This window comes from Streptomyces sp. NPDC001027 (assembly GCF_040299045.1).
In the GTDB taxonomy this organism is placed as follows: domain Bacteria; phylum Actinomycetota; class Actinomycetes; order Streptomycetales; family Streptomycetaceae; genus Streptomyces.
Map to the genome: position 1 here is coordinate 1 of NZ_JBEPBI010000046.1, position 49659 is coordinate 49659.

General features: G+C 72.5%; 38 protein-coding genes. 24 read left to right on the plus strand and 14 right to left on the minus strand.

Annotated elements, in window-relative coordinates:
- Positions 1–49 precede the first annotated feature (49 nt).
- From ABT300_RS15765 to ABT300_RS15795, 6 genes are all read right to left on the minus strand, one after another.
- Positions 50–787 carry an LAETG motif-containing sortase-dependent surface protein gene (locus ABT300_RS15765; RefSeq protein WP_351675477.1) on the minus strand — a complete coding sequence of 246 codons (738 nt, stop codon included), beginning with the start codon at positions 785–787 and terminating at the stop codon, positions 50–52.
- A gap of 338 nt (positions 788–1125) precedes the next feature.
- A complete protein-coding gene (locus tag ABT300_RS15775) occupies positions 1126–1545 on the minus strand; it encodes a VOC family protein (protein ID WP_351675480.1) in 420 nt (139 codons plus the stop codon).
- Positions 1546–1654: 109 nt separating this feature from the next.
- The gene (locus ABT300_RS15780; protein ID WP_351675483.1) at positions 1655–3418 is read right to left on the minus strand and encodes a hypothetical protein; all 1764 of its coding nucleotides are present in this window, start codon (positions 3416–3418) and stop codon (positions 1655–1657) included.
- On the minus strand, positions 3400–4143 hold the full coding sequence (locus tag ABT300_RS15785) for an ABC transporter ATP-binding protein (RefSeq protein WP_351675485.1): 744 nt from the start codon (positions 4141–4143) through the stop codon (positions 3400–3402). The genes ABT300_RS15780 and ABT300_RS15785 overlap by 19 nt, the downstream gene beginning before the upstream one ends.
- A gap of 247 nt (positions 4144–4390) precedes the next feature.
- Positions 4391–5755, minus strand: coding sequence for an aspartate aminotransferase family protein (locus ABT300_RS15790; protein WP_351675488.1), 1365 nt, complete (start codon positions 5753–5755; stop codon positions 4391–4393).
- Positions 5756–5774: 19 nt separating this feature from the next.
- Positions 5775–6293 carry an Lrp/AsnC family transcriptional regulator gene (locus tag ABT300_RS15795; RefSeq protein WP_351675491.1) on the minus strand — a complete coding sequence of 173 codons (519 nt, stop codon included), beginning with the start codon at positions 6291–6293 and terminating at the stop codon, positions 5775–5777.
- Positions 6294–6470: 177 nt separating this feature from the next.
- On the opposite strand from ABT300_RS15795, the gene ABT300_RS15800 reads away from it, so the two are divergent.
- The 6 genes from ABT300_RS15800 to ABT300_RS15825 all read left to right on the plus strand — a co-directional run bounded on the left by ABT300_RS15800 (position 6471) and on the right by ABT300_RS15825 (position 10892).
- Positions 6471–7910: a gamma-aminobutyraldehyde dehydrogenase gene (locus ABT300_RS15800; protein WP_351675493.1), complete on the plus strand. Its 1440-nt coding sequence runs from the start codon at positions 6471–6473 to the stop codon at positions 7908–7910.
- Positions 7911–8161: 251 nt separating this feature from the next.
- A complete protein-coding gene (locus ABT300_RS15805) occupies positions 8162–8521 on the plus strand; it encodes a sortase-dependent protein (protein WP_351675496.1) in 360 nt (119 codons plus the stop codon).
- Complete coding sequence (locus ABT300_RS15810; RefSeq protein ID WP_351675499.1) at positions 8518–9228, plus strand: class F sortase; 711 nt, start codon at positions 8518–8520, stop codon at positions 9226–9228. The genes ABT300_RS15805 and ABT300_RS15810 overlap by 4 nt, the downstream gene beginning before the upstream one ends.
- Entirely contained in the window at positions 9225–9722 is a 498-nt protein-coding gene (locus tag ABT300_RS15815; protein WP_351675501.1) for an RNA polymerase sigma factor, read from the plus strand. Before ABT300_RS15810 ends, ABT300_RS15815 begins: the two co-directional genes overlap by 4 nt.
- On the plus strand, positions 9706–10266 hold the full coding sequence (locus tag ABT300_RS15820) for a flagellar biosynthesis protein FlhF (RefSeq protein ID WP_351675503.1): 561 nt from the start codon (positions 9706–9708) through the stop codon (positions 10264–10266). The genes ABT300_RS15815 and ABT300_RS15820 overlap by 17 nt, the downstream gene beginning before the upstream one ends.
- Before the next feature lie 104 nt (positions 10267–10370).
- Complete coding sequence (locus ABT300_RS15825; RefSeq protein ID WP_351675505.1) at positions 10371–10892, plus strand: hypothetical protein; 522 nt, start codon at positions 10371–10373, stop codon at positions 10890–10892.
- A gap of 30 nt (positions 10893–10922) precedes the next feature.
- On the opposite strand, the gene ABT300_RS15830 is transcribed toward ABT300_RS15825, so the two are convergent.
- On the minus strand, positions 10923–11609 hold the full coding sequence (locus ABT300_RS15830; RefSeq protein WP_351675508.1) for a glycerophosphodiester phosphodiesterase: 687 nt from the start codon (positions 11607–11609) through the stop codon (positions 10923–10925).
- Between the two features lie 134 nt (positions 11610–11743).
- Positions 11744–12868: an adenosine deaminase gene (locus ABT300_RS15835; RefSeq protein ID WP_351675511.1), complete on the minus strand. Its 1125-nt coding sequence runs from the start codon at positions 12866–12868 to the stop codon at positions 11744–11746.
- 971 nt (positions 12869–13839) lie between these two features.
- On the opposite strand from ABT300_RS15835, the gene ABT300_RS15840 reads away from it, so the two are divergent.
- A complete protein-coding gene (locus ABT300_RS15840) occupies positions 13840–14658 on the plus strand; it encodes a DUF4190 domain-containing protein (protein ID WP_351675514.1) in 819 nt (272 codons plus the stop codon).
- Between the two features lie 154 nt (positions 14659–14812).
- Here ABT300_RS15840 and ybiA read toward each other — a convergent pair whose 3' ends face one another.
- Positions 14813–15373: a riboflavin biosynthesis intermediates N-glycosidase gene (ybiA, locus tag ABT300_RS15845; RefSeq protein ID WP_351675517.1), complete on the minus strand. Its 561-nt coding sequence runs from the start codon at positions 15371–15373 to the stop codon at positions 14813–14815.
- 221 nt (positions 15374–15594) lie between these two features.
- Between ybiA and ABT300_RS15850 the strand changes: the two genes are divergently transcribed.
- The 7 genes from ABT300_RS15850 (at position 15595) to ABT300_RS15880 (ending at position 23364) form a co-directional block, all read left to right on the plus strand.
- Positions 15595–17109 carry a gamma-aminobutyraldehyde dehydrogenase gene (locus tag ABT300_RS15850; RefSeq protein ID WP_351675519.1) on the plus strand — a complete coding sequence of 505 codons (1515 nt, stop codon included), beginning with the start codon at positions 15595–15597 and terminating at the stop codon, positions 17107–17109.
- A gap of 55 nt (positions 17110–17164) precedes the next feature.
- Entirely contained in the window at positions 17165–18412 is a 1248-nt protein-coding gene (locus ABT300_RS15855) for an ABC transporter substrate-binding protein (protein ID WP_351675522.1), read from the plus strand.
- A gap of 5 nt (positions 18413–18417) precedes the next feature.
- Positions 18418–19569, plus strand: coding sequence for an ABC transporter ATP-binding protein (locus ABT300_RS15860; protein ID WP_351675524.1), 1152 nt, complete (start codon positions 18418–18420; stop codon positions 19567–19569).
- A gap of 1 nt (position 19570) precedes the next feature.
- Positions 19571–20500: an ABC transporter permease gene (locus ABT300_RS15865; RefSeq protein WP_351675526.1), complete on the plus strand. Its 930-nt coding sequence runs from the start codon at positions 19571–19573 to the stop codon at positions 20498–20500.
- On the plus strand, positions 20501–21301 hold the full coding sequence (locus tag ABT300_RS15870; RefSeq protein WP_351675529.1) for an ABC transporter permease: 801 nt from the start codon (positions 20501–20503) through the stop codon (positions 21299–21301).
- 43 nt (positions 21302–21344) lie between these two features.
- Complete coding sequence (locus ABT300_RS15875) at positions 21345–22763, plus strand: NAD(P)/FAD-dependent oxidoreductase (RefSeq protein WP_351675531.1); 1419 nt, start codon at positions 21345–21347, stop codon at positions 22761–22763.
- Between the two features lie 148 nt (positions 22764–22911).
- Positions 22912–23364, plus strand: coding sequence for a hypothetical protein (locus ABT300_RS15880; RefSeq protein ID WP_351675534.1), 453 nt, complete (start codon positions 22912–22914; stop codon positions 23362–23364).
- 220 nt (positions 23365–23584) lie between these two features.
- Here the strand turns inward: ABT300_RS15880 and ABT300_RS15885 are convergent, their stop codons facing one another.
- Both ABT300_RS15885 and ABT300_RS15890 read right to left on the minus strand, forming a co-directional pair.
- Positions 23585–25276, minus strand: coding sequence for a PucR family transcriptional regulator (locus ABT300_RS15885; RefSeq protein ID WP_351675537.1), 1692 nt, complete (start codon positions 25274–25276; stop codon positions 23585–23587).
- Between the two features lie 96 nt (positions 25277–25372).
- Entirely contained in the window at positions 25373–27775 is a 2403-nt protein-coding gene (locus tag ABT300_RS15890; protein WP_351675539.1) for an ATP/GTP-binding protein, read from the minus strand.
- Positions 27776–28013: 238 nt separating this feature from the next.
- On the opposite strand from ABT300_RS15890, the gene gabT reads away from it, so the two are divergent.
- The 3 genes from gabT to ABT300_RS15905 all read left to right on the plus strand — a co-directional run bounded on the left by gabT (position 28014) and on the right by ABT300_RS15905 (position 32088).
- A complete protein-coding gene (gene gabT, locus ABT300_RS15895) occupies positions 28014–29348 on the plus strand; it encodes a 4-aminobutyrate--2-oxoglutarate transaminase (protein WP_351675542.1) in 1335 nt (444 codons plus the stop codon).
- Between the two features lie 450 nt (positions 29349–29798).
- Positions 29799–30602, plus strand: a complete 804-nt coding sequence (locus ABT300_RS15900) for a phosphatase PAP2 family protein (protein ID WP_351675544.1) — start codon at positions 29799–29801, stop codon at positions 30600–30602.
- A 40-nt stretch (positions 30603–30642) separates the two neighbouring features.
- A complete protein-coding gene (locus tag ABT300_RS15905) occupies positions 30643–32088 on the plus strand; it encodes an aldehyde dehydrogenase family protein (protein ID WP_351675572.1) in 1446 nt (481 codons plus the stop codon).
- A 154-nt stretch (positions 32089–32242) separates the two neighbouring features.
- Here the strand turns inward: ABT300_RS15905 and ABT300_RS15910 are convergent, their stop codons facing one another.
- Positions 32243–35107 carry a glycoside hydrolase family 3 C-terminal domain-containing protein gene (locus tag ABT300_RS15910; protein ID WP_351675547.1) on the minus strand — a complete coding sequence of 955 codons (2865 nt, stop codon included), beginning with the start codon at positions 35105–35107 and terminating at the stop codon, positions 32243–32245.
- 328 nt (positions 35108–35435) lie between these two features.
- Here ABT300_RS15910 and ABT300_RS15915 point away from each other — a divergent pair, with 328 nt between their 5' ends.
- From ABT300_RS15915 to ABT300_RS15945, 7 genes are all read left to right on the plus strand, one after another.
- Positions 35436–37127, plus strand: a complete 1692-nt coding sequence (locus ABT300_RS15915; protein ID WP_351675550.1) for an extracellular solute-binding protein — start codon at positions 35436–35438, stop codon at positions 37125–37127.
- Positions 37128–37153: 26 nt separating this feature from the next.
- On the plus strand, positions 37154–38194 hold the full coding sequence (locus ABT300_RS15920; RefSeq protein WP_452988883.1) for an ABC transporter permease: 1041 nt from the start codon (positions 37154–37156) through the stop codon (positions 38192–38194).
- Positions 38191–39147: a carbohydrate ABC transporter permease gene (locus ABT300_RS15925; protein WP_351675553.1), complete on the plus strand. Its 957-nt coding sequence runs from the start codon at positions 38191–38193 to the stop codon at positions 39145–39147. The genes ABT300_RS15920 and ABT300_RS15925 overlap by 4 nt, the downstream gene beginning before the upstream one ends.
- Positions 39148–39271: 124 nt before the next feature.
- Positions 39272–41479, plus strand: coding sequence for a 1,4-beta-glucanase (locus ABT300_RS15930; RefSeq protein ID WP_351675554.1), 2208 nt, complete (start codon positions 39272–39274; stop codon positions 41477–41479).
- Entirely contained in the window at positions 41479–43446 is a 1968-nt protein-coding gene (locus ABT300_RS15935; protein ID WP_351675557.1) for a beta-galactosidase, read from the plus strand. Before ABT300_RS15930 ends, ABT300_RS15935 begins: the two co-directional genes overlap by 1 nt.
- Positions 43443–45680, plus strand: coding sequence for a glycosyl hydrolase family 95 catalytic domain-containing protein (locus tag ABT300_RS15940; protein WP_351675560.1), 2238 nt, complete (start codon positions 43443–43445; stop codon positions 45678–45680). The genes ABT300_RS15935 and ABT300_RS15940 overlap by 4 nt, the downstream gene beginning before the upstream one ends.
- Before the next feature lie 47 nt (positions 45681–45727).
- A complete protein-coding gene (locus ABT300_RS15945) occupies positions 45728–46447 on the plus strand; it encodes a glycoside hydrolase family 12 protein (protein ID WP_351675563.1) in 720 nt (239 codons plus the stop codon).
- Between the two features lie 52 nt (positions 46448–46499).
- On the opposite strand, the gene ABT300_RS15950 is transcribed toward ABT300_RS15945, so the two are convergent.
- Both ABT300_RS15950 and ABT300_RS15955 read right to left on the minus strand, forming a co-directional pair.
- Positions 46500–47687: a sulfotransferase family protein gene (locus ABT300_RS15950; RefSeq protein ID WP_351675566.1), complete on the minus strand. Its 1188-nt coding sequence runs from the start codon at positions 47685–47687 to the stop codon at positions 46500–46502.
- Positions 47688–47793: 106 nt separating this feature from the next.
- Positions 47794–49659, minus strand: a 1866-nt coding sequence (locus ABT300_RS15955) for a glycoside hydrolase family 31 protein (protein ID WP_351675569.1), incomplete at its 5' end; no start/stop codon positions are given.

The following is a 49659-nucleotide window of genomic DNA, read 5'->3' on the forward strand; positions in this document are numbered from 1 at the left end:
CCCGCCCCGGTGAGGGGCGGGCCGTCCGCATGCATGGGGCGTCGTGCGGTCAGCGGTGGCTGGACCCGCGGCGACGCATGCCGAAGAACACCGCGCCGCCGCCGACGACGACCAGGGTCGCCGCGACGCCGACGATCAGGCCGGTGTTCGAACTGGCGCCGGTCTCGGCGAGGTTGGACTCCTGGACCGCGGCCGAGGGAGCGTTGCTCGCGGAGGGCGCGCCGGGCGTGCCGGGTGCGGCGCTGTCGCTCGCCGAGTCGGACGGCGACGGCAGGGCGGTGGCCGTCTCGGCCGGCGGCGGGGCGGTGTCCGACGGCGTGGAGGAAGGCGTCGAGGAGGGGGAGCCGGTCGGCGTGGAGGTGTCGGCCGCGCACGCCTTGGCCGGGGTGGTCAGGTTCTCGCCGGCGTTGATGTCGGCGTCGACCAGGACCTTCTTGCCCTTCACGGCCTTGACGTGGATCCGGTAGATCGCGCCCGGCTCCCAGTCCTCGGCGAAGGAGACGGTGACGCCCTTCTTCGAGCCCTTGACGATCTGCTCCGCGCCGACCTGCCGCAGGTCGGCGCCGTTGTTCTCGAGGAAGACGGTGACGACGGCCGGGACGCCCGCGGCGTCCTTGTCGGTGACGGTGATGACGCCCTTGGCGCCGTCGCAGGCGGCCGCGGCGGAGAAGTCGCCTATCTCGCAGGCCAGCGCGGTGCCCGAGGCGCTCAACGCGAGGGCGGCGGAAGCGGCGGCGACACCGAGCATGCGCACCGAACGGACGGTGATACGGCGGGAAAGGGACACGTTTGTCCTTTACGGGAAGCGCAACTGCGGGGGGTGGAGGGGGAGATGGCGCCCCCGGTGAGCCGAGTGCGTCACCATCCCCAGCAGACCCACAGGTCTATAAGCGTTTCATAAGAAGTGTCAATCCGGGGAGTCTCCCGGACCGTTGACTTTGCCCTCTTATTAACCGCCGAGACGTTTCGGCGCCTCCCGGACCTCCTCGATCCGGTCAACAAGGCTGAAACGGGACGTCGTAGCCCGCTCCCGGGCGAGTCGCCGCAGCAACGGCCGGGCGGGCGCCGTCGGATGCGCCCGCCCGTGCCGGGCGCCGGCGTGCGGGCCCGGGGACCGCGTGAGGGTCAGCCCTGGACGGCCGACGGGTCCATCCACACGACCTCCCAGGTGTGGCCGTCGAGGTCGTCGAAGGAACGGCCGTACATGAAGCCCATGTCCTGGGTCTCACCGCTGGGGGAGCCGCCGAGGGCGAGCGCGCGGTCCACCAGCTCGTCGACCTTCTCGCGGCTCTGCGCGCTCAGCGCGATGAGGACCTCGCTGGTCTTCGAGGAGTCCGCGATCTCCTTCTTGGTGAAGGTCGAGTAGAACGGCTTGGTGAGCAGCATCGCGACGATCGTGTCGCTGATCACCACGGAGGCGGCGTTGTCGTCGCTGAACTGCGGGTTGATCCCGTACCCGAGCTCCGTGAAGAACTTCTTCGACGCGTCGAGGTCGTTCACGGGCAGGTTCACGAAGATCATCTGCTGGTAGGCCGGGGTGGTCATCGCGCTCTCCCAAGGGATTCGTGTCGTTCGGATGTGCTGTTCGGTGGGGTAGACCGGAGCGTCGCGGCGAACTCATCGGGGGTGCGGGAGGTTTTTTCGGGACGGCGTCTCAGCGAACCAGCGGGAGCGCCGCGAGTTCTGCCACGACCAGGGTGAGCGGGCCGAAGAGCGCCAGCAGGGCGCCGGTGCGCAGGGCGGCGGCGCTGCGCAGGATCTTGGCCGGGGCGCCGAGGCGCAGCAGGGCGGCGGTGGTGTCGGCACGGGCCTGCCTCGCCTCCACGGCCGAGGTCAGGAGCGTCGCCACCGTGCAGCCCGCCACGACCGCGGCGCCCAGGGTGGACAGAGGGCCGAAGGACGGGTCTGCCGGGTCGTACAGCGCGGCCATCGTGTACGCGCCCGAGGCCACGGCGCACACCACGCCCAGCGGGCGGCCGATCCTGGACGCCTCCTGCATCAGCCCGCGGCCCGCGAGGAGCCGCAGGGCGCCGGGACGGACCGCCTGCAGCAGGCGGCCGCAGAGATGGGTGAGACCCGGGCCCGCGAGGGCGAGGCCCACGACCGTGAGAGCCCAGCCGAGGAACACGGCGGCGGGGCCCTCGGGCAGACCGCCGGGCAGGGGGAGCCCGCCGCCGTCGGCGGTCCGGCTCGCGTAGCCCTCCACCGCCAGGCCGGCGGCGAGGAGCGCGGCGCCCCAGGGGAGGGCGGTCGGGTCGGGGGCAGGGGGGTTCTGCGGGAGGCGGAGTCCAGGGTCGGCCGCGTCCTGCGTGTGGTCGCCTTCCTCCGTGTGGTCGCCGTCGGCGGGGCGTCCGTTCGTGGGCCGTGCGTGCTCGGGCCGTCCGTTCTCGGGCCGGTCGCCCGGGTCTTCGGCGGGCCCGGCGCCTGTGCCGTTCGCCGGGCGGGTGTCCGGACCGCCGGGACGTCCGAGGCGTTCGGTCACCGTCCGGGCGCTTCGGCCGACGGCGGAGGGGACGGTGCGGCGGAGCGCGTCCTGGGCGTCGTCGGCGCCCGCGCCGGTGGCGGTCCGGTCGTCGGGTCCGGCGCGGTCGCCGGGTGCGCGGCGGGCCCGGCCTTCGTCCGCCCGGCTCTCGTCCGCCCGGCTGTGGGAGTGCTCGTGCGCGCTCGGGGCGTCGAGGCCGTCCGTCGTCCGGGCGGCGTCGTCGGTCAGGACCCGGGCGTCCTGACCGTCGGCGGTCCGAGCGTCGGCGCGGGGCTCCTCGTCGCGGGAGGCGCGGGGTGCGCGGGACGACGTCGTGCGGTTGGCGCCGTATCTCCCGACCGCGCCGAACCTCTCCCCCCGGCCCTTCGCGCCGGGCGCGGTGAAGCGGCCGAGCAGTCTCGGGGTCGCGTGGGCCGCCACGTGCGCGTCCCTCGGCCGGAGCATCAGCGCGACGGCCACGGACGAGGCCGCCGGGACCAGGGAGAGGAGGGTCAGCGCGGCCGGCAGGGGCAGCGGCCGGCTCGCCGCGAGGAAGTCGCTCGCCGCCCCGTCGAACGGCATGCCCGTGAGGTCGCCGCGGAGGTGGAGGAAGAGCAGCAGGGCCAGCATGGAGCCGAGCAGCGTCGACAGGGCCGTCGTCGTCGCCGACACGATCATCAGGCGGGTCGGCCCCAGGCCGATCGCCGCCAGCCCGGGACGCGGGCGCGTGCCGGGGTCGGTGCGGGCGACCGCTCTGGCGAAGTAGACGGTGGCGGCCAGCGGCGCCGCACACCAGGCGAGCCGGAGCGCGGCGGACGCCGACGCCTCGGGGTGGGTGAGCGCGTGGCCGAGGGTGCTCAGCAGGAGGAAGCCGGTGCCCGCCGAGGCCGCCGCGACGAAGAGTCGGCGGAGCTGGACGGCGGGGTGGGCGCTGCGGGTCAGACGGCGAGCGAGCACGCGGCTTCCCGGCCTTCCGGCTCCGTGACCGGCGGCAGATGGACCGTGTTGACCCGGCGCCCGTCCAGGAGGGCGACCGTGCGGTCCGCGAGGGCCGCGGTCTGCGTGTCGTGGGTGGCGAGCACGACGGTGATGCCGTGCGAGCGGGCGGCCGAGGTCAGGGTACGCAGGACATGGGCGCGGTCCGCACGGTGCAGCGGCGCGGTGGGCTCGTCCGCGAAGAGGACGGAGGGAGCCGGGGCCAGGGCCCGGGTGATGCAGACGCGCTGCCGCTCGGCCTGGGTGAGTTCGTGCGGGCGCAGCCGGCAGCGGTCGCCGATGTCCAGCCGTTCCAGCCATTCGAGCGCGGCGACCTTGGCCCGACGCCGGCTGGTGCCGCGCAGCATGAGGGGCAGGGCGGCGTTCTCCCAGACGTTCAGCTCGGGGACGAGGAGGGGGACCGGGTCGATCCAGCCGAAGCGGTCCCGGCGCAGCCGTTCGCGGGCCGACGTGCCCATGGTGTGCACGGGGACGCTGTTGAACCAGACCTCGCCGCTGCGGGCGGAGGCGAGGCCGGACAGACAGCGCAGCAGCGTCGTCTTGCCGCTGCCGCGGGGCCCGCTGACGGCGAGGATCTCGCCCTCCCGCACACCCATCGAGACCCCGGTCAGCCCGGGGGAGCCGTCGGGGTGTGTGAAGTGCAGGGAGCGTGCCCAGAGCACGTCGTTGTCCGGCGGGGCCTCCATGGGCGTACACCTCGGTTCAGATCTGTGGTTCCCGTGCCGATCCCCCGAGCGGGGGAACGAAGGCAGGGCCGATCGGTCACTGGCACGCTAGGCAGGCGACGGCGGGAGGCCGGACAGCACACGGCCCCGGACCGCCGTTTCTCACTCGAACGGCAGACTCCGGGGCCGGTGTTGATCAGCTGATCAGGCTACGTCACGGACGTTACGGATGTCTTGGATGCAACGGACGTAACGGACGTAACGGGCGTCACAGCTTCGTCCACGCCTCCGCCAGCGTGGCGCGCAGGATCTGCTCGATCTCGTCGAACGTCTCCTGGTTGGAGATCAGCGGCGGCGCGAGCTGGACGACCGGGTCGCCTCGGTCGTCCGCCCGGCAGTACAGGCCGTTCTCGAACAGGGCCTTGGAGAGGAAGCCGTACAGGACGCGCTCGGTCTCCTCCTCGTTGAAGGACTCCTTCGTGGCCTTGTCCTTCACGAGCTCGATGCCGTAGAAGAAGCCGTTGCCGCGGACGTCGCCGACGATCGGCAGGTCGTGCAGCTTCTGGAGCGTGGACAGGAACGCGCCCTCGTTGTCGAGGACGTGCTGGTTCAGGCCCTCGCGCTCGAACAGGTCCAGGTTGGCCAGGCCCACCGCGGCCGAGACCGGATGGCCGCCGAAGGTGTAGCCGTGCAGGAAGGTGTTGTCGCCCTGGTAGAACGGCTCGGCCAGCCGGTCGCTGATGATGCAGGCGCCGATCGGGGAGTAGCCGGACGTCATGCCCTTGGCGCAGGTGATCATGTCCGGGACGTAGCCGAACTTGTCGCAGGCGAACGTCGTGCCGAGGCGGCCGAAGGCGCAGATGACCTCGTCCGAGACGAGCAGCACGTCGTACTGGTCGCAGATCTCGCGCACCCGCCGGAAGTAGCCGGGCGGCGGCGGGAAGCAGCCGCCGGCGTTCTGGACCGGCTCGAGGAAGACCGCGGCGACCGTGTCCGGGCCCTCGAAGAGGATCTGCTGCTCGATCTGGTCCGCGGCCCAGCGGCCGAAGGCCTCGGGGTCGTCGCCGTGGATCGGGGCGCGGTAGATGTTGGTGTTGGGTACCTTGTGCGCGCCCGGGACGAGCGGCTCGAAGGGGGCCTTCAGGGCCGGCAGGCCGGTGATGGACAGGGCGCCCTGCGGGGTGCCGTGGTAGGCGACCGCGCGCGAGATGACCTTGTACTTGGTCGGCTTGCCGGTCAGCTTGAAGTACTGCTTGGCGAGCTTCCAGGCGGTCTCCACGGCCTCGCCGCCGCCGGTGGTGAAGAAGACCTTGTTGAGGTCGCCCGGCGCGTGGTGCGCCAGCCGCTCCGCGAGTTCCACGGCCTTGGGGTGGGCGTAGGACCACACCGGGAAGAACGCGAGTTCCTGGGCCTGCTTGGAGGCCGCCTCGGCGAGCTCCACCCGTCCGTGGCCGGCCTGCACCACGAACAGGCCGGCGAGGCCGTCGAGGTAGCGCTTGCCCTTGTCGTCGTAGATGTAGGCGCCCTCGCCCCGGACGATGGTCGGTACCGGCGAGTTCTCGTACGAGGACATGCGGGTGAAGTGCATCCACAGGTGGTCGTACGCGGTGCGGCTGAGGTCCTTGGTGCTCACGGTTATCGGGTCCTCACGGTTATCGGGTTCCCCACATGTAGGTCTGCTTCTTCAGCTTCAGGTAGACGAAGCTCTCGGTGGAGCGCACGCCGGGCAGTGCCCGGATGCGTTTGTTGATGACGTCCAGCAGGTGGTCGTCGTCCTCGCAGACGATCTCGGCGAGGACGTCGAACGAGCCCGCGGTCATCACCACGTACTCGACCTCGGACATGTCGGTGAGCGCTTCCGCGATGGACTCCACGTCGCCCTCGACGTTGATCCCGACCATCGCCTGCCGCCGGAAGCCCACGGTGAGGGGGTCGGTGACGGCGACGATCTGCATCACGCCCTGGTCGAGCAGCTTCTGGACGCGCTGGCGCACGGCCGCCTCCGACAGGCCGACAGCCTTGCCGATCGCGGCGTACGGCCGGCGGCCGTCCTCCTGGAGCTGCTCGATGATGGCGAGGCTCACGGAGTCCAGGTGGGGGGTGCTGCCGTTCCTGGACTCGCGGGAGTCCCTGTGCTCTGCGCTTCGACTGGCCACGACGTCACTGTGCACGACAGGTCGACAGTTCCGCAAGGTCGAGGCGATGAAATTCGTTGTTTACGTGAGCGATATCTGCGGATTCCGCAGTCGAGGCCCGATCGGGGGTGTTGAAAACGTGGGCGGGCGGATTAGGGTGGTGTCTCAGTACATGGACACCCCAGAAGCAAGAATCCGATCAGGAGGCCGGCAGTGAGCACCGAGCTGCGTCGTCTGCGCAACTACATCCACGGCGAGTTCCGGGACGCCGCCGACGGACGGACCACCGAGGTGGTCAACCCGGCGACGGGCGAGGCGTACGCGACCGCGCCGCTGTCCGGTCCGGCGGACGTCGACGCCGCGATGGCCGCCGCCGCCGAGGCGTTCCCGGGCTGGCGCGACACGACCCCCGCCGAGCGTCAGAAGGCCCTGCTGAAGATCGCGGACGCCTTCGAGGAGCGCGCCGAGGAGCTCATCGCGGCCGAGGTGGAGAACACGGGCAAGCCCGTCGGGCTCACCCGCTCCGAGGAGATCCCGCCCATGGTCGACCAGATCCGCTTCTTCGCGGGCGCGGCCCGGATGCTGGAGGGCCGCTCGGCCGGCGAGTACATGGACGGCATGACCTCGATCGTGCGCCGGGAGCCGGTCGGCGTCTGCGCGCAGGTCGCGCCGTGGAACTACCCGATGATGATGGCCGTGTGGAAGTTCGCCCCGGCGATCGCCGCGGGCAACACGGTCGTCCTCAAGCCCTCGGACACCACCCCGGCGTCCACCGTCCTGATCGCCGACATCGTCGGCTCGATCCTGCCCAAGGGCGTCTTCAACGTCGTCACCGGCGACCGGGACACCGGCCGGCTGATGGTCGAGCACCCGACCCCGGCGATGGCCTCCATCACCGGCTCGGTGCGCGCGGGGATGTCCGTCGCCGAGTCGGCGTCCAGGGACCTCAAGCGCGTCCACCTGGAGCTGGGCGGCAAGGCGCCAGTCGTCGTCTTCGAGGACACGGACATCGCCAAGGCCGTCGAGGACATCTCGGTCGCGGGTTACTTCAACGCGGGCCAGGACTGCACCGCCGCCACCCGGGTCCTCGTCCAGGAGTCCATCCACGACGAGTTCGTGGCCGCGCTCGCGAAGGCCGCGTCCGAGACGAAGACCGGCCAGCCCGACGACGAGGACGTGCTGTACGGCCCGCTGAACAACCCCAACCAGCTCAAGCAGGTGTCCGGCTTCATCGAGCGGCTGCCGGCGCACGCCAAGGTCGAGGCGGGCGGCAAGCAGGTCGGCGACAAGGGCTACTTCTACGCCGCGACCGTGGTGTCCGGGCTGAAGCAGGACGACGAGATCATCCAGAACGAGGTCTTCGGACCGGTGATCACCGTCCAGTCCTTCACCGACGAGGAGCAGGCGGTGGAGTGGGCCAACGGCGTCGACTACGCCCTCGCCTCCTCGGTGTGGACCAAGGACCACGGTCGCGCCATGCGGATGTCCAAGAAGCTCGACTTCGGCTGCGTGTGGATCAACACCCACATCCCGCTGGTCGCCGAGATGCCGCACGGCGGCTTCAAGAAGTCCGGCTACGGCAAGGACCTCTCGGGCTACGGCTTCGACGACTACACCCGCATCAAGCACGTCATGACGTCCCTGGACGCGTAGCGCTCCGCGGACCGGCCGGATTGTGCGGGCGGCCGGTCGTGGTGGGGTGCGGGTGAGTCGTCGCGCCGGTCGCGCGGTCTCCCGCGCCCCTACGGAGTTCGGCCCTCGGTTTCCTGAACCGGGGGCCGTTCGTCGTGCCGGCCTCTCCGCTCTCGCGGCTTTGCCATCTCTTTACAACCCGGTCGCGGGCTGTCTCGTCTCTCCGTCCGATCCGTCAACGGACCGATGAAAGAGAGCGATTCATGCGACTCATGTCCCGAACGGGCCTGGCCGGCCTGGCAGTTGCGGGCGCCGCCCTGTTGGCGTCCGCGACGCCCGCACTCGCCGACTCGGGGACTCCCGCCCCGGCGCCCACCGCAGTGGCGCAGGCCGCTTCCCCGGCCCCGGCCGACGCCACCGCCATGCCGTCCACCGCTCCCGCCGAGTCGGGACGGACGCCGTCGGCCGTGCCGAGCCAGGTCGGCGTGGTGCCCAGGGGCGGGGCCGGCACCGGTGTCGCCGAGCCGTCGTCCGAGAACCACGGCGCACTGATCGGCGGCGCGGCCGCGGCGTCCGCGGCGGCCGGAGCGGTCTTCCTCGTCGTACGCCGCCGGAGGGCGTCCGGCGCATGAACCCGCTCTCCAGGCGCGCCCCGGTCCTGACGGCCCTGGCCGTGCTGCTGCTCACGGGCTGTGCCGGCGGCTCGACGGCCGGGCCGTCGGCGGACGCCTCCACGGCCGGCCCGGTCCCCGCCGTCTCCTCGGTTTCCCCCGGGCCCGCCGGGCGGGCGGCGTCACGTCCGCTCGCCCGGTCGGCGCCGGTCGGGCTGCGGATCGCGGCGATCGGCGTCGACACCCCGGTCATGCGGCTCGGGCTGGCCGCCGACGGCAGCGTCCAGGTGCCTCCCGTCGAACGGCACGACCGGGCGGGTTGGTACGAGCACTCGCCGACGCCGGGGCAGACGGGGCCGTCGGTGATCCTCGGTCACGTCACGGTCGGCCGGTACGGCGACGGCGTCTTCCGCCGCCTGAACCGGCTGCGTGCCGGCGACCGGATCGCGGCGCGTCTGGAGAACGGCACGACGGCCGAGTTCGCGGTCACCGAGGTGCGTACCGTCGACAAGGCGCGCTTTCCGACGGAGGACGTCTACGGGAACGTGGACCGCCCCGAACTGCGTCTCATCACCTGCGGCGGCCCCCGTAGCGGCGACGGATACCGTGACAACGTGATCGTCTTCGCCGCGCTGAGCGCGGGGTCGAGCACGGGGTCGAGCGCGGGGTCGAAGACCGGGTCGGGTGTCGCGTCGAGCGGCTCGAGCAGCTCTGCGGGAGAACGTTGAAACGGTCACGCTCGCGCGACAGGGCGGCGTCCGAGCTGTTCGCCGCCCTCTATCCACGCCTGGCCGGCTGGTGCCGCCGTCTCGTCGACGACGACGAGACGGCGCACGAGATCGCGTCGGAGGCGTTCACCCGGCTGTGGGCCCGCTGGACGTCGGTGGCGGAGCCCCAGGGCTTCCTCTTCGTCACCGCCGCCAACCTCGTCCGCGATCACTGGCGCAAGCTCGAGCGGGAACGCCGGGCCGTGCGCCGCGCCACCGCCGAGGCCGCGCTCGCCCCGTCCGCCGAACCGGCCGACCCCTCGGTGCGGATGCTCGTGCAGTCCCTGCCCGACCGGCTGCGCGTTCCCATCCTGCTGCACTACTACGCTGACATGCCGATCCGGGAGGTGTCCGCGCTGACCGGGCGCAAGGAAGGGACCGTGAAGGCCGATCTGCACGCGGCCCGCGAACTGCTCCGCGCCCACCTGAGGAGAAGCCTTGATCACGCCCGTTGACGACTCCGACGACGGCTTCGACGACGGCAGCCCGGACCTCGCCCCCGAGGACCCCCTCGCCGTCGTTCTGCGGCCAGCCTCCGGTCGTCTCGCGCCGCCCGCCGGAAGTTACGAGAGGATCCGCCGAGGTGCGCGCCGCCGCCGGACCCTGCGCGCCGCGGCTGCGGCCGGCGCCACCTGCGCCGTCGCCGTGCTCGCCGTCCTGCTGCCGCTGCGTCCGGCCGCGTCCGGGCCGCCGCGGCCCGCGATCCCGCTCGCGCCGCCCCCGATGAGCGGACCGGCGAGTGTGCCCGTCCCGACGCCACCGCAGAGCCCGGTGGCCGAGGACCCTACCGAGAGGGCGGCCGAGAGCCGGGCGCCGGACCCCCGGGCATCGGACGCCCGGGTCCCGACTGCTCGCACCGACACCGCTGCCTCCACCGGCGCCCGTAGCTCCGACCAGTCGCAGTCACCGCCGTCGTCGTCGCAGGCCGGGGTCCGGCCCGCTCCCTCGGGGACGATCGAGCAGTCCGCCGCGCCGTCCGCCGCGACCAGGAGCCGTTGACGCCTGCACGCGTGCGGCCGTCCGCGCCCGCCGCCCGGTCACATGCCGCCGGGCGTTGGCGAATCATGTTTTGAACATGTTCAATTTCAGCGTACGCTGCCGCCATGAGCGACAGAGCCGCCCTGGTGAAGGGCATTCGTGTCTGGCTGGCCGTCTTCGTCGTCTGTCTGGTGCTCAGCGGCGTCACGGCCTTCCCGCTCGTCCATGAACTGCGCTGGACGGAGGAGTTGCTGCGCGCGCTGTCCGTGCCGGAACGGCTGCCCGGCGCGATGGAGTGGATCGAGCGGGTGCGGCGCGGCCTCGACACCGCCGACGCCGACTACCCGTTCCTCCTCTACGGCACCGACTGGCTGGCCTTCGCCCACCTCGTGATCGCCGTCGCCTTCTACGGCCCCTATCGCGACCCGGTCCGCAACGTGTGGGTGGTGGAGTTCGCGATGATCGCCTGCGCCGGGATCGTCCCGCTCGCGCTGATCTGCGGACCGATCCGGGGCATCCCCGTCTGGTGGAGCGTGATCGACATGTCCTTCGGCGTGTTCGGGGTCGTCCCGCTGTACGTCGTGCGCAGGAAGATCCTGCGGCTGGCGGAGATCGGCCCCAACCCCTGGGCTGCGCCTGCGATGTGAGCGCCCGGGGGCGCTCGGGGGAGAGGGGGCTCAGCCCTCCTTGCGCAGCGCGGTCAGGAGGTCGATGCGGTTCGTGGTGATCGAGTCGACGCCCAAGCCGATGAGCCGGCGCAGGGAACGGCGGGTGTCGGGCGTCCACACGGAGAGCAGACGGCCGTCCCGATGGACGCGCGCGGCGAGTTCCCGGTCCACCAGGGAGAAGCGGTAGTTGAGCCAGCGCGGCCCCACCGCCGCGAGCAGCGCGGGGCGCGGGGGCGCCAGGCTCGTGCAGGTGAGCGCGATCTCGGCGGACGGGTCGGCGGCGCGCACGGCGAGCATCGCGACGGGGCCCGCGCAGTAGTACACCCGGTCCGCCGCCCCCGCCTCGCGCACGGCGTCGACGATCCGCCGTGCGGCGCCGACCTCGCGGGTCCCGGGCAGGTCGAGCATCACCCGGCTGCCCTCGGTCGCCGCGAGCGCCTCCCCGAGGGTCGGCACCGCGCCGGCCGTGAGCCCGCGCACCTCGGCCGCCGACAGCGAGGCCAGCGGACGGTCCTGTGCCCACAGCCGCTTCAACGTCGCGTCGTGCAGCAGCACGGGCACGCCGTCCCTGGTGAGGCGTACGTCGCACTCCACGGCGTCCGCGCCCAGGTCGAGCGCGGAACGCAGCGAGGCGATCGTGTTCTCACGGAGCCGGTAGGGGTCGCCGCGATGGGCCACGGCCGTCACGTTCTGCATGCGCCCATTGTCGCCGGACCGGGACCCGGACCCGGCGGACCCGGATCATGGCCTGTGCGCGAGTGCCTGCGTGCGGGGCCCGGCGCGGGAACCGGACCCCGGCCCGGCGCCCGCACGGGGCGTGGGCGCTCAGGTCAGGGAGCGAGCCACCCGGCGGTGTACGCGTCGATCTCGGTCCGCAGCCGGGCCTTCCCGGCCTCGTCCAGGAAGGCCGCCTCGACGGCGTTCTTCGCGAGATCGGCGACGCCCCGCTCGTCGAGGTCGAGGAGCCGGGCGGCGACCGCGTACTCGTTGTTCAGGTCGGTGCCGAACATGGGCGGGTCGTCGGAGTTGACCGTGACCAGGACGCCGGCCCGCACGAACTCCTTGATCGGGTGCTCGTCGAGGGTGCGGACCGCACGCGTGGCGATGTTCGAGGTCGGGCACACCTCCAGGGCGATGCGGTGCTCGGCGAGGTGCGCGAGCAGCTTCTCGTCCTGCGCGGAGCTGGTGCCGTGCCCGATGCGCTCGGCGCGCAGATGCGTCAGGGCGTCCCACACCGTCTGCGGCCCGGTGGTCTCTCCGGCGTGCGGCGCCGACCGCAGCCCGGCGGCGATCGCCCGGTCGAAGTACGGCTTGAACTGCGGACGTTCCACCCCGACCTCGGGCCCGCCGAGCCCGAAGGAGACCAGCCCCTCCGGGCGGATCCGGTCGTCGGTGGCGAGCCGTGCCGTCTCCTCGGCGGCCTCGAGACCCGCCTCGCCGGGGATGTCGAAGCACCAGCGCAGCACGGTCCCGAACTCCGCCTCGGCTGCCTTGCGGGCGTCCTCGATGGCGTCCATGAAGGCGCGTTCGTCGATGCCGCGCCGGGTCGAGGAGAAGGGGGTGACGGTCAGCTCGGCGTACCGCACCCGCTGACGGGCCAGGTCCCGGGCGACCTCGTAGGTGAGCAGCCGGACGTCCTCGGGGGTGCGGATGAGGTCGACGACGGACAGGTAGACCTCGATGAAGTGGGCGAAGTCTGTGAACGTGAAGTAGTCGGCGAGAGCCTCGGGGTCGGTGGGCACCTTGGAATCGGGGTGCCGGGCGGCCAGCTCGGAGACGATGCGGGGGGACGCGGAGCCGACGTGGTGCACGTGCAGCTCGGCCTTGGGCAGCCCGGCGACGAAGGCGTGCAGGTCGCGGGCGCCGGCCGCCGCCGCGGCGGTGGGGCCGGCGGGCGCGCCGGAGGCCGGGGAGCCGGGGGCGGCTGCCGAGGATGCGTCGAGGCGGTCGGTCATGGGGTCCTCCCCGGGACGGCGCCCCGGGCCCTACGGGCCGGACGGGACGCGGGTGATCGGCTGATCGATGAGTCCCGGCCATCGTAGGCGGACGCCCGGAGACCGGGGGGAGCGGATGCGCGGAGGGCCCGGAGGTGGGGGAGGGTTCGGATGCGCGGAGGGCCCGGAGGCGGGGAGGCGCGGAGGTGGGGAGGCGCCGAGGCCTGGAGGTCCGGCGGCGCGACGGCGCGGAGGCGGGGAGGCGGGGAGGCGGGGAGGCGGGGATGGCTCGGAGGCGCCGAGGTGGGGAGGGCCTGGAGGCGCGGAGGTCTGGCGGCGCGGCGGCTCGGAGACGGGGGGCCGGAGGCGCTGAGGGTCCGGAGGCGCGGAGGGCGCGGAGGTGGGGAGGCGCGGAGGCTTGGAGGTTTGACGGCGCGGAGGCGGGGAGGGCCCGGAGGCGGGGATGGCTCGGAGGCGCCGAGGCGGGGAGGCCCCGGAGGCGCGGAGGCCTGGAGGTGGGGAGGGCGGGCCGGCCTGAAGGCGGGGAGGCGGGGGTGCGCCGCCGCGGAAGCGCGGGGTACAGCGGTGTGGCGGCACGGAGGTGCGGAGGCGGGAGGTGCGGCGGCGGTGGGGAGGTGTGACGGCATGGAGATGCGGCGGCGCGGCGGCACCGAGATGCGGCTGTATGGAGGGGGGCGGGGCGGAGGTGGGCGTGCCTCGGCATGGGGATGCCCGGGTGTGGAGGTGCGTCGGTTCGGCGGTGCGGCGGCGCGGCGGTTCGGCTGTACGGAGGTGCGAGGCGCGGCGGTGTGGAGAAACGGAGGGGCGGCGGTGCGGGGAAGGGTCGGCGGGCTCGCGCGGGGGGCGGCCCGCTGCCGTCACCGGCGGCCACGGGCCGTAGCATGACGGAACGTACGCAGGGTGGAACGGCGTACAGGTGACGGAACGCAGGGGCGGCCGCCCGGTCGGGCGGCGACAGAGGGGATCCACGCATGTCCGACGACGCGCCGACTCCGGCCGGTGACGACGCCCGCGACCCGTGGCCCGTCCCCGCCTCCGGCCCGACGGACGAACCGCGGGACGCGAAGCCCGGGACGACGCCCCGGGTGCCGTTGGACAAGACCGCCCCGGCCGACGCTGCTCCGGGCGCCGCCTCGCCGCTCCCGCCGAACCCGTGGGCGGCCCCCGGCGGCGCGGCGCAGAGCGGCCCCGGCCACACCATCGCCGGGAACGAACCGCAGGGCCAGGCGCCGCCCTCCGTCCACGACCAGCAGACGATGATCTCGCTGCCCGGCGTGACGCCGCAGCCCTGGGCCGATCCTTTCGGGAGGCCGCAGCCCCACGGCACGCTCGGCGGCTTCCCGCCGCCGGACCCCGCCACGGCCGTCGGCGGCCCGCCTCCCGGCCGCTACGCCCCTCCGGTCCACGGCGGCCCGGTGCCTCCGCCGCCCATCGCCCCCGACGGGCCGGGGCAGATCCCGTACGGTTACCCCGGCGGCTACGGCTATCCGTCGCACCCGCAGTACGGCGGCGCGCCCGGCCTCTACGGCTGGGCCGGCGGGGTCGGGGACAACAACGGCACAGGCGTGGCCGGACTGGTGCTAGGAATCCTCGCCGCCGTCGTCTTCTGTCTGTGGCCGCTGGCCATCGTCTTCGGCATTCTGGGCATCGTGTTCGGCGCGATCGGGCGCGGAAAGGCCCGCCGGGGCGAGGCCTCGAACCCCGGTCAGGCGCTGGCCGGGATCATCTGCGGCGTGGTGGGCACGGTGCTGGCGATCGGCGTGGGCATCCTGGTGATGGTGGCCCCCTAGAACACGCGGTGGAACGGGCCGCCGGGCCGCCGTACGCTCCCCCGCCCGGCCCCCGGTCCCCGGCGCATTCCCGGCCCGCCCCGGACGCTCCCCGCGCGGCCGCGAAGGCTCACGGCCCGGCCCCGGGCCCGCCCTGTCGCCGTCCCCCGGCGTCTCAGGCCTCGGTCAGCAGGCGCTCTCTGGCCTGCATCAGGGCGAAGCCCAGCAGGTTCAGGCCGCGCCAGCGCTCGGGGTGCGAGGCGGCCTCGTCGTCCGCTGCCAGGCCGATGCCCCACACCCGGTCCATCGGGCTCGCCTCGACCAGCACCCTCGAGTGGGTGCCCAGCAGGAACGAGCTCAGCGCCGGGTCCGAGGCGAACTTGTGGACGCTGCCCTCGACGACGATGCGGAACCGCTCCCGCTCCCACGTCGTGTCGTCGAAGCCGCGGACCAGCCGCCCCTCCTTCTTCGCCTCGGCGGGCGTCCTGGCGGCCAGCGCCCGTACCTCCGCCTCCCGGTCTTTGAAGAGGCGCGCTTTCGCGGCCATCATCCAGTGCTCCGCCGTCGCATAGGCGACGTCGTCGACCACGAACGGTGACGGCCACCACTGGCTGAGACAGCTCGCGCCGATCTGTCCGTCGGGCCGCGGACGGTGGCCCCAGAAGTGCAGGTACCTGACGCCCGCCCCCGACCGGACCGCCCTGACCAGGGACTCCCGGCTGTCGATCATCTCCATGCATCTGAGGATGGCACGCGCCACTGACAGAGCGTCCCGCCTTTTCCGGCGGGACTCGACACCTGGTCGACCCTCGCCGACAGATTCCGTCGCGTAACCAAAAGGCAACAACGGAATCACTTGTTGGAGTGCCCTTGCTCTGCCAGGATCGGCAATCAAATCAGGCTGGAGCTACGCCACCCGCCCCCGCGCACAGCGGGGCGAAGGCGGAGGAGAGCGACATGCAGGACCGGTTCCCCGCACAGCAGCTGTTCGCGGAAGGCGCCCAGTACATCGACGGCCGCCTCGCAGGCGGCGACTCGGGGCGCGCCCACGCCGTGATCGACCCCGCCACCGGTGAGGAGGTCTACACCTACGACCTGGCGGGCACGGACACCGTCGACGCGGCCGTCGCCGCAGCCCGCACCGCGTTCCCCGGCTGGGCGGGCGCCACGCCGGGCGAGCGTTCCGACGCGCTGCACCGGTTCGCCGCGGTGCTCGCCGACCGCGCCGACGAATTCGCCCGCGCCGAGTCCCTGCAGTGCGGCAAGCCGCTCAAGCTGACCCGGGAGTTCGACGTCCCGGGGACGATCGACAACACCGCCTTCTTCGCGGGCGCCGCCCGGCATCTCGCGGGCCAGTCCGCAGGCGAGTACTCCGGCGACCACACCTCGTACGTGCGCCGCGAACCCATCGGCGTCGTCGGCTCCATCGCGCCCTGGAACTACCCCCTCCAGATGGCGGCCTGGAAGATCCTCCCGGCGATCGCCGCGGGCAACACGATCGTGCTCAAGCCCGCCGAGCTCACTCCGCTCACCTCGCTGCTGTTCGCGCGGGCGGCCTCGGAGGCCGGTATCCCCGACGGTGTGATCAACATCGTCACCGGGACCGGACGGGAGGCGGGCGAGCACCTCGTCGGCCACCGCGACGTCGTCATGACCTCCTTCACCGGCTCCACCGCCGTCGGCAGGCGGGTCGCGGAGCTCGCCACCGCGACCGTCAAGCGGCTCCACCTGGAGCTCGGCGGCAAGGCGCCCTTCGTCGTCTTCGAGGACGCCGACCTGGAGGCCGCCGTCCACGGCGCGGTCGCCGGCTCGCTCATCAACACCGGGCAGGACTGCACGGCCGCCACGCGCGCGTACGTGCAACGCCCGCTCTACGAGGCCTTCGTCGAGCGGACGGCCGCCCTGATGGAGACCGTGCGGGTCGGCGACCCGTTCGCCGCGGGCACCGACCTCGGCCCGCTCGTGTCGCACGCCCAGCGCGACCGGGTCGCCGCCTTCGTCGACCGGGCGCGCGGCTACGCGCGCGTGGTGACCGGCGGCGAGGCGCCCCAGGGCGAGCTCAAGAACGGCGCCTACTATCTGCCCACCCTGATCGCGGACGCCGCCCAGGACAGCGAGGCCGTCCAGTCGGAGATCTTCGGGCCGGTGCTGGTCGTCCTGCCGTTCGACACGGACGAGGAGGGCATCCGGCTCGCCAACGACACGCCCTACGGGCTCGCGGCCTCCGCGTGGACCCGGGACGTCTTCCGGGCCAACCGTGCGACACGCGAGATCAAGGCCGGATGCGTGTGGATCAACGACCACATCCCGATCATCAGCGAGATGCCGCACGGCGGTTACAAGGCGTCCGGCTTCGGCAAGGACATGTCAGCGTACTCGTTCGAGGAGTACACACAGGTAAAGCACGTTATGTTCGATAACACGGCGGTGGCCCGAAAGCCCTGGCACCGCACGGTCTTCGGGGACTCATAAGCGACGACGAACGGCCGCAGACCACGGCCGGACCTCCCGAAAGGGCACCACGCGCATGCAGCAGTACGAGCCCGACCGCCTGAGCCCGGCCGAACCGGCCGCCGTAGGGCGCAGTGTCCGCAACGGCAGGACGGCCATGACCCGCCGGTCGGTGTTGCGCGCCTCCGCCGGCGGCGCCCTCACCCTGGGCGGCGTCGCAGCGCTGGCCGGCTGCGGAATCCCCGCGGCCGGCAAGTCACAGGGCGGCGTCTCCGCCGACGACCACTCGGCGAAGGAGAAGGTCGTCAACTTCTCCAACTGGCCGGAGTACATCGACGTGGACGACAGCGGGAAGCACCGTCCCACGCTGGACGCGTTCCGCAAACGGACCGGCATCACGGTCAAGTACACCGAGGACATCAACGACAACGACGAGTTCTTCGGCAAGATCCAGCCGCAGCTCGCCGCCGGCCAGGACACCGGCCGCGACCTCATCGTCCTCACCGACTGGCTGGCCGCCCGCATGATCAGGCTCGGCTACGTCCAGAAGCTGGACGCGTCGAACCTGCCGCACGCCTTCGCCAACCTCTCGGACCAGTTCCGCAGCCCCGACTGGGACCCGGGCCGCGCCTACTCCTACCCCTGGCAGGGCATCTCGACGGTCGTCGCCTACAACAAGAAGGCGCTCGACGGCGTCGAGGTGAAGTCGGTCTCCGACCTGCTCGACACCCCCGCGCTCAAGGGCCGGGTCGGCCTGCTGACCGAGATGCGCGACACCGTCGGCATGACCATGCTCGACATGGGCAAGGACCCGGGGAAGTTCACCGACGACGACTACGACGCGGTCATCGCCCGCCTCCAGAAGGCCGTCGACAAGGGCCAGATCCGGCGCTTCACCGGCAACGACTACACGTCGGACCTCAGCAAGGGCGACCTCGCGGCCTGCGTGGCATGGGGCGGCGACATCGTGCAGCTCCAGGCGGACAACCCCGACGTCGCCTACATCATCCCGGACAGCGGCTACATGACGTCGACCGACAACCTGCTGATCCCCAACAAGGCCCGTCACAAGACGAACGCCGAGCGGCTGATCGACTACTACTACGAGCCCGAGCCGGCCGCCCGACTCGCCGCGTACATCAACTACGTGAGTCCCGTCGCGGACGTGAAACCGTACCTCGCCAAGATCGACAAGTCGGCGGCGGACAACCCGCTGATCCTTCCCGACAAGGCCATGCAGGCGAAGTCCCATGCCTTCCGCTCCCTGAGCTCGAAGGAAGAGGCCGCCTACCAGGCCAAGTTCGCAAAGCTCACTGGGGCGTGACGACGATGAAGACGACCGACAGCGGCAGCGGCGACGTCCGCCTCTCCGGCATCAGCAAGACCTACGGCTCCTTCACCGCCGTACACCCGCTGGACCTGACCGTCCCGCAGGGCTCCTTCTTCGCCCTGCTCGGCGCGTCCGGCTGCGGCAAGACCACCACCCTGCGCATGATCGCCGGCCTGGAGGAACCGTCCTCCGGGACCGTGCACCTCGGCGACCAGGACGTGACGGCGCTCCCGCCCTACAAGCGGCCGGTGAACACCGTGTTCCAGTCCTACGCCCTCTTCCCGCACCTCGACATCTTCGAGAACGTCGCCTTCGGCCTGCGCCGGCGCGGCATCAAGAGCGTGAAGAAGCAGGTCGAGGACATGCTGGAGCTCGTCCAGCTCGGGGAGCAGGCCCGCAAGAAGCCCCACCAGCTCTCCGGCGGCCAGCAGCAGCGCGTCGCGGTCGCCCGCGCCCTGATCAACCACCCCAAGGTGCTGCTGCTCGACGAGCCGCTCGGCGCCCTCGACCTCAAGCTGCGCCGCCAGATGCAGCTGGAGCTCAAGCGCATCCAGACCGAGGTCGGCATCACCTTCGTGCACGTCACGCACGACCAGGAGGAGGCCATGACGATGGCCGACACGGTCGCCGTGATGAACGGGGGCCGCGTCGAACAGCTCGGCTCCCCGGCCGACCTCTACGAGAACCCGCACACCACGTTCGTCGCCAACTTCCTCGGCACCTCCAACCTGATCGAGGCCGAGGTGGACTCCAGGGCCGGCGACGACATCGTGCTCAAGGCGGGCGACGGCAAGCTCGTGCTGCCCGTGGCGCGCTGCTCCGCACCCACCGCGAACGGCGGCCGGGTGCTGGTCGGCGTACGTCCCGAGAAGATCTCCCTGACCCACGCCGACGACGCGGGCGAGATCCCCGAGGGGCGCAACCGGATCACCGGGAAGATCGCCGACTCCTCGTTCATCGGCGTCTCCACCCAGTACGTGATCGACAGCTCGGTCTGTCCGGAGTTCGAGGTCTACGCCCAGAACGTCGACCGCGACGCCCGGCTCGTCCCCGGCGCCGACGTGGTCCTGCACTGGAGCCCGGCGCACACCTTCGGCCTGGACGCGGAACAGGACATCGACGCGGGCATCCAGGAACAGGCGGCGGTCTGAGATGGCGACCCTCACCGAGGCGCCCCCGCCTCTCTCCCCGACGGCGCCGACGAAGAAGCCGCCCCGCAGACGCGGCCGTCTGACGCCGTACTGGCTGCTGCTGCCCGGCCTGCTCTGGCTGGTCGTGTTCTTCGCGCTGCCGATGATCTACCAGGCCTCCACGTCCGTGCAGACGGGCTCCCTGGAGGAGGGCTACAAGGTCACCTGGCACTTCGCGACCTACTGGGACGCCCTCGGCGCCTACTGGCCGCAGTTCCTGCGCTCGGTCCTCTACGCGGGCGCCGCCACGATCCTGTGCCTGGCGCTCGGCTACCCGCTGGCTTACCTGATCGCCTTCCGGGCCGGCCGCTGGCGCAACCTGATCATGATCCTGGTGATCGCGCCGTTCTTCACCAGCTTCCTGATCCGCACCCTCGCCTGGAAGACCATCCTCGCGGACGGCGGCCCCGTCGTCGGAGCCCTGAACACGCTGCACGTCCTCGACGTCACCAGCTGGCTCGGCTGGACGTCGGGCGACCGCGTCCTCGCCACGCCCCTCGCGGTGGTCTGCGGTCTGACGTACAACTTCCTGCCGTTCATGATCCTTCCGCTGTACTCCTCGCTGGAGCGCATCGACGGACGGCTGCACGAGGCGGCGGGCGACCTGTACGCCCGGCCGGCCACCGTCTTCCGCAAGGTCACCTTCCCGCTGTCGATGCCCGGCGTGGTCTCGGGCACGCTGCTCACCTTCATCCCGGCGGCCGGCGACTACGTCAACGCGGAACTCCTCGGCTCGACCGACACCCGCATGATCGGAAACGTCATCCAGACGCAGTTCCTGCGGGTGCTGGACTATCCGACGGCGGCGGCCCTCTCCTTCATCCTCATGGCCGCGATCCTCTTCATGGTCACCTTCTACATCCGCAGGTCGGGGACGGAGGATCTGGTCTGAATGCCCCTCGTCAACTGGCTCAAGCGCCATTTCGTGATCATCGCGGGACTCCTCACGCTCGGCTATCTCCTCCTGCCGAACGTCGTCGTCACCGTGTTCTCCTTCAACAAGCCGAAAGGCCGCTTCAACTACGAGTGGCAGCAGTTCTCCACCGACGCCTGGCAGGACCCGTGCGGGGTCGCGGGCCTGTGCGGCTCGCTGTCGCTCAGCCTCCAGATCGCGATCTGGGCGACCCTCGGCGCGACCCTGCTCGGCACGATGATCGCCTTCGCCCTGGTCCGCTACCGCTTCCGCGCGCGCGGCGCCGTGAACTCGCTGATCTTCCTGCCGATGGCGATGCCCGAGGTCGTCATGGCCGCCTCGCTGCTCACCCTCTTCCTCAACCTGGGCGCACAGCTGGGGTTCTGGACGATCCTCATCGCGCACATCATGTTCTGCCTGAGCTTCGTCGTGACGGCGGTCAAGGCGCGCGTCATGTCGATGGACCCCCGGCTGGAGCAGGCCGCCCAGGACCTCTACGCCGGGCCGGCGCAGACGTTCCTGCGCGTCACCCTGCCGATCGCGGCCCCCGGGATCGCCGCGGGCGCGCTGCTCGCGTTCGCGCTCTCCTTCGACGACTTCATCATCACCAACTTCAACGCGGGCTCGACCGTCACCTTCCCCATGTTCGTGTGGGGCTCGGCGCAGCGCGGAACGCCCGTCCAGATCAACGTCATCGGCACGGCCATGTTCCTGGTCGCCGTCCTGTTGGTGCTGACGTCGATGATCGTCGGCAACCGCCGCAACAAGCAGAAGGCATAAGGCGCAGAGCCCGAAGCCGAGAGGCCCGTAGGGAGTTGACATCATGGCCGCAGGCGCCATGAACCGGTGGATCACTTCTCTTTCCGACGCACAGCCGGTCCCGTACTGGCTGGAGGACCCGGGCAGGCCCCGTCCCGAACCCGCGCTCACCGGCCCCGAGACCTGCGATCTGCTGGTCGTCGGGGGCGGGTACAGCGGACTGTGGACGGCGCTCGTCGCCAAGGAGCGCGACCCTCAGCGTGACGTGGTGCTGCTGGAAGGACGTGAGGTGGGCTGGGCCGCCTCGGGCCGCAACGGAGGGTTCTGCGCGGCCTCCCTCACCCACGGGCTGCCCAACGGGCTGGCCCGCTGGCCGGACGAGATCCACCGGCTCGAGGACCTGGGGATGCGCAACCTCGACGCGATCGAGACGGCGATCGCCCGGCACGGGATCGACTGCGACTTCGAGCGCACCGGCGAGATCGACGTCGCGACCGAGGAGTACCAGGCCCGGGAACTGCGCGACTGGTACGGGGAACTCGAGGGCAGGGGCCTCGCTGACGGCATCGAGTTCCTCGACGCGGACGCGGTGCGCGAGCAGGTCGCCTCGCCCACCTTCCTCGCGGGACTGCACGACCGCCGGGGCGTGGCCATGCTGCACCCCGCCAAGCTCGTCTGGGGCCTGAAGCAGGCGTGCGTGCGCCTCGGCGTGCGGGTGTACGAGCACACGCCCGCACTGGATCTGAAGCCGTACGGCGCGGGGACGGCCGTCCGCACGCCGTACGGGCAGGTCCGCGCCCGGCAGGTGGCCCTCGGCACGAACATCTTCCCGAACCTGGTCAGGCGCGTGCGGGCGTACACCGTCCCGGTCTACGACTACGCGCTGATGACCGAACCGCTGACCCCGGCACAGCTCGACTCGATCGGCTGGAAGAACCGGCAGGGACTCGGGGACAGCGCCAACCAGTTCCACTACTTCCGGCTGTCCGCCGACAACCGGATCCTGTGGGGCGGGTACGACGCCGTCTACCCCTACGGGGGCCGGGTGCGGGCGGAGTACGACGACCGGCCCGAGACGTACGCCAAGCTCGCCGGGCACTTCTTCACCTGCTTCCCGCAGCTCGAGGGAGTCCGCTTCACGCACGCGTGGGGCGGGGCGATCGACACCTGCTCGCGCTTCTCGGCGTTCTTCGGCACCGCGCACCAGGGGAAGGTCGCCTACGCGGCCGGGTACACCGGCCTGGGCGTCGGCGCGACCCGGTTCGGCGCGGAGGTGATGCTCGACCTGCTGGCGGGGGAGAGCACCGAGCGGACACGGCTGGAGATGGTCCGCAGGAAGCCGCTGCCCTTCCCGCCCGAGCCCTTCGCCTGGACCGGCATCGCGCTCACCAAGTGGTCCCTGGCCCGCGCCGACGCGCACGACGGCCGGCGCAATCTGTGGCTGAGGACCATGGACCGACTGGGTCTCGGCTTCGACAGCTGAGCCTTGCGATCGCGGCCCGCGGGGCCGGTTCGCGGGGTGTGGGCCGGTTCACCCGCACGGGTGGTCCGAACCCGCGTAATGCTCGGCGGCGACCTCCCTCTCCCTTGTGGACGCGACCGCGTCCCACGAGCGAAAGGGAGGTCCTCACATGGCTGGGGCGAAGACGGCGGTCGACTGGCTGGCATCCGTCGCACCGGATTCCGAGGCATGCCGCTGGGAATGGGAGCGCAACCCGCTCGGGGTGGCGCTGCTGCCCGCGGGCCGGGCCTGGGACGTGCTCATCCTGCCGGGCACGCTCGGCTATCCCACCCTCGACGTGCTCACCCGGATCCTCGACCGGCCGGGCCCGGTGCTCGTCGACTTCGGCGACGACCGCATGGGGTTCTTCGTCGCGCCGGGGACGGCGGCGCGCTGGCTCGGCACCGGCATCCGCACCGCGGGGGCCGGCGCCTGGATCGTCGTGCCCCATCCGGGCCGTTCCGCCAGGGGAGTCCGCTGGCTGGTGGCGCCGGACGGCTCCGGCACGCTGACCGACGCGGCGCTCCTGGAGCTGGCGATGCACGAGGCGGCGGCGGGGCTCGCCGCCGGAGAGGACGGCTGACCGACCGGCCGCCGGACGCCCCCAGCCGTCCCGACCGCGCCGGTGGGCCTCCACGCCCCGACCCGTCCGACCGTCCGCCCCGCAGGCGCGTCGACTCTTCTCCCGTCGGCCGCCCGCGCGGTCGGCCCGACCGCCCGGGGCCAGGGCCGGGGCCGGGGTCAGGGCCAGGGACGCTCCGCGCGCGGGGCCGGGAGCGGCGTCGCCCGCGGCGGTGGGGCGTTCAGTCCGTCGACGTCGCCTTCAGGGCCAGCCACAGCTCCATCCGGACGTCGGGATCGTCCAGGGAGCGGCCGAGGATCTCCTCCACCCGGCGCATGCGATAGCGCAGGGTGTGGCGGTGGACGCCCAGGTCGGCCGCCGCCGCGTCCCACTGGCCGTGGCGGGAGAGCCAGGCCCGCAGCGAGGCCACCAGATCGCCGCGGCCGGTCGCGTCGTGCTCGTGCAGGGCGCGCAGCAGACTGTCCGCGAACGCCTTCACCGCGTCGTCCGCGAGCAGCGGCAGCACCGAACCCGCCGCCAGCCGCTCGTGCTCCACGAACACCCGGCCCCGGCGGCGGGCCACGGACAGGGCCTGTTCGGACTGCTTGTAGGCGGCCGCCGCCGCGATCGGCCCGGCCGGCGCCGACAGGCCCACCACGAGCTCGTCCCCCGGGTCGGCCTCGGCCCCGCCGCCCCCCTGCGCCCGGGAGGCCTCCAGCGCCGTCGCGTACCGCGCGCACGCCGACACGGCCGCGCCGCCGTCGGTGACCAGCGCCACCAGCCGCTCGCCCTCGGGCACCACGAGCACCGCCTCACCGGCCCGCGCGGCCGCCGACTCGAGGGCCTCGACGAGACCGCCGAAAGGCTCCCCGGCCGTGTCGGACGCGGTCGGCGGGGCCGGCGACCGGGCAGCGAGCGGGCCGTGCCCCGGCCCCTCCGGATGCGTCCGCACGACGGGGGCCGGCGCCGACTCGGCGACGATCACCCGGAAGGGGACGTCGAGCAGATCGCCGTACAGGTGCCCGGCGACGGCCCGCGCATGGTCCGGTTCGCCCGCCAGCAGCATCCGCAGCACCGCCGCGCCGATCCGCTGCTGCGCCGTGTACAGCGAGCGCGAGCGTTCCGTGGTGAGGGTCAGCAGCGCGATGGCCGAGTGGACGGCGTACCGCTCGGCGGTGCCCAGGGCCGCGGCGGTGCCGACGGCGAGCGCCGCGCGAGGGCGCCGCCCGGCGCCCAGCGAGTGCAGTTCGACCCGGTCGTCGTGGCGGTCCCCGGCCGCGGCGTGCTCCGGCCCGCCGCCCCCGACCACCGCCGACGCCGGGGCCGGCCGCTCCCGCAGCCGCTCCACCTCCGCCGTGAGCCGGGCGGCCCGCCGGGCGGCCCACTCGGGTGCGGCCGCCACCACGGCGCCCGACGCGTCGTACAGCGCCGCCCACCCGTCGACCTGGGCGGCGAGCGCGCGGAGCAGTCCCTCGGCGCCGTCCGTGAGGGCCTGCTTCGTCAGCTCGCGCTGAGCCGCGAACCCGGCGGTCACCGCCCGGTACTGGTCGGCCGCGATCGCCGCCGACACGGCCTTGCTGATGGCGAGGAAGGGGGTGCGGCGCGGTACCTCCAACAGAGGCAGGTTCTCCTCCTCCGCCGCGTCCACCAGCGCCTGCGGGATCTCGTCGTAGTTGACGCCGACGGCGAAGCCGAGCCCGACGACGCCGGCCTTCGACAGCCGCCGCACATAGCGCCGCATCGCCTCCGGGTCCGCCGCGTCCAGCTTGAGCGCGGTGATCAGCAGCAGTTCCCCGCCCTCCATGTACGGCACGGGGTCCGCGAGCTCGCTGACGTGCGCCCAGCGCACCGGCACGTCGAGACGGTCCTCGCCCGCCCGCACGGTGAGCTTCAGCGCGGAATGGTGGACGAGCGACGCGAGGGTGGGAGGCATGGGGCCTTCAGATCGGGGGAGGGGGCGCGGCTTTGGCCGCTTCGTATGAAGGGCCTGTGTCGATTCTGCCTCACCGGTTGGTCCCGGGCCGCCCCTTCAGCCCCGCAGGTCGACCAGCAGGGGCGGCGCGTGCTCGCCGTCCGTGCTCGTCAGCGACAGCACCGCGTGGCCGGGCGGGATCTCGTGCGCCAGCTGGGACGCCGACCACCGCTCCCGCTCCACCTGCCGCACGGTCACCGCGTCGGTGGTCACCGCCCGGCCGGTCACCAGCTTGCGCAGGGCGTGGATGGCACGGGTCATCGGCTGGTCGGCGAAGACGGTGTGCTTGGCGACCTCCGTGGTCTCCACCCACTCGGTGCCCCAGGTCTGCGCGAACCGGTTGCCGTCCCAGGTGGTGATGCCCGAGTACGCCATCCGGCAGCCGACCGCCCCGTACAGCGGCCCGTGCAGCGCCTCGGGGACGTCGCCGACGCTGCGCAGGGCGAGCACCACGCCCGCGTTCTGCGAGCGCAGTCGCTGCAGCCGGCGCACCGACCCCTCGGTGACGGTCCCGGTGGCGTCGTCGAGGACGAGGCAGGCGAAGTGGTCGTGCCGCTCCCGCACGACCGTCTGGAACTGGGCGAGGACCAGCCGGGTGATCAGCCGGCCCGCCTCCTCGTGTCCCCGGTCGGGCAGGTCGACGCGGACGCGCAGCGGATGGTGGGCGACGGCGCGCAGCGAGAACGCCCGGTGCGCCTCGCTCGCGCCGCCGAAGAACTCCGCGAACACCGGACGGTTCAGCAGCGCCAGCCGGTCGGCGAGGGCACGGCCCGCGTCGCCCGGCGTCCCCGTCTGGCGGAGCCGGGCCTCCAGCTCACGGCGCATCACGTCGTCGCCGGCCACCGCCTCGTGCAGCGCGGCCACCGCCCCCGGCTCGCCCTCGAGCAGTTCGAGCAGTTCGGGGAGGGCGGGGAAGCGCCCGTGGGCGGCCCGGTAGGGGCCGAGCACCTGGGCCAGCGCCGTCGTCGCGCCCTGACCGCTCACCGCGTCGAGGTCGCCGGTCAGCGCCTCGGCGAGGATCGCGGCCGCCTCGTCCGGGTCGTCGGAGCCCGCGTACGGGTCCAGATCGTGCACGGACGACGGGTCGCCGATCCGGACGATCACGTCGAACGCCGTGTCCGGGCCGAGCGGTCCGCCGCCCGGCGACGACACGGCGACCACGGCGCACGTCCCGGTGAGCGCCTGCAGCGCCAGCGCTTCGGTCAGCGGTTCGAGCAGGGTGCGCGTCTTGCCGGACCCGGACGGCCCGACGGCGAGCAGCGAGGTGCCCAGCACGTCCGGGCCGAGCGCGGCGCCCGCCTCCCGGTAGTCGACGGGCGTGCGCTCGCCGCCCGCCCAGCGGCCGATGCGCACCTGCCCGGCGAGCAGGTCGTGGCGCGCGGCGCGCCGGGGCAGGTCGCGGGCGCCCGAGGGGTGGGTCCAGGCGGCGCCGCCCTGCCGCAGCACGGTGTCCCGGAAGTCCCCGAGTCCGGCGGTCCACGCCCGCCGCACGCGCACGCAGTCCACGTCGTTCATCCGGCCCGCGGCGACCTCGCCGGTCAGCAGGTCGGCCGCCTCGTACTGCCCGGCGTCCCGCAGCTCGGGCCACTGGGAGCGGGGCCGCTCGGCCGCGGGCGCGGCCTGGCCGGGCTCGGCCCGGCGGGCGGCGAGCAGTTCCTTCGCGTACGGCCACCAGCCGCCGAGCCGGGCGAACGGCCACGCCACCAGCAGCGTGATGGCCGCGTACAGCGCGTTCGTGAACAGGGGGGAGGCGAACAGCTCGTAACCGCCCGAGATCAGCACGATGAGCGAGAACAGCGGGTCGACGACCGGCAGCGCGTCCCAGCCGACGCCGAAGGCGCCAGGGAAGACGAAGCTCAGCGCGGCGAGCGCGCCGAGCAGGGCGATCAGGGCCCGCCCGGGCTGCGGCCTGCGGCCGACGAAGTGCCGCGCCGTGTGCGGCCAGCTGCCCAGCCGTCCCATGGCGTAGACGAGCACGGCGAAGAAGACGCCGTCGTAGACGACGCGCGCCTCGGCGCCGTCCATGTTCTTCGGGGAGGCGATCGTGCCGCCCCACCACCAGTCGTCCGGGGTGAACAGCCGCAGCAGGGTGAACTGGTAGGGCATGGCGCCCCGCCGCCACAGCGACCACAGGACCAGCGCGATCACCAGCGGCACCAGCATGCCGACGACGGTCACCGGCGCGAGCCGCTCCGGCGTCCGCGCCGTCCTCGGCGGCCGGTGACCGTGCCGCCAGACGCCCGGCCGGGCCGTGGGCCGCTCCTCGTCGAGCCAGTCGGCCACGGCGGACGCGGCCCGCGGTGAGTGCTCGAAGGCGGGCGGCACGCCCGGCGCCCGCTCCGGCCGCGGCGGCGCGGCGGGCGGCCTGGGCGGTGCGGCGGGCGGCCGCGGAGGCCCCGCCGGGCGCGGCACAGGATTCGCCTGCGCACGCCGCGCGTCCTGCGTCCCGTCGCTGTCCATCGCCCCTGCCCCCTGACCAGCCGTTCCGTCTGCCATCAGCGAGTCAATCTAACGCGCCCGCAAGGGGAGTTCACCGCTTACGCGGCCGGGCCTGTGACGTTCCCCGCCCGTGTGCACTGTCCACGGCGGACAAGCCGCCCCGCCGACACCGCCCACATGGAGCATGCCGACCCCCCACTCCCCGTCCTAGCCTGCGAGAAAAGAACGGAAAGCGTCCGCAGAACCCCAGGAGCCCCTCATGACCGCCCTTCCGCAGGAGCGCCGCGTCGTCACCGCCATTCCCGGCCCCAAGTCGCAGGAACTGCAGGCCCGCCGGACCGCCGCTGTCGCGGCCGGGGTGGGCTCGGTGCTGCCCGTGTTCACCGCGCGTGCGGGCGGCGGCATCATCGAGGACGTCGACGGCAACCGCCTGATCGACTTCGGCTCCGGCATCGCCGTCACGTCCGTCGGCGCGTCCGCCGAGGCCGTGGTGCGCCGGGCCGCCGCCCAGCTCGCCGACTTCACCCACACCTGCTTCATGGTCACGCCCTACGAGGGCTATGTGGAGGTCGCCGAGGCGCTCGCCGAGCTGACCCCGGGCGACCACGCCAAGAAGTCCGCGCTGTTCAACTCCGGCGCCGAGGCCGTCGAGAACGCCGTCAAGATCGCGCGGGCGTACACCAAGCGTCAGGCCGTCGTCGTCTTCGACCACGGCTACCACGGCCGGACCAACCTCACCATGGCGCTGACGGCGAAGAACATGCCGTACAAGCAGGGCTTCGGGCCGTTCGCGCCCGAGGTCTACCGGGTGCCGGTCGCCTACGGCTACCGCTGGCCGACGGGCGCCGAGAACGCCGGTTCCGAGGCCGCCGCACAGGCCGTCGACCAGATCAGCAAGCAGGTCGGCGCGGAGAACGTGGCCGCGATCATCATCGAGCCGGTGCTGGGCGAGGGCGGCTTCATCGAGCCCGCCGCGGGCTTCCTGCCGGCCATCCGCAAGTTCGCGTCCGACAACGGCATCGTCTTCGTCGCCGACGAGATCCAGTCCGGCTTCTGCCGCACCGGCCAGTGGTTCGCCTGCGAGGACGAGGGGATCGTCCCCGACCTGATCACCACCGCCAAGGGCATCGCCGGCGGTCTGCCGCTGGCCGCCGTCACCGGCCGCGCCGAGATCATGGACGCCGCCCACGCGGGCGGCCTGGGCGGCACCTACGGCGGCAACCCGGTCGCCTGCGCGGGCGCGCTCGGCTCCATCGAGACGATGAAGGAGCTCGACCTCAACGCCCGGGCGAAGAACATCGAGGCGATCATGAAGGCCCGCCTCACCGCCATGGCCGAGAAGTTCGACATCATCGGCGACGTCCGCGGGCGCGGCGCGATGATCGCCATCGAGCTGGTCAAGGACCGCACGACGAAGGAGCCGAACGCCGAGGCGACCGCCGCGCTCGCGAAGGCCTGCCACCAGGAGGGTCTGCTGGTGCTCACCTGCGGCACCTACGGCAACGTCCTGCGCTTCCTGCCCCCGCTGGTCATCGGCGAGGACCTGCTCAACGAGGGTCTCGACATCATCGAGCAGGCGTTCGCGCGCATCTGAAGCGGTCGCCGCACAGGTGATCGCCCTCGGCCGCACAGCGTGTGAAGAAGGTGTGCGAGGAGGATGGCGGGACGGCAGACGGCCTGTCGTACCGCCCCGACCCTGTCGTAGGTTCTACCCGGATGAGAGATACACCCCGCCCACGGGAGACCGTGGACGGACTCCAGGCCGGGGCCTCCCCAGCTTCGACCTGGTCGTGCCCTCGCGCACACAACCGGAGCTCCGGCTTCGAATCTCCACCGATCGGACGGTCGCCCGCCCCAAACCCCCCGGGGCGGCCGGCGTCTCCGGTCCGGACGGCCACCCCGGAACAATCCCCCCTGTTCCGGGGCGGCCGACCTCCTTCTTCAGGCGCCGACCACGCGGAAAGACCCCGGATGCGCTCCGGGGTCTTTTTCTCGGTCTTTCTCCGCCCCGCGGCCGCTCCGACAAGCTGACAAGCTGTGGCCCATGTCGTCCCGTCCGAGCCGCCCTCTCCTCGGCCCTCTTGCCGCCCTCCTTCTGGGCCTGCCCGCCGTCCTGTTCGCGGCGATCACCTGGCAGGTCGTCGTCCGCGGACCGCTGCTGCGCGCGGACGAGCGCCTCAGCCGCGCCCTCGTGCACCCCGACCGGGCCTCGGAGCTGCTGGCGGACCTGGGCGAGGTGCAGATCGCGGTGCCCGTGCTGGTGCTGGCCGCCGGGTACGCGGCCTGGCGCGGCAGAGCGGCGGGTGAGGCGCGGTGGTGGGCGTCGCCGGTCGCGGCGCTCGGCCCGATGCTGCTGGCGCCGCTGATCGTCGTCCCCCTCAAGGAGTGGACCGACCGGCCCGGAACGCCCGCCGTGCCGCCCGCCACCGGCTACTACCCCTCCGGACACACGGCGACGGCGGCCGTCGCCTACGGCTGCGCGGTGCTGGTCCTGCTGCCGTGGCTGCGGACCGCGCTCGCGCGCCGGGCGGCCGCGGCCACGAGCGTCCTTCTCGTCCTCGGCGTCTCCTTCGGGCTGGTCCGACGCGGCTACCACTGGCCGCTGGACGTGGTGGCCAGCTGGTGTCTGTGCACGGTGCTGCTCGGAGCGCTGTGGCTCCTGACGGCACGGGAACGGGGCCGCCCGGCGCCGGAACGCGGCCCGGCACGGGAGCACAGCCGGGCACGGGAGCATGGCCGACCACGCCAAACCGTCGCACCCGAGCCGCCCACCCGTACGACTCGGACAAGCGCTCCCTCGGCCTCGCGCCCCTACCGTGGACCACGAAGACCACAGGACACCCCCTAAGCGGAAGGGCCGGGACTCGACCATGCCCCAGGAAACGAACGTGGGAGCCACCCACGCCTTCTGGCTCGCCGGACGCCAGGTCGCCGGCGAGGACGCCTTCGACGTCGCCTCCCCGTGGGACGGCCGACTCGTCGCCAGGGTCAGCGTGCCGACGGACGCGCAGGTCGAGGAGGCCGTCGCCGCCGCCTACGCCGTGCGGGACGAGTTCGCCGCCACCCCGGCCCATGTGCGCGCCGCCGCCCTCGACCACGTCAGCAAGCGGCTCGCCGAGCGCACCGAGGAGATCGCTCAGCTGATCTCCGCCGAGAACGGCAAGCCGGTCAAGTGGGCGCGCGGCGAGGTCGGCCGCGCCGTGTCCGTCTTCCGCTTCGCGGCCGAGGAGGCCCGGCGGTTCAACGGCGGCGAGGCCCAGCGGCTCGACACCGACGCCGGCGGCCAGGGGCGGCTCGCGCTCACCCGGCGCTTCCCCAAGGGCGTGGTGCTGGGCATCGCGCCGTTCAACTTCCCGCTGAACCTGTGCGCGCACAAGATCGCCCCCGCGATCGCGGCGGGCGCGCCGATCATCCTGAAGCCCGCCCCGGCGACCCCGCTGTCCGGTCTGGTCATCGGCGAGCTGCTCGCCGAGACCGAGCTGCCGGCCGGCTCCTGGTCGATCCTGCCGGTCTCCAACGACCGCATGCCGGCCCTCGTGCAGGACGAGCGGCTGCCCGTGATCTCCTTCACCGGCTCCGAGAAGGTCGGCTACGCGATCATGGACTCGGTGCCGCGCAAGCACTGCACCCTGGAGCTCGGCGGCAACGGCGCGGCCGTCGTCCTCGGCGACTACGCGAGCGACGCCGACCTCGACTGGGCGGCCACCCGCATCGCGACCTTCTCCAACTACCAGGGCGGTCAGTCCTGCATCTCCGTGCAGCGGGTCATCGCGGACGCCTCCGTGTACGACCGGCTGCTGCCGCGCATCGTCGCCGCCGTCGAGGCGCAGGTCACCGGCGACCCGTCGGACGCCGCGACCGACGTCGGCCCGCTCGTCAACGAGGACGCGGCCCGGCGGGTGGAGACCTGGGTCGACGAGGCGGTCGCGGCCGGCGCGAAGCTCCTGACCGGCGGCGAGCGCGACGGCGCGACCTACGCGCCGACCGTCCTCGTCGACGTCCCGGCCGACACCAAGGTCGCCTGCGAGGAGGTCTTCGGACCGGTCCTGACCGTGCAGCGGACCGACGGCGAGGCCGAGGCCTTCGCCGCCGTCAACACCTCCAAGTACGGCCTGCAGGCGGGCGTGTTCACCCACGACGTGCAGGCGGCCTTCCGAGCCCACCGCGCGCTCGAGGTCGGCGGCGTCGTCATCGGCGACGTGCCGTCCTATCGTGCCGACCAGATGCCGTACGGCGGCGTCAAGCAGTCCGGCGTGGGCCGCGAGGGCGTGCGGTTCGCGATGGAGGACTACACCTACGAGCGGGTGCTGGTGCTGACGGGGCTCGCGCTCTGAGCCGGCCGGCCCCCGAATGGCCGGGAGCCTCTAGCTAATGGGAACCATTTTCAGATAGTCTTCGGGTCGGCGCTCACACGCCGTCCTCGAAAGGGCCCGGCGCCGATGCCTTCCGGCGCCGGGCCCCTTCTTGTCGTCGGCCTCGTCCGGACCCTCAACCGGAGAAGCCGACGTGCGCGAGCCGCAGCGGGCCGCGCAGTCCGAGGCGCAGGTCGTGCACGCCGTCCGCCACGAAGGGCGCGTCCACGGTGACGTGGGAGTACGGGCCCGGCGTGGGCGTTTCGAGGGTCACCGCGGCCAGCACCGGACCGCCGTCCAGGGAGAGTTCCACCGTGCCCTCGCCGGACGCGGTCACCGTCACGGCCGTCACCCCCGGTGTGCCCGTGCCGAAGTCGCAGGCGCGGTAGAGCAGTTCGCCCGCTCCGCCGCCGGCCGGCGTCACCGCGTCGCCGGACTCCTTCGTGCGGTCGACGATCTCGGTCCCGCCCTGCTCGTCGAAGTCGGCCGCCCGCAGTCCTTCCGCGCGCACCGCGCGCGGCGCCGGCGGCTCGCCGTCGAGGACGACGGTCGTGCGCAGGCGGACGTCCTCGCTCGACGCGCCGACCAGGAACTCGTACGGGCCGGACTCCAGACGCCGTCGGCCCCGCGCCACGTCCCAGAACGCGAAGGCGGACTGCGGCGCCTCGAAGGCGACGTCCGCGCACGCGCCGGGCGCCAGGGTGATCCGGCGGCAGTCGAGCAGCTCCCGGCGCGGGCGGACGACCGACGGGTCCGCGGCGCGGACGTACAGCTGGACGACCTCGTCGGCCGTCGTGTCGCCGGTGTTGGTCACCGTGCAGGCGACGTGCGCCTTCCCGTCCGTCACGCGCACCGAGAGAGCGGCGTACGAGAACGACGCGTACGACAGGCCGTGGCCGAACGGGAACAGCGCGGCCCCCTCGAAGTAGAGGTAGGTCTGCCGGGCGCCGATCACGTCGTAGTCCAGCAGGTCGGGCAGGTCCGCGTCGTCGGCGTACCAGGTCTGCGGCAGGCGGCCGGCGGGGGAGACGTCGCCGGCCAGGACGCGCGCCAGGGCGGCTCCCGCGGCCTGGCCGCCGTGGGCCGTCCACAGCGCCGCGGACAGCCGGTCCGGGTCGAACGCGTACGGGTACGCCGACACCAGCACCAGCACGGTGCGCGCGTCCGCCGCCCGGGCGGCCGCCAGCAGCCGCTCCTGGTGGGCCGGCAGGCGCAGCGTGGTGCGGTCCTCGGTCTCCCGGCCGTTGATGTGCGGGTCGTTGCCGGCCACCACCACGACCACGTCCGCCCCGGCAGTGACCCGGGTCACTGCGCTCTCGCCGGATTCGACGACGATGAGCTCGAAGACCTCGGGGCTTCCCCCGGTCTCCGCGTCGGGCCCGGCAACCCGCACACCGTCGGCGGCGACACAGACGTGGCGACCCGTGCCCAGGTGCAGCAGGAGGTGACCGTTCCCGTGGGGTTCGAGGCGGAACGTCTCCTGCACGACCCACCCGCCCGGCTGGTCGGCGGAGGCGCGCAGCAGACCGTCCTCGGCGACCGAGAGGTAGCGGCCGTCCGGGGCGCGCAGCGTCAGGACGCCCTCGCCCCAGTCCACCAGCGCCAGCTCGGTGCCCTGGGCGTCCGCGGTCAGCGGCGGCAGGTCGGTGCGGCCGGCCAGCAGCGCCGGGTCGAGGGCGCCCTCGGCGCCGCGCACCTCGTCGCGGGCCTCGGGCGCGTCGGGGACCTTCAGGAAGGTCCCGGCCGAGGTCCTCAGCAGGACCCGGTCCACGCCCTCGGCGAACTCGACCCGTTCGGCGCCGAACCGCTCGTACAGCCCCTCCAACGGGGTGGAGCGGTGGATCGGCGTGCCGCTGTACCAGTCCGTCTTGCTCTCGTCGGCGAGCAGTCCGACCACCGCGATCCGGGTGTCGGCGGCCAGCGGCAGCACGCCGTCGTTGCGCAGCAGCACGACCGCCTGCTCGGCTGCCTCGGCGGCGAGCGCGCGGTGTCGCGGGGTGTCGAACTCGCCGGTCCGGGCGTGCGGGTCGTCATGCGGGTCGAACTCGCCGAGCCGGAAGCGGACCGAGAGCTGACGGCGGACCGCCGCGTCGACGTCGGCCTCGGTCAGCAGGCCCTGCTCCAGGGCGCCCCGGACCCGGGCGACGATCTTCGAGCCGTCGGGGCCGTGGTCGGTGAAGCTGTCCACGCCGGCGAGCAGCGACGCCGCCGTCGCCTCCTCGTGGGTGTCGAAGTAGTGCTCGGAGTCGACCAGGTTGGAGGGCGCTCCCGCGTCGGAGCAGACCATCAGCTCCTCGTCGGTCCAGGTCCGCAACTGCTCGCGCAGATACGGCGAGACGTGGTTGGGGCGGCCGTTGACCAGGTTGTACGCGGGCATCACGCCCGCCACCGCGCCCGCCTCGACGGTGTCGCGGAAGGCGCGCAGATCGTACTCGTGCAGCACCCGGGGGCGCACCGAGGACGAGGTGACGTCCCGGCCCGTCTCGTTGTTGTGCGCCAGCCAGTGCTTGAGGACGGGAGCCGTGCGCCAGTACGTCGGATGGTCCCCGCGCAGGCCGTGCGTATAGGCGGTGGCGATGGCCGAGGTCAGCTTCGGATCCTCCGAGTAGCCCTCCTCGTTGCGGCCCCACAGCGGGTGGCGCAGCAGGTTGACGGTGGGGGCCCAGACGTTCAGGCCGACGCGGTCGTCGAGGGCGCGCATCGCCCGGACCTCCTTGGACACCGCCTCGCCGACGCGGCGCACCAGGTCGGTGTTCCAGGTCGCGCCCAACCCCACGGCCTGCGGGAACACCGTCGCCGGGCCCATCCACGCGACGCCGTGCAGTGCCTCCTGACCGGTGCGGAACGCGTCGACGCCGAGCCGCTCGACGGCCGGGGCGAACTGGTGCAGGAAGGAGACCTTCTCGTCCAGGGTCAGCCGGGACAACAGGTCGTCGATGCGCTTCGCGAACGGCAGCTGCGGATCGCGGAAAGGCGGCGTGGGCGGCGGGTGTGCGGTCACGTGGGGTTCCCTTTGCGGTGGACCGAGCTGGCTCTTTCGAAGCGCTTCGATGCTCATTGGGCGCACCGGTGGGTGTCAAGGGGACCTCACGCTTATTTCAAGCAGGGCATACGAACAGGTCACCCCGGATGTCTCGGAGGAAACTTGGGGACGACCCTTGTGCACCCCCGGGTGTTCACTTAACCTCGCAGCAACATCGAAGCGCTTCGACTGGAAAGCTCCAGCACAGGGGGCCGCAGGAACCGCTTCGGCTCCGTCAGTTCCACTCGAGACACCGCAGCCGCCGGCCACCGCCGGGTGTCCTGGTGCGCCATGAAGGGTTGACGCAATGACGCCGAACGCCGCTTCCGCCTCCTCCGGGCCGAGTCGGAGAAGCTTCCTCGCCTCCACGGCGGTCGTCACCGCAAGCGTGGCCGGCGGGATGCCGCTGCTAGCCGGCTGCGGAGGGTCGGACGGCGGATCGCGCGACGGCACCACGTCGGGCAAGGACGCCAAGAAGATCCTTCCCACCTTCGTGGCCAGCAACGTGGTGACGCCGGACATCCCGGCCAAGAACGGCTCGGCCATGGGCTTCACCGGCAAGCTGAACCTGGCGACGCTGAAGGACTCGGTGCCCAAGAAGCTGGGCAAGGGCGGCAAGGTCACGATCATGTCGCCGTTCTGGGGCTCCCCGCCCAAGGGCACGAACGCCTACTACAAGGGCATGAACGACCTCATCGGCGTCGACGTCGTCTGGCAGAACCAGGACGGCAACACCTACGACCAGAAGCTCGGCGCGGTCCTCGCCTCCAGCGAGGTGCCGGACGTGGTGGTCGTCCCCGGCTGGAACATGGGCGGCAAGATACCCAGCGCCATCCTCAGCAAGTTCGCCGACCTCGGCCCCTACCTGTCCGGCGACAAGGTCAAGGAGTACCCGAACCTCGCGGCGATCCCGACGGACGCCTGGCAGCGCTCCATCTTCGGCGGCAAGCTGCGCGGTCTGCCGATGCCCGCACCGTACGTGCCCAGCATCGTGCCCCTCTACCGCAAGGACATCTTCGACAAGGAGGGGTACGAAGTCCCGCGCTCGGCGGACGAGTTCATGGCCCTGGCCAAGGAGATCACCAACGCCAAGGCCAAGCGGTGGGCCTGCCTGGACATGAAGTGGACCGCCTGGCAGATGTTCGGCGTGCTCTCCGGCAGCGAGAAGCCGCTCGGCTGGAACCTCGTCGACGGCAAGCTCGTCAACCGCATCGAGACCGACGAATACCTCGAGGCACTGGAGTGGACCCGCAAGCTGTTCGCCGCCAAAGTGGTGCACCCCGACGGCGAACTGGGCAAGACGGCCCCCGACCCCGGTCCCAAGTTCGCGGCGGGCGAGTTCCTGATCTACTCCAACAACATCAGCCAGTGGTGGGGCCGCACCGCCGAACAGGCCACCCAGAACCCGCAGTTCAAGATCTGGGGGATGGACGTCTACGGACACGACGGCGGCGACCCCAGCCTCTGGGCCGAACAGCCGGCCGGCATCTTCGCGTTCGTCAACAAGAAGGCGTCCGAGTCGGTCGTCCGTGACGTGCTGGCCGTGGCCAACGTCACCGCCGCGCCGTACGGCACCAAGGAGTACATGATGACCAACTACGGCGTGGAGGGAACCCACTACACCGTCAAGGACGGCGTCCCGGTCAAGACCGACCAGGGCAACAACGAGGTCTCGAACGCATACGTCATGGTCGCGAGCCCCGCCGCCACCATCGCGCACCCCGACTTCCCCGAGGTCGCCAAGGCGCAGGTCGAGTGGCAGCAGCGCGCGGGCGGCTTCACCAAGAAGTCCTCCTTCTACGGCATGCAGATCACCGAGCCGGCCCGTTACACCAACCTCTCCAACGACTTCGAGCAGCTGGAGGACGACATCACCCGCGGCCGCAAGAAGATCAGCGACATGCAGCAGGCCGTCTCCGACTGGAAGAGCAAGGGCGGCGACAAGCTGCGCGACTGGTACCAGAAGCTGCTCGACGACAACGGTCCGGCGGCGAGCTGACCGGCAGCGAGGCGAGGAGAACGGCCGTGTCCCACAGCACGGTGCCTCGACGCGGGGCCAAGACGACGACAGCCCGACCGCCGCAGATCCCGCCCCAGCCCGGCGGTGACACGGGTGCGGGCGAGGAGAGACCCACCGGGAAGCGGAGCCTGCGGGTGCGGCTGCGGCGGGACCGGACCCTGCTCCTGATGACCCTGCCGGCCCTCGTGCTGCTCCTGGTCTTCAACTACCTGCCGATCCTGGGCAACATCGTCGCGTTCCAGGACTACGACCCGTACATCAGCGACAACGGCATCGTCTCGATGCTGCACAGTCCCTGGGTGGGCCTCGAGAACTTCCAGCGCATCTTCGAGGACTCGGCGTTCTGGAACGCCGTGCAGAACACGCTCGTTCTCTTCTTCCTCCAGCTCGTGCTGTACTTCCCCGTCCCCGTCGTCCTCGCCCTGGTGATCAACAGCGTGGTCAGGCCGAGGGTGCGGGCGTTCTCGCAGGCGATCCTCTACCTGCCGCACTTCTTCTCCTGGGTGCTGGTCATCGCGGTGTTCCAGCAGCTGTTCGGCGGCGCGGGCATCCTGTCGCAGCTCCTGCGCCAGCACGGCTACGACGGCCTCGACATCATGACCGACCCGGACACCTTCAAGTTCCTCGTCACCGCGGAGAGCGTGTGGAAGGACGCGGGCTGGGGGATCATCGTCTTCCTCGCCGCGCTCTCCTCCGTCCCGACGGACCTGTACGAGGCCGCCGCGATGGACGGCGCCGGGCGCTGGCGCCGTGTCTGGCACGTGACGCTCCCCGCGCTGCGACCGGTGATCGCGCTGCTCCTGGTGCTGCGGGTGGGGGACGCGCTGACGGTCGGCTTCGAACAGATCCTGCTGCAACGCGACGCGGTCGGACCAGGAGCCTCGGAGGTGCTGGACACCTTCGTCTGGTGGAACGGCGTACGCAACCAGGACTTCGGATACGCGGCCGCCGCAGGGCTGATCAAGGGCGTCGTCAGTCTCGGGCTGGTCCTCGCCGCGAACAAGGCAGCCCATCTCATGGGCGAGCAGGGGGTGTACAAGAAATGAGCACGGTCCTCGACAAGGCGGCGGTCCTCGACAGGGCGACGGCGGACCGGCCCGGACGGTGGGCGGCCCCGCCCCGTCCGGCCTGGGAGGAGGAGCCCGGCAAGGCGGGCCTCGCGGGCAAGGGACTCGTCCTCGCGCTCGCCTGCTTCGGCATCGTCTTCCCCATCTGGATCGTCGTCGTCACCAGCCTCTCCTCACGCCGGACGATCGACGAGGCCGGCGGCCTCGTGATGATCCCCAAGGGCATCACCTTCGTCGCCTACCAGGAGCTGCTCAGCGGCGGACAGGTGACGAGGGCGGCGGTGATCAGCGTGCTGATCACCCTCGTCGGCACCCTCTTCTCGATGAGCGTCTCCGTGCTGTGCGCCTACGGGCTCTCCCGCTCGGGCTCGCTCGCACACCGCTGGATCCTGATGATCCTGCTGGCCACGATGTTCTTCAGCGCCGGACTGATCCCGACCTACCTGCTGGTGCAGTCGCTCGGCCTGACCGACACCTACCTCGCGCTGATCCTGCCGAGCGCGATCAGCGTGTTCAACATCCTGGTCCTGCGCGGCTTCTTCACGGGGATCTCCCAGGAACTCATCGACAGCGCGCGGATCGACGGGGCCGGGGACTTCCGGATCCTGTGGCAGATCGTCATGCCTCTGTCGAGGGCGGTGCTGGCCGTGATCACGCTCTTCTACGCCGTCGGCTACTGGAGCGCCTGGTTCAACGCGTCGCTGTACCTCAACGACCAGGACATGATGCCGCTGCAGAACGTCATGATCCAGCTGGTCCAGAAGCAGGAGGCCCCGGTCGGCCTGGGCCAGGCCATCAAGACCGGTCAGCTGTCCGGGCTGGCCGTGCAGATGGCGGTCATGGTGATGGCGCTGCTGCCGGTCGCCGTGCTCTCCCCGTTCGTCCAGAAGCACTTCAAGAAGGGCATGCTCACCGGCGCGGTGAAGGGATGACCCGCGCCTGATCGCCTGCGGCCTTCGACCGTACGGCGGCCGCCGGTCCGTCGTGGCCCGCCGCGCAGTTCCCCGCGCCCGCGAAGGGCGTCCACCTTCCCCTCAGCGCAGAGCGAGGTCTGTCATGCTGACGTCCGGGCCCAGCCGTCGTGCCGTTCTCGCGGCGACCGCGGCAGCCGCCGCGATCACCGCCGTGTCGTCCTTCCCGGGCGCCGCCGAGGCCGCTGCCGCCGCCTCCGCCGCCCCCGCCGCCCCCGCCTACCGCTGGCGCCAAGCCGTCATCGGCGGCACCGGGTTCGTCACCGGCGTCCTCTTCCATCCCGCCGTCCGCGGACTCGCCTACGCCCGTACCGACATCGGCGGCGCCTACCGCTGGGACGACCGGAGCGCCCGCTGGACGCCCCTCACCGACCACCTCGGCTGGGACGACTGGAACCTCCTCGGCGTGGAGGCCCTCGCCGTCGACCCCGCGCACCCCGACCGCCTCTACCTGGCCCTCGGCACGTACGCCCAGGCCTGGGCCGGCAACGGCGCCGTGCTGCGCTCCGAGGACCGCGGCGCCACCTGGGCCCGCACCGACCTGACCGTGAAGCTCGGCGGCAACGAGGACGGCCGGGGCGCAGGCGAGCGGCTGCTGGTCGATCCGCGCGACAGCGACACCCTGTGGCTCGGCACCCGTCACGACGGCCTGCTGAAGTCGACCGACCGGGGCGCGACCTGGACGGCCGCGGCCGGCTTCCCCGCGACGCCGTCCGCCGCCGGACAGGGCGTCACGCTCCTCGTAGCCGCCGGGCGGGTCCTCTACGCCGGCTGGGGCGACTCCGACGGGACCGCCGCCAACCTGTACCGCACCTCGGACGGCGCCAGCTGGGAGGCCGTCCCCGGGCAGCCCTCCGGCACGAACGCCAAGGTGCCGATCCGGGCCGCGTACGACTGCCACACCCGTCAGCTGTACGTGACGTACGCCGACGCCCCCGGACCCAACGGGCAGTCCGACGGCAGCGTGCACAAGCTGGCGACCGCGAGCGGCCGATGGACCGACGTCACCCCCGTCCGCCCCGCGAGCGGCGACGCCTTCGGCTACGGCGGAGCCGCCGTCGACGCACGCCGCCCCGGCACGGTCGTCGTCTCGACGAACAACCGCTGGTCGGCCGTCGACACCCTGTACCGGACCACCGACGGCGGCCGCACCTGGACCTCCCTCAAGGACTCCGCGGTCCTCGACGTGTCCGAGACCCCGTTCCTCACCTTCGGCGCCGACGAGCCCAAGTTCGGCTGGTGGATCCAGGCCGTCGCCGTCGACCCGTACGACTCGAGGCACGTCGTGTACGGCACCGGCGCCACGCTCTACGGCACCCGGGACCTGAAGCACTGGGCCCCGCAGATCCGGGGCCTCGAGGAGACCTCCGTGCGTCTGCTGATCTCGCCCCCGACCGGCCGGGCGCACCTGATCAGCGGCCTCGGGGACGTCGGGGTGATGTACCACGAGCGGCTCACGGCCTCACCCTCCCGCGGCATGGCGGCCGACCCGGTGTTCGGCACGGCGACCGGACTCGCCCAGGCCGCCGCGAAACCGTCGTGCGTCGTGCGCACCGGCTGGGGCGACCACGGCAACGGCGCGTACTCGAACGACGGCGGGAAGACCTGGGCGCCCTTCGCGGCCCAGCCCGCGATCGCCAAGGACGCCCCGGGGCCGGTCGCGACCAACAGCGACGGCAGCGTGCTGCTGTGGTCCTTCGTGCACTGGGACGGCGCCAAGTACCCCGCGCAGCGCTCCGCCGACAACGGCGCGACCTGGTCCGAGGTCGCCTCCTTCCCCAAGGGCGCCACCCCGCTCGCCGACCCGGCCGACCCGACGCGCTTCTACGCCTACGACACCGACACCGGCACCCTGTTCGCCAGCACGGACCGCGGCCTCACCTTCACCGGGCGGGCGAGCGGACTGCCGTCCGGGGACAGCCAGTTCCAGCTGGCCGCGGCCCCGGGCCGGTCCGGCGACCTGTGGCTGAGCACCAAGTGGAACGGGCTCTACCGGTCCACCGACGGCGGGGCGACCTTCACCAAGCTGACCAGCTGCTGGGCCTCCTACACCGTGGCCTTCGGCAAGGCCCCCGCCGGCGCCTCCTACCCGGCCGTCTACCAGGTCGGATCCACGGATACGATCACCGCCGTGTACCGCTCCGACGACGCCGCGCGGACCTGGGCGCGGATCAACGACGACCGGCGCCAGTGGGGCTGGATCGGCGCGACCATAGCCGCCGACCCGCGCGTGTACGGCCGCGTCTACATCGCCACCAACGGCCGCGGCATCCAGTACGGGGAGCCCGCCTGATGCCGAACCTGGGCGACGCCACCCGCGGCCGGATCCTCTTCGGCGGCGACTACAACCCCGAACAGTGGCCCGAGAAGACCTGGCACGAGGACGTCCGGCTCATGCGGGACGCCGGCGTCAACTCCGTCACGCTCGGCGTCTTCTCCTGGTCGCGACTCGAACCCGAGCCGGGAGCCAGGGAGTTCGGCTGGCTCGACACCCTGATGGACCTGATGCACACAGCCGGCGTCGGCGTCGTCCTGGCCACCCCGACCTCCTCGCCCCCGCCCTGGATGGGCCGGCTGCACCCGGAGACCCTGCCCCGCACCGAGGACGGCCGCGTCGAGTGGTGGGGCGGCCGCCAGCACTTCTCGCACTCCAGCGCCGCCTACCGCCGCTACGCCGCCGCCATCACCGAGGACCTGGCCGTCCGCTACGGCGACCACCCCGCCCTCACCATGTGGCACATCAACAACGAGTACTGCACCTTCGACCACGGCGACGAGGCCGCCGCCGCCTTCCGGCGCTGGCTGCGCGAGAAGTACCGCACCCTGGACGCCCTCAACACCGCCTGGGGCACCGCGTTCTGGTCCCAGGGCTACGACACCTGGGACGGCGTCCTGCCCCCGCGCACCCCGCACTACCTGAAGAACCCGACCCAGGTGCTCGACTTCCGGCGCTTCACCTCCGACATGCTCCTGGAGTGCTACCGCGCCGAACGCGACATCGTCGCCCGGCACACCCCTCACCTGCCGGTCACCACCAACTTCATGCCGCTGTGGATCGGCCAGGACGGCTGGCGCTGGGCCGAGGAGGAGGACGTCGTCTCCGTCGACCTGTACCCCGACCCCCGCGATCCCTCGGCCGCCCAGCACGCCGCCATGGTCCAGGATCTGACCCGCTCCCAGGCGCGCGGACCCTGGATGCTGATGGAGCAGGCGGCCGGACCGGTCAACTGGCGCGGCGTCAACCACCCCAAACCGCGCGGCATGAACCGACTGTGGTCCCTGCAGGCGGTCGCCCGCGGCGCGGACGCCGTCTGCTACTTCCAGTGGCGGCAGTCCCGGCAGGGCGCGGAGAAGTTCCACTCCGGGATGGTCAGCCACGCGGGCGAGGAGGGCCGCACCTTCCAGGAGGTCAAGCGGCTCGGCGCCGACCTCGCGGCCCTCGGCCCGCACACGACGGGCCTGCGCATCACCGCCGACGTCGCCCTGCTGCACGACTGGCACGCCTGGTGGGCGGGCGCCCAGGACGCCCGTCCGTCCACCGAGGTCGACCTGCCGGCCGTCCTCACCGCCTGGCACCGCGCCCTCTGGGAGAACAGCCTCACCGCCGACTTCGCCCACCCCGAGCACGACCTGTCCGGCTACCGGATGATCCTCCTCCCGCAGCTGTACGCCCTCACGGACGCGGCGATCGACAACCTCCTGCGTCACGTCCGCGGCGGCGGCGTCCTCGTCTGCGGGTTCCTCACCGGCGTCGCCGACGAGGACGACCGGGTACGGGACGGCGGCATGGACGCCCGGCTGCGCGAGCTGTTCGGCATCCGCGTCCTGCACGAGTGGTGGCCGCTGGACCCGGGGGAGACCGTGGCGGCCGACGGCTTCCACGGCGCCCTGTGGTCCGAGGAACTGGAACCGGCCGCGGACGCCCGCGTCGAAGCGGTCTACCGGCAGGGCGAGCTCGAGGGGATGCCCGCCGTCCTGCGCCGGGACCGCGCCTGGTACCTGTCCACCCTCCCCGAGCCCGACGCCTTCCGCACGCTGATCGCCCGGATCGCCGCCGAGGCGGGCGTCCGGCCCGTCGTCGAGGGCCTGCCGCCCGGCGTCGAGGCCGTGCGCCGCGGCGATCTGCTCTTCCTCCTGCACCACGGGCGCGAACCCGTGACCGTCGCCCTCCCGGGCTCGCACCACGACCTGCTGACCGGCGCGACCGTCACGGACGAGGTCGAACTGGGCCGCTACGGCGTGGCGGTGCTGCGCCCATGACCCTCCCGCCCGCCCCGCCCGCCCTCGGCGGCGCCGACGGCCCGGTCCACGGAACGTGGGAGCGCCGGCCCGCGGCCCGCTGGGAGGACGCCTTCCTCACCGGCAACGGCCGGCACGGCGCCCTCGTGTTCGGCGACCCCAGCGACGAACGCGTCGTCGTCACCCATCACCGCCTGGTCCGCCCCAACGGTTCCGAACACGCAAGGCCCCCCGAGCTGGCCGACGGACTCCGGGCGCTGCAGGACCGGCTGCTCGCCGGTGAGACCACGGCCGCCGAGAGCTACACCGACCACCGCCCGCTGCAGTGGGTCCAGCCCTTCCACCCGGCCTTCCGGATGGACGTGCGCCGCGCGCCCTCCGACGAGCCGCGCCGCGACGGCCGACACCTGCGCTCCGTCGACTTCGCCACCGGCGAGACCGTCGCGACCGCCGGGGGCGCCGTCGGCCGGTTGTTCGTCTCCCGCGCCGACGACGTGATCGTCCACCAGGTCACCGGACCCGACCTGGACATCGCCCTGGACCACCGGCTCCCCGGCGTCCCCGCCGGCCTCGTCGTCGGTCACGGCGCCGTGCGCACGGCGACCGGGGCCTGGCTCACGCTGCGCGCCCGCTACCCGGACAGCGACCGCGCGTACACCGGCGTGACCCTCGTCGTGGCCGTCGGCGGCCGCACCGAGCTCACCCTTCCCGGGGTGCGGGTCACCGGCGCGGCGACGGTGCTGATGCTGACCCGGGTGCTCCGGCACACCGGCGAACCGGACGTCCTCGCCCAGCAGCGCGCCCTGGCCGGACTGCCGCAGTCCTACGACGACCTGCTCGAGCGCCACCTCGCCCTGCACCGCACCGCCTACCGCCGCGTCACCCTCGACCTGCGCGCCGACCCCGCCGAGCGCGCCCTGACCGGGTCCGACCTGCTCCGTCGCCCGCACAGCCCGGCCCTCCTCGAGCGCCTGTTCGCCGCGGGCCGCTACCACCTCCTCTCCTCCTCCGGTCTGAACCCGCCGCGTCTGCCGGGCCTGTGGACCGGCGACTGGGACACCGCGTGGTCCGGGGCGTTCACCAACGACGCCAACGTCAACCTCCAGACCGCCTCGGCCGCGGCCGCAGCCCTGCCCGAAGTCACCGAATCACTCGCCTCGCTGATCGACCGTCAGCTCGACGACTGGCGGGCGAACGCCCGCGCGGTGTTCGGCGCCCGGGGCGTGGTCGCGCCCGCACACACCGACGGCGAGTCCGGGCTCGCGTACCACTTCGACCGCGAATACCCGCTCCATCTGTGGACCGCGGGCGCCGACTGGCTGCTCAAGCCCCTCGTCGACCATGACGAGACCCGCGGCGTCCGCGACCCGCGCACCGCCGCCGCCCTCGCCGAGGTCGCCCGGTTCTACGAGGACTTCCTCACCCGCACCGGCCCGGACGGCCGGCTCGTCGTCGTCCCCTCGTACTCGCCCGAGAACCGGCCCGCAGGCGGCAGCTGGGGCGCGCTGAACGCGGCCATGGACCTCTCCGCCGCCCGGCACGCGCTGCTCACCGCGGCCGACTACCACCCGCACGACCCGGAGGCGGCCGCCCGCTGGCGGGCCCTCGCCGACCGCCTCCCGCCCCACCGCGCCAACGCCGACGGCGCACTCGCCGAATGGGCCTGGCCCGGCCTCGACGACTCCTACGACCACCGCCACCTCAGCCATCTGTACGGCGTCTGGCCCCTCGACGAGATCAACCCCTACGACACCCCGCGCACGGCCGCCGCCGCCCACCGAGCCCTGGAGCTGCGCGGCGCCGAGAACGACTCCGCGCACGGCCACCTGCACCACGCGCTGATCGCCGCCCGCCTCCGGGACGGCCGAAGGGTCGCGAACGCCCTGGGAGCGGTCCTCGACGGCGACTTCTTCCACGACTCCCTGATGAGCGCCCACTACCCCCGCCGCGACGTCTACAACGCCGACGCCGCGCACACCCTGCCCGCCGTGCTGATCGAGGCACTCGTCCAGTCCACTCCCGACCGGCTGGTGCTGCTGCCGGCGGTGCCCCCGGCGCTCCCCACGGGCCGACTGCGCGGCGTGCGCACCCGGTTCGGCGCCGAGATCGACCTGACCTGGGGCCCCGAGGGCGCCCGGGCGGTCGTCACACCGCACCGCACGCACCGCGTCGAAGTCCGGACTTCCGCCGGCGACCCCCGACCGCTGGACCTGGTCGCCGGAGAAGACCACGTCCTCACCCTGAGGACGTGGTGACTCCCCCCTGAAGAACCGCAGTTCCCCCCACCCATGGAAGGGACACCATGGCAATACGGACCCGAACCCCCCGCAGGGTCGTCAAGGCCCTCCTCGCCCCCGCCCTCGCGCTCGGCGCCACCGTGGGCCTCGCCTCCGCCCCCGCCTCGGCCGCCGTCTGGAACACCTGCGACCAGTGGGGCAACACCAGCCTCAACGGCTACACGCTCTACAACAACATCTGGGGCTCCGGCGCGGGCAGCCAGTGCGTCTGGGCCAACTCCGGCACCAACTGGGGCGTCTGGGCCAACCACCCCGACACCGGCGGCATCAAGTCCTACCCCGACTCCAAGAAGGTGATCAACAAGTCGATCACCTCGCTGGGCTCGCTCTCCAGCGCCTACAACGTCACCGTCCCGTCGTCCGGCGCGTACAACACGTCGTACGACATCTGGGACACCGCGCACCGCTACGAGATCATGCTCTGGGTCAACAAGACCGGAGCCGTCGGCCCCCTCGGGACCTCGCAGGGCAACGTCACGCTCGGCGGCCACTCCTGGAGCGTCTACAAGGGCAGCAACGGCTCCAACGCGGTGTTCTCCTTCGTCCGCACCTCCAACTCGACCTCCGGCACCGTGAACATCCTGCCGATCCTCAAGTGGATCAAGGACACCAAGGGCTGGTTCGGCAACGAGACCATCGGCGACCTCCAGTTCGGCTACGAGATCACCTCGTCCTCCGGCGGCCTGAACTTCACCACCAACAACCTGACCGTCAGCAGCAGCTGACCGGCTTGCCGGGCCGGTTCCGCGCACTTGCGGGACCGGCCCCCGCCGTGCGTCAGGCCCGGTCGACCTCGGCGCGCAGCACGTCGTAGTCGGCGAACGCGGCGTCGACGTCCGCCCGGGTCAGGCCGTAACGGGCCAGGTCGTAGCTGTGCGGCCGGCTGCCCTTGGGGCGGGCGGCGATGCGGGGGAGGCGTGCGGCGTCGGCGTCGGTCCAGCGGGCGCCCACGGCGTCGTAGAGCTTGGGCGCCCCGGTGGCCGGGTCGGAGCCCAGCCAGGAGTACGGGACGTCCACCAGGGCCTCGCGCGGGACGGCGGCACGGGACGCGAGACCGCGCTCCACGGAACGGCTCAGCAGCCCGAGCCAGGTGGCGCCCAGCTCGTGCAGGTCGAGCGGGCGCGCGGTGATCGCCATGCCGTGCTCGATCAGACTGCAGAACGAGGCCACGACGGCGGCCGGATCCCGGTGCGTCCACACCAGTGTGGCGTCGGGGAAGACCGAGAGCAGCGCGTCGAGGTTCCCGGTGTGCAGAGGCGACTTCAGCACCCAGCGGCGGCGGGGGCGGCCGTACTGGAGCACCTGGTAGACCTGCTTGAGGTAGGCGTAGTCGGGGACGAGGTCCCGCTCCTCGAGCGCCGCCCGGTAGGCGGGGATGCGGGCCTGGGACAGCGGCATGACGGTGTGCGGGAGGGCGAACGTGCACTCCTCGGGCCCCTCGGCCTCCAACGGGTGGATGTCGCGGTAGCGCGGCGCGAACAGATCGACGGCGCCGACCATGAGGCGCGCCGCGGTGACCGCCCTGCGGCGCGTCCGGGGCGAGCCCGCGAGGTCCGGTGTCAGCAGCTCCCACAGCAGGGGACATCGGTGCTCCCCGGACAGGGAGAGCACGCCGTGCGTGAGCGTCGTCGCGGTGCGCGGCAGGCCCACCACGAACACCGGCCGCTCGATCGGCTCCCGCTCGATCGCGGGGTGCTCGGCGATCAGCCGCCGGACGCGGGCGCGGTTGGCCAGATGCCGCCGGACGTGACCCTGCGCCGACCACCAGCCGACCGGCGTGAGGTTCTCGTCCCGGGCCCAGTGGCGCAGCAGGAACCGGAACGCCTGCGCGAACTCCTCGTCCCCGTCCGCCGGGCGGGCCGTGGCCGAGAGCCGGTCGAAGACCCGGTCGGGCGTGCGACGGGAGGCGAAGCCGGGCCGCAACAGCAGGTCGGCCACCGTGAGGGCGAGCGGGGACGAGGACACGGGGGAACACCCTTTCGTGGGGCAGCGGGGAGTGCGGGGCAGCGGAACGCCAGCCCCCTACCCCACCAACCTCCTTTTGCCACAGGGGAGTTCAGCCGTACCGGTGTTACTCGGCCACCGGCAGCCGGGCCCCGTCCCGCAGGAACAGGGGGAGGCGGTCCAGCGGGGCGTCGACCGTCACGGTCGCCCCGCCCTCGTACGTCCCGCCCGTCCACGCGTCCGTCCAGACCGCGCCCGCCGGGAGGTGGACCGCGCGGGTCGTCGCGCCCGCCGCCAGCACCGGCGCGACGAGCAGGTCCCGGCCGAAGAGGTAGGCGTCGTCCACCGACCAGGCCGCCGGGTCGTCGGGGAACTCCAGGAACAGCGGCCGCATGGGCGGCAGGCCCTCCTCGTGCGCCTCCCGCATGACCTGGAGGACGTACGGCTTGAGCCGCTCGCGCAGGCGCAGGTAGGCCTCCAGGATCGCGCCCGCCTCCTCGCCGTACGACCACACCTCGTTCGGGCCGCCGGTCATGTCGGGGCCGAGCGGCGTCCCCGGGTCGCGGAAGCCGTGCAGCCGCATCAGCGGGGACACCGCGCCGAACTGGAACCAGCGGACCATCACCTCCCGGTACGCCGGGTCGTCCGGGTCGCCGCCGTGGAAGCCGCCGATGTCGGTGTTCCACCACGGGATGCCCGACAGCGCGGTGTTGAGGCCGGCCGCGATCTGCCGGCGCAGCGTCGGGAAGTCGGTCCCGATGTCACCGGACCACAGCGCGGCGCCGTAGCGCTGACTGCCGGCCCACGCCGAGCGGTTGAGGGTGACGATCTCCTCCTCGCCCTCCGCGCGCAGCCCCTCGTAGAACGTGCGGGAGTTCTCGGCCGGGTACATGTTGCCGACCTCCAGACCCGGACCCGCCCAGTAGCGCAGGTTCTCCGGGAAACCGGGCTTCAGCTCCGGCTCGCAGGCGTCCAGCCAGAAGGCCGTGATGCCGTAGGGGGCGAGGTAGTTGTCGCGGATCCTCGACCACAGGAAGTCCCGGGCCCCCGGGTTCGTCGCGTCGTAGAACGCCACCTGGACCGTCGACGCGACCCCCTTGTCGGGCCAGTCCGCGTGCGCCATCGGACCGTACTGGGCGCCGATGAAGTAGCCGCGCTGCTCCAGCACCTGGTGGTTCTCGCTCAGGGGCGACACCGACGGCCACACGCTGACCACCAGCTTGACGCCCAGCTCCTCGAGCTCGCGGACCATCGCCGCCGGGTCGGGCCACTCGGCCGGGTCGAACTTCCAGTCGCCGAGGTGCGTCCAGTGGAAGAAGTCGCAGACGATGGCGTCGAGCGGCAGCCCCCGGCGCTTGTACTCCCGTGCCACCTCGAGGAGTTCGTCCTGCGTGCGATAGCGCAGCTTGCACTGCCAGAAGCCCGCCGCCCACTCCGGCAGCATCGGGGTGCGGCCGGTGACCGCGCTGTAGCGGCGTTGGCCGTCCGCCGGGTCGCCGGCCGTGATCCAGTAGTCGATCTGCCGGGCCGAGTCCGCGACCCAGCGGGTGCCGTTGCCGGCCAGTTCGACGCGGCCGATCGCCGGGTTGTTCCACAACAGCGTGTAACCGCGGTTCGAGGTGAGCACCGGGATGCCCACCTCGGCGTTGCGCTGGACGAGGTCCAGGACCAGGCCCTTCTGGTCCAGGCGGCCGTGCTGGTGCTGGCCGAGGCCGTACAGGCGCTCGTCGTCATAGGCGGCGAACCGCTGTTCGAGACGGTGGTGGCCGTTGCCGACGGCCGTGTAGAGGCGCGAGCCCGGCCACCAGAAGTGGGCGCGCTCCTCGGCCAGGATCTCGCTGCGGTCGTCGGTGCGCACGAAGCGGATCAGGCCCTCGGCGCTCACCTCGACGGTGAGCGCTCCGACCGTCAGCAGCCCCTCCCCGTCGACGGTCTTGACGCTGCTCTCGGCGGCGGGCGGCTCGTCCAGCAGGGCGCCGGGCAGTCCTTCGAG

Coding starts and splice junctions, on each gene's coding strand:
- ABT300_RS15775 (WP_351675480.1), bottom strand. CDS start 1,545: ATGACCACCCCGGCCTACCAGCAGATGATCTTCGTGAACCTGCCCGTG.
- ABT300_RS15785 (WP_351675485.1), bottom strand. CDS start 4,143: ATGGAGGCCCCGCCGGACAACGACGTGCTCTGGGCACGCTCCCTGCAC.
- ABT300_RS15805 (WP_351675496.1), top strand. CDS start 8,162: ATGTCCCGAACGGGCCTGGCCGGCCTGGCAGTTGCGGGCGCCGCCCTG.
- ABT300_RS15810 (WP_351675499.1), top strand. CDS start 8,518: ATGAACCCGCTCTCCAGGCGCGCCCCGGTCCTGACGGCCCTGGCCGTG.
- ABT300_RS15825 (WP_351675505.1), top strand. CDS start 10,371: ATGAGCGACAGAGCCGCCCTGGTGAAGGGCATTCGTGTCTGGCTGGCC.
- ABT300_RS15830 (WP_351675508.1), bottom strand. CDS start 11,609: ATGCAGAACGTGACGGCCGTGGCCCATCGCGGCGACCCCTACCGGCTC.
- ABT300_RS15835 (WP_351675511.1), bottom strand. CDS start 12,868: ATGACCGACCGCCTCGACGCATCCTCGGCAGCCGCCCCCGGCTCCCCG.
- ABT300_RS15840 (WP_351675514.1), top strand. CDS start 13,840: ATGTCCGACGACGCGCCGACTCCGGCCGGTGACGACGCCCGCGACCCG.
- ybiA (WP_351675517.1), bottom strand. CDS start 15,373: ATGGAGATGATCGACAGCCGGGAGTCCCTGGTCAGGGCGGTCCGGTCG.
- ABT300_RS15850 (WP_351675519.1), top strand. CDS start 15,595: ATGCAGGACCGGTTCCCCGCACAGCAGCTGTTCGCGGAAGGCGCCCAG.
- ABT300_RS15855 (WP_351675522.1), top strand. CDS start 17,165: ATGCAGCAGTACGAGCCCGACCGCCTGAGCCCGGCCGAACCGGCCGCC.
- ABT300_RS15860 (WP_351675524.1), top strand. CDS start 18,418: ATGAAGACGACCGACAGCGGCAGCGGCGACGTCCGCCTCTCCGGCATC.
- ABT300_RS15865 (WP_351675526.1), top strand. CDS start 19,571: ATGGCGACCCTCACCGAGGCGCCCCCGCCTCTCTCCCCGACGGCGCCG.
- ABT300_RS15870 (WP_351675529.1), top strand. CDS start 20,501: ATGCCCCTCGTCAACTGGCTCAAGCGCCATTTCGTGATCATCGCGGGA.
- ABT300_RS15875 (WP_351675531.1), top strand. CDS start 21,345: ATGGCCGCAGGCGCCATGAACCGGTGGATCACTTCTCTTTCCGACGCA.
- ABT300_RS15880 (WP_351675534.1), top strand. CDS start 22,912: ATGGCTGGGGCGAAGACGGCGGTCGACTGGCTGGCATCCGTCGCACCG.
- ABT300_RS15885 (WP_351675537.1), bottom strand. CDS start 25,276: ATGCCTCCCACCCTCGCGTCGCTCGTCCACCATTCCGCGCTGAAGCTC.
- ABT300_RS15890 (WP_351675539.1), bottom strand. CDS start 27,775: ATGGACAGCGACGGGACGCAGGACGCGCGGCGTGCGCAGGCGAATCCT.
- gabT (WP_351675542.1), top strand. CDS start 28,014: ATGACCGCCCTTCCGCAGGAGCGCCGCGTCGTCACCGCCATTCCCGGC.
- ABT300_RS15900 (WP_351675544.1), top strand. CDS start 29,799: ATGTCGTCCCGTCCGAGCCGCCCTCTCCTCGGCCCTCTTGCCGCCCTC.
- ABT300_RS15915 (WP_351675550.1), top strand. CDS start 35,436: ATGACGCCGAACGCCGCTTCCGCCTCCTCCGGGCCGAGTCGGAGAAGC.
- ABT300_RS15925 (WP_351675553.1), top strand. CDS start 38,191: ATGAGCACGGTCCTCGACAAGGCGGCGGTCCTCGACAGGGCGACGGCG.
- ABT300_RS15930 (WP_351675554.1), top strand. CDS start 39,272: ATGCTGACGTCCGGGCCCAGCCGTCGTGCCGTTCTCGCGGCGACCGCG.
- ABT300_RS15935 (WP_351675557.1), top strand. CDS start 41,479: ATGCCGAACCTGGGCGACGCCACCCGCGGCCGGATCCTCTTCGGCGGC.
- ABT300_RS15940 (WP_351675560.1), top strand. CDS start 43,443: ATGACCCTCCCGCCCGCCCCGCCCGCCCTCGGCGGCGCCGACGGCCCG.
- ABT300_RS15945 (WP_351675563.1), top strand. CDS start 45,728: ATGGCAATACGGACCCGAACCCCCCGCAGGGTCGTCAAGGCCCTCCTC.